This is a genomic window from Haloferax mediterranei ATCC 33500 (assembly GCF_000306765.2).
Classification (GTDB): domain Archaea; phylum Halobacteriota; class Halobacteria; order Halobacteriales; family Haloferacaceae; genus Haloferax; species Haloferax mediterranei.
Map to the genome: position 1 here is coordinate 57672 of NC_017942.1, position 55338 is coordinate 113009.

At 56.9% G+C, this 55338-nt stretch carries 57 protein-coding genes and 12 pseudogenes (2 of these 69 running past the window's edge); 27 read left to right on the forward strand and 42 right to left on the reverse strand.

Features of this window, described 5'->3' with window-relative positions:
- From HFX_RS15135 to HFX_RS15145, 4 genes and pseudogenes are all read right to left on the reverse strand, one after another.
- Nucleotides 1–192, reverse strand: partial view of a glycoside hydrolase family 31 protein gene (locus HFX_RS15135; RefSeq protein ID WP_004060502.1) — the 5' end (the start) only. 2703 nt of this gene lie to the left of the window's left edge; 192 of the gene's 2895 nt are visible here — the first part of the coding sequence; it begins with the start codon at nucleotides 190–192; its stop codon lies beyond the left edge, outside the window.
- 386 nt (nucleotides 193–578) lie between these two features.
- A pseudogene (locus HFX_RS19765) lies at nucleotides 579–709 on the reverse strand (integrase core domain-containing protein); the annotation flags it as partial.
- A gap of 32 nt (nucleotides 710–741) precedes the next feature.
- A complete protein-coding gene (locus HFX_RS15140) occupies nucleotides 742–1461 on the reverse strand; it encodes an L-2-amino-thiazoline-4-carboxylic acid hydrolase (RefSeq protein ID WP_004060501.1) in 720 nt (239 codons plus the stop codon).
- Nucleotides 1458–1967: a hypothetical protein gene (locus HFX_RS15145; protein WP_231512948.1), complete on the reverse strand. Its 510-nt coding sequence runs from the start codon at nucleotides 1965–1967 to the stop codon at nucleotides 1458–1460. The genes HFX_RS15140 and HFX_RS15145 overlap by 4 nt, the downstream gene beginning before the upstream one ends.
- A 234-nt stretch (nucleotides 1968–2201) precedes the next feature.
- Here HFX_RS15145 and HFX_RS15150 point away from each other — a divergent pair, with 234 nt between their 5' ends.
- Together HFX_RS15150 and HFX_RS15155 are read left to right on the forward strand one after the other, a co-directional pair.
- A complete protein-coding gene (locus tag HFX_RS15150; protein WP_004060499.1) occupies nucleotides 2202–2858 on the forward strand; it encodes a helix-turn-helix domain-containing protein in 657 nt (218 codons plus the stop codon).
- A 687-nt stretch (nucleotides 2859–3545) separates the two neighbouring features.
- Nucleotides 3546–3830, forward strand: a complete 285-nt coding sequence (locus tag HFX_RS15155; RefSeq protein WP_004060497.1) for a PadR family transcriptional regulator — start codon at nucleotides 3546–3548, stop codon at nucleotides 3828–3830.
- Nucleotides 3831–3875: 45 nt separating this feature from the next.
- Here HFX_RS15155 and HFX_RS19230 read toward each other — a convergent pair whose 3' ends face one another.
- Nucleotides 3876–4400, reverse strand: a complete 525-nt coding sequence (locus HFX_RS19230; RefSeq protein ID WP_081603735.1) for a transcription initiation factor IIB family protein — start codon at nucleotides 4398–4400, stop codon at nucleotides 3876–3878.
- A 102-nt stretch (nucleotides 4401–4502) separates the two neighbouring features.
- Between HFX_RS19230 and HFX_RS15160 the strand changes: the two genes are divergently transcribed.
- The 4 genes and pseudogenes from HFX_RS15160 to HFX_RS19770 form a co-directional block, all read left to right on the forward strand.
- Entirely contained in the window at nucleotides 4503–5567 is a 1065-nt protein-coding gene (locus tag HFX_RS15160) for a hypothetical protein (protein ID WP_004060495.1), read from the forward strand.
- Between the two features lie 355 nt (nucleotides 5568–5922).
- Nucleotides 5923–6873, forward strand: coding sequence for a WD40/YVTN/BNR-like repeat-containing protein (locus HFX_RS15165; protein WP_231512947.1), 951 nt, complete (start codon nucleotides 5923–5925; stop codon nucleotides 6871–6873).
- 231 nt (nucleotides 6874–7104) lie between these two features.
- Entirely contained in the window at nucleotides 7105–7542 is a 438-nt protein-coding gene (locus HFX_RS15170; protein WP_004060493.1) for a YybH family protein, read from the forward strand.
- 126 nt (nucleotides 7543–7668) lie between these two features.
- Nucleotides 7669–7752, forward strand: a pseudogene (locus HFX_RS19770) (IS6 family transposase); the annotation flags it as partial.
- 26 nt (nucleotides 7753–7778) lie between these two features.
- Here the strand turns inward: HFX_RS19770 and HFX_RS20330 are convergent.
- Nucleotides 7779–8033 carry a hypothetical protein gene (locus HFX_RS20330; protein WP_169330961.1) on the reverse strand — a complete coding sequence of 85 codons (255 nt, stop codon included), beginning with the start codon at nucleotides 8031–8033 and terminating at the stop codon, nucleotides 7779–7781.
- On the opposite strand from HFX_RS20330, the pseudogene HFX_RS19235 reads away from it, so the two are divergent.
- Nucleotides 8001–8249 (forward strand): annotated as a pseudogene (locus HFX_RS19235) (zinc ribbon domain-containing protein); the annotation flags it as partial. The gene HFX_RS20330 and the pseudogene HFX_RS19235 overlap by 33 nt on opposite strands.
- Before the next feature lie 47 nt (nucleotides 8250–8296).
- On the opposite strand, the pseudogene HFX_RS20335 reads toward HFX_RS19235, so the two are convergent.
- Nucleotides 8297–8503: pseudogene (locus HFX_RS20335) on the reverse strand (restriction endonuclease); the annotation flags it as partial.
- Complete coding sequence (locus tag HFX_RS15175; protein ID WP_004060491.1) at nucleotides 8460–9683, reverse strand: DUF6498-containing protein; 1224 nt, start codon at nucleotides 9681–9683, stop codon at nucleotides 8460–8462. The gene HFX_RS15175 and the pseudogene HFX_RS20335, both read right to left, overlap by 44 nt.
- Before the next feature lie 107 nt (nucleotides 9684–9790).
- Here HFX_RS15175 and mntA point away from each other — a divergent pair.
- Nucleotides 9791–10171 (forward strand): annotated as a pseudogene (mntA, locus tag HFX_RS15180) (type VII toxin-antitoxin system MntA family adenylyltransferase antitoxin); the annotation flags it as partial.
- Nucleotides 10172–10803: 632 nt separating this feature from the next.
- Here mntA and HFX_RS20125 read toward each other — a convergent pair.
- Nucleotides 10804–10977: a hypothetical protein gene (locus HFX_RS20125; RefSeq protein WP_004060488.1), complete on the reverse strand. Its 174-nt coding sequence runs from the start codon at nucleotides 10975–10977 to the stop codon at nucleotides 10804–10806.
- Between the two features lie 211 nt (nucleotides 10978–11188).
- Between HFX_RS20125 and HFX_RS19775 the strand changes: the two genes are divergently transcribed.
- A complete protein-coding gene (locus HFX_RS19775; protein WP_137685709.1) occupies nucleotides 11189–11611 on the forward strand; it encodes a hypothetical protein in 423 nt (140 codons plus the stop codon).
- Between the two features lie 128 nt (nucleotides 11612–11739).
- Here the strand turns inward: HFX_RS19775 and HFX_RS20585 are convergent, their stop codons facing one another.
- A complete protein-coding gene (locus HFX_RS20585) occupies nucleotides 11740–11946 on the reverse strand; it encodes a DUF6199 family natural product biosynthesis protein (RefSeq protein WP_081603733.1) in 207 nt (68 codons plus the stop codon).
- A gap of 667 nt (nucleotides 11947–12613) precedes the next feature.
- Here HFX_RS20585 and HFX_RS15190 point away from each other — a divergent pair.
- Complete coding sequence (locus HFX_RS15190) at nucleotides 12614–12982, forward strand: hypothetical protein (protein ID WP_004060487.1); 369 nt, start codon at nucleotides 12614–12616, stop codon at nucleotides 12980–12982.
- A gap of 100 nt (nucleotides 12983–13082) precedes the next feature.
- Here HFX_RS15190 and HFX_RS15195 read toward each other — a convergent pair whose 3' ends face one another.
- On the reverse strand, nucleotides 13083–15110 hold the full coding sequence (locus HFX_RS15195; RefSeq protein WP_004060486.1) for a HEAT repeat domain-containing protein: 2028 nt from the start codon (nucleotides 15108–15110) through the stop codon (nucleotides 13083–13085).
- A gap of 217 nt (nucleotides 15111–15327) precedes the next feature.
- Nucleotides 15328–16572 carry a DUF3592 domain-containing protein gene (locus HFX_RS15200; protein WP_004060484.1) on the reverse strand — a complete coding sequence of 415 codons (1245 nt, stop codon included), beginning with the start codon at nucleotides 16570–16572 and terminating at the stop codon, nucleotides 15328–15330.
- Nucleotides 16573–17306: 734 nt separating this feature from the next.
- On the opposite strand from HFX_RS15200, the gene HFX_RS15205 reads away from it, so the two are divergent.
- Nucleotides 17307–17663 carry a hypothetical protein gene (locus tag HFX_RS15205; RefSeq protein WP_004060483.1) on the forward strand — a complete coding sequence of 119 codons (357 nt, stop codon included), beginning with the start codon at nucleotides 17307–17309 and terminating at the stop codon, nucleotides 17661–17663.
- Nucleotides 17664–17925: 262 nt separating this feature from the next.
- Here HFX_RS15205 and HFX_RS19780 read toward each other — a convergent pair whose 3' ends face one another.
- Nucleotides 17926–18129 carry a hypothetical protein gene (locus HFX_RS19780; RefSeq protein ID WP_004060482.1) on the reverse strand — a complete coding sequence of 68 codons (204 nt, stop codon included), beginning with the start codon at nucleotides 18127–18129 and terminating at the stop codon, nucleotides 17926–17928.
- A gap of 174 nt (nucleotides 18130–18303) precedes the next feature.
- Between HFX_RS19780 and HFX_RS15210 the strand changes: the two genes are divergently transcribed.
- From HFX_RS15210 to HFX_RS15225, 3 genes and pseudogenes are all read left to right on the forward strand, one after another.
- Entirely contained in the window at nucleotides 18304–18888 is a 585-nt protein-coding gene (locus tag HFX_RS15210; RefSeq protein WP_204365879.1) for an Imm5 family immunity protein, read from the forward strand.
- 466 nt (nucleotides 18889–19354) lie between these two features.
- A complete protein-coding gene (locus HFX_RS15220) occupies nucleotides 19355–20122 on the forward strand; it encodes a hypothetical protein (protein ID WP_004060479.1) in 768 nt (255 codons plus the stop codon).
- 43 nt (nucleotides 20123–20165) lie between these two features.
- Nucleotides 20166–20843 (forward strand): annotated as a pseudogene (locus HFX_RS15225) (IS6 family transposase).
- Nucleotides 20844–20951: 108 nt separating this feature from the next.
- Here HFX_RS15225 and HFX_RS19250 read toward each other — a convergent pair.
- The 6 genes and pseudogenes from HFX_RS19250 to HFX_RS15250 all read right to left on the reverse strand — a co-directional run bounded on the left by HFX_RS19250 (nucleotide 20952) and on the right by HFX_RS15250 (nucleotide 23648).
- Complete coding sequence (locus HFX_RS19250) at nucleotides 20952–21242, reverse strand: winged helix-turn-helix domain-containing protein (RefSeq protein ID WP_004060478.1); 291 nt, start codon at nucleotides 21240–21242, stop codon at nucleotides 20952–20954.
- A 96-nt stretch (nucleotides 21243–21338) separates the two neighbouring features.
- Nucleotides 21339–21734, reverse strand: a complete 396-nt coding sequence (locus tag HFX_RS15230; protein WP_004060476.1) for a DUF7567 family protein — start codon at nucleotides 21732–21734, stop codon at nucleotides 21339–21341.
- Between the two features lie 77 nt (nucleotides 21735–21811).
- Nucleotides 21812–22176 (reverse strand): annotated as a pseudogene (locus HFX_RS15235) (DUF7568 family protein).
- A 3-nt stretch (nucleotides 22177–22179) separates the two neighbouring features.
- The gene (locus HFX_RS15240; protein ID WP_004060474.1) at nucleotides 22180–22638 is read right to left on the reverse strand and encodes a hypothetical protein; all 459 of its coding nucleotides are present in this window, start codon (nucleotides 22636–22638) and stop codon (nucleotides 22180–22182) included.
- A gap of 106 nt (nucleotides 22639–22744) precedes the next feature.
- Complete coding sequence (locus tag HFX_RS15245; protein WP_004060473.1) at nucleotides 22745–23185, reverse strand: hypothetical protein; 441 nt, start codon at nucleotides 23183–23185, stop codon at nucleotides 22745–22747.
- An 82-nt stretch (nucleotides 23186–23267) separates the two neighbouring features.
- The gene (locus tag HFX_RS15250; protein WP_004060472.1) at nucleotides 23268–23648 is read right to left on the reverse strand and encodes a hypothetical protein; all 381 of its coding nucleotides are present in this window, start codon (nucleotides 23646–23648) and stop codon (nucleotides 23268–23270) included.
- A 312-nt stretch (nucleotides 23649–23960) separates the two neighbouring features.
- Here HFX_RS15250 and HFX_RS15255 point away from each other — a divergent pair, with 312 nt between their 5' ends.
- Together HFX_RS15255 and HFX_RS15260 are read left to right on the forward strand one after the other, a co-directional pair.
- Entirely contained in the window at nucleotides 23961–24389 is a 429-nt protein-coding gene (locus tag HFX_RS15255; RefSeq protein ID WP_004060471.1) for a DUF7539 family protein, read from the forward strand.
- Nucleotides 24390–24503: 114 nt separating this feature from the next.
- Entirely contained in the window at nucleotides 24504–24836 is a 333-nt protein-coding gene (locus HFX_RS15260) for a DUF5789 family protein (protein ID WP_004060470.1), read from the forward strand.
- 58 nt (nucleotides 24837–24894) lie between these two features.
- Here HFX_RS15260 and HFX_RS15265 read toward each other — a convergent pair whose 3' ends face one another.
- The 9 genes from HFX_RS15265 to HFX_RS15300 form a co-directional block, all read right to left on the reverse strand.
- Nucleotides 24895–26145, reverse strand: a complete 1251-nt coding sequence (locus HFX_RS15265; protein ID WP_004060468.1) for a magnesium transporter — start codon at nucleotides 26143–26145, stop codon at nucleotides 24895–24897.
- Nucleotides 26146–26624: 479 nt separating this feature from the next.
- Nucleotides 26625–27614, reverse strand: coding sequence for a sodium:calcium antiporter (locus tag HFX_RS15270; protein WP_004060466.1), 990 nt, complete (start codon nucleotides 27612–27614; stop codon nucleotides 26625–26627).
- 1 nt (nucleotide 27615) lies between these two features.
- Entirely contained in the window at nucleotides 27616–27789 is a 174-nt protein-coding gene (locus HFX_RS19785) for a hypothetical protein (RefSeq protein ID WP_155844697.1), read from the reverse strand.
- A 158-nt stretch (nucleotides 27790–27947) separates the two neighbouring features.
- Nucleotides 27948–29156, reverse strand: a complete 1209-nt coding sequence (locus HFX_RS15275; RefSeq protein WP_004060464.1) for a CBS domain-containing protein — start codon at nucleotides 29154–29156, stop codon at nucleotides 27948–27950.
- Between the two features lie 176 nt (nucleotides 29157–29332).
- Nucleotides 29333–29521 (reverse strand): hypothetical protein, encoded by a 189-nt coding sequence (locus HFX_RS15280; RefSeq protein ID WP_004060462.1) that lies wholly within the window; start codon nucleotides 29519–29521, stop codon nucleotides 29333–29335.
- Between the two features lie 198 nt (nucleotides 29522–29719).
- Complete coding sequence (locus HFX_RS15285; protein ID WP_004060460.1) at nucleotides 29720–30604, reverse strand: biosurfactant protein 1; 885 nt, start codon at nucleotides 30602–30604, stop codon at nucleotides 29720–29722.
- Nucleotides 30605–30664: 60 nt separating this feature from the next.
- Nucleotides 30665–31114, reverse strand: a complete 450-nt coding sequence (locus tag HFX_RS15290; protein ID WP_004060458.1) for a hypothetical protein — start codon at nucleotides 31112–31114, stop codon at nucleotides 30665–30667.
- Nucleotides 31115–31642: a winged helix-turn-helix domain-containing protein gene (locus tag HFX_RS15295; RefSeq protein WP_004060456.1), complete on the reverse strand. Its 528-nt coding sequence runs from the start codon at nucleotides 31640–31642 to the stop codon at nucleotides 31115–31117. It abuts the gene before it with no gap.
- A gap of 257 nt (nucleotides 31643–31899) precedes the next feature.
- Entirely contained in the window at nucleotides 31900–32814 is a 915-nt protein-coding gene (locus tag HFX_RS15300; RefSeq protein ID WP_179955389.1) for a transcription initiation factor IIB, read from the reverse strand.
- A gap of 775 nt (nucleotides 32815–33589) precedes the next feature.
- On the opposite strand from HFX_RS15300, the gene HFX_RS19790 reads away from it, so the two are divergent.
- The gene (locus HFX_RS19790; RefSeq protein ID WP_155844696.1) at nucleotides 33590–33763 is read left to right on the forward strand and encodes a hypothetical protein; all 174 of its coding nucleotides are present in this window, start codon (nucleotides 33590–33592) and stop codon (nucleotides 33761–33763) included.
- A 10-nt stretch (nucleotides 33764–33773) separates the two neighbouring features.
- On the opposite strand, the gene HFX_RS15305 is transcribed toward HFX_RS19790, so the two are convergent.
- Nucleotides 33774–34547 carry a hypothetical protein gene (locus HFX_RS15305; protein WP_004060449.1) on the reverse strand — a complete coding sequence of 258 codons (774 nt, stop codon included), beginning with the start codon at nucleotides 34545–34547 and terminating at the stop codon, nucleotides 33774–33776.
- A 400-nt stretch (nucleotides 34548–34947) separates the two neighbouring features.
- Between HFX_RS15305 and HFX_RS15310 the strand changes: the two genes are divergently transcribed.
- Entirely contained in the window at nucleotides 34948–39399 is a 4452-nt protein-coding gene (locus HFX_RS15310) for an NACHT domain-containing protein (protein WP_004060448.1), read from the forward strand.
- A gap of 60 nt (nucleotides 39400–39459) precedes the next feature.
- Here the strand turns inward: HFX_RS15310 and HFX_RS15315 are convergent, their stop codons facing one another.
- From HFX_RS15315 to HFX_RS15325, 3 genes are all read right to left on the reverse strand, one after another.
- The gene (locus HFX_RS15315) at nucleotides 39460–39765 is read right to left on the reverse strand and encodes a hypothetical protein (RefSeq protein ID WP_231512943.1); all 306 of its coding nucleotides are present in this window, start codon (nucleotides 39763–39765) and stop codon (nucleotides 39460–39462) included.
- 337 nt (nucleotides 39766–40102) lie between these two features.
- Nucleotides 40103–41104 carry a homing endonuclease associated repeat-containing protein gene (locus HFX_RS15320; protein ID WP_004060446.1) on the reverse strand — a complete coding sequence of 334 codons (1002 nt, stop codon included), beginning with the start codon at nucleotides 41102–41104 and terminating at the stop codon, nucleotides 40103–40105.
- 226 nt (nucleotides 41105–41330) lie between these two features.
- Entirely contained in the window at nucleotides 41331–42227 is an 897-nt protein-coding gene (locus HFX_RS15325; protein ID WP_004060445.1) for a hypothetical protein, read from the reverse strand.
- A gap of 860 nt (nucleotides 42228–43087) precedes the next feature.
- Between HFX_RS15325 and prf1 the strand changes: the two genes are divergently transcribed.
- Nucleotides 43088–44164: a peptide chain release factor aRF-1 gene (gene prf1, locus HFX_RS15330; RefSeq protein ID WP_004060444.1), complete on the forward strand. Its 1077-nt coding sequence runs from the start codon at nucleotides 43088–43090 to the stop codon at nucleotides 44162–44164.
- Nucleotides 44165–44413: 249 nt separating this feature from the next.
- Here the strand turns inward: prf1 and HFX_RS20130 are convergent, their stop codons facing one another.
- The 6 genes and pseudogenes from HFX_RS20130 to HFX_RS19270 form a co-directional block, all read right to left on the reverse strand.
- On the reverse strand, nucleotides 44414–44581 hold the full coding sequence (locus HFX_RS20130) for a hypothetical protein (protein WP_004060443.1): 168 nt from the start codon (nucleotides 44579–44581) through the stop codon (nucleotides 44414–44416).
- Between the two features lie 197 nt (nucleotides 44582–44778).
- On the reverse strand, nucleotides 44779–44949 hold the full coding sequence (locus HFX_RS20135) for a hypothetical protein (RefSeq protein WP_004060441.1): 171 nt from the start codon (nucleotides 44947–44949) through the stop codon (nucleotides 44779–44781).
- 30 nt (nucleotides 44950–44979) lie between these two features.
- Nucleotides 44980–45186 (reverse strand): annotated as a pseudogene (locus HFX_RS20340) (type II toxin-antitoxin system death-on-curing family toxin); the annotation flags it as partial.
- Nucleotides 45187–45191: 5 nt separating this feature from the next.
- On the reverse strand, nucleotides 45192–45533 hold the full coding sequence (locus HFX_RS15345) for a type II toxin-antitoxin system PemK/MazF family toxin (protein WP_004060439.1): 342 nt from the start codon (nucleotides 45531–45533) through the stop codon (nucleotides 45192–45194).
- Nucleotides 45530–45889 (reverse strand): MarR family transcriptional regulator, encoded by a 360-nt coding sequence (locus HFX_RS15350; protein ID WP_004060438.1) that lies wholly within the window; start codon nucleotides 45887–45889, stop codon nucleotides 45530–45532. The genes HFX_RS15345 and HFX_RS15350 overlap by 4 nt, the downstream gene beginning before the upstream one ends.
- A gap of 89 nt (nucleotides 45890–45978) precedes the next feature.
- Nucleotides 45979–46313 (reverse strand): annotated as a pseudogene (locus tag HFX_RS19270) (DUF7558 family protein).
- Nucleotides 46314–46448: 135 nt separating this feature from the next.
- On the opposite strand from HFX_RS19270, the gene HFX_RS15355 reads away from it, so the two are divergent.
- Both HFX_RS15355 and HFX_RS15360 read left to right on the forward strand, forming a co-directional pair.
- Nucleotides 46449–47039 (forward strand): helix-turn-helix domain-containing protein, encoded by a 591-nt coding sequence (locus tag HFX_RS15355; RefSeq protein WP_004060437.1) that lies wholly within the window; start codon nucleotides 46449–46451, stop codon nucleotides 47037–47039.
- A gap of 54 nt (nucleotides 47040–47093) precedes the next feature.
- Nucleotides 47094–47933 carry a DUF4870 domain-containing protein gene (locus HFX_RS15360; RefSeq protein ID WP_004060436.1) on the forward strand — a complete coding sequence of 280 codons (840 nt, stop codon included), beginning with the start codon at nucleotides 47094–47096 and terminating at the stop codon, nucleotides 47931–47933.
- 53 nt (nucleotides 47934–47986) lie between these two features.
- On the opposite strand, the gene HFX_RS15365 is transcribed toward HFX_RS15360, so the two are convergent.
- The 3 genes and pseudogenes from HFX_RS15365 to HFX_RS15375 all read right to left on the reverse strand — a co-directional run.
- Nucleotides 47987–48523 carry a hypothetical protein gene (locus HFX_RS15365; RefSeq protein ID WP_004060435.1) on the reverse strand — a complete coding sequence of 179 codons (537 nt, stop codon included), beginning with the start codon at nucleotides 48521–48523 and terminating at the stop codon, nucleotides 47987–47989.
- 182 nt (nucleotides 48524–48705) lie between these two features.
- On the reverse strand, nucleotides 48706–49089 hold the full coding sequence (locus HFX_RS15370; protein WP_014732627.1) for a hypothetical protein: 384 nt from the start codon (nucleotides 49087–49089) through the stop codon (nucleotides 48706–48708).
- A pseudogene (locus HFX_RS15375) lies at nucleotides 49086–49804 on the reverse strand (IS5 family transposase); the annotation flags it as partial. The pseudogene HFX_RS15375 and the gene HFX_RS15370, both read right to left, overlap by 4 nt.
- Nucleotides 49805–50282: 478 nt before the next feature.
- On the opposite strand from HFX_RS15375, the gene HFX_RS15380 reads away from it, so the two are divergent.
- From HFX_RS15380 to HFX_RS15395, 4 genes are all read left to right on the forward strand, one after another.
- Nucleotides 50283–51515: a hypothetical protein gene (locus HFX_RS15380; protein WP_238547492.1), complete on the forward strand. Its 1233-nt coding sequence runs from the start codon at nucleotides 50283–50285 to the stop codon at nucleotides 51513–51515.
- Nucleotides 51516–51690: 175 nt separating this feature from the next.
- The gene (locus HFX_RS15385; protein WP_179955390.1) at nucleotides 51691–52932 is read left to right on the forward strand and encodes a hypothetical protein; all 1242 of its coding nucleotides are present in this window, start codon (nucleotides 51691–51693) and stop codon (nucleotides 52930–52932) included.
- Nucleotides 52933–53012: 80 nt separating this feature from the next.
- Nucleotides 53013–53372, forward strand: coding sequence for a winged helix-turn-helix domain-containing protein (locus HFX_RS15390; RefSeq protein ID WP_004060598.1), 360 nt, complete (start codon nucleotides 53013–53015; stop codon nucleotides 53370–53372).
- Nucleotide 53373: 1 nt separating this feature from the next.
- Nucleotides 53374–53709, forward strand: a complete 336-nt coding sequence (locus tag HFX_RS15395; RefSeq protein ID WP_004060597.1) for a DUF7521 family protein — start codon at nucleotides 53374–53376, stop codon at nucleotides 53707–53709.
- A 155-nt stretch (nucleotides 53710–53864) separates the two neighbouring features.
- Here HFX_RS15395 and HFX_RS15400 read toward each other — a convergent pair.
- Nucleotides 53865–54644 (reverse strand): annotated as a pseudogene (locus HFX_RS15400) (DUF5915 domain-containing protein); the annotation flags it as partial.
- Between HFX_RS15400 and HFX_RS15405 the strand changes: the two are divergent.
- Complete coding sequence (locus HFX_RS15405) at nucleotides 54576–54947, forward strand: type II toxin-antitoxin system VapC family toxin (protein ID WP_004060595.1); 372 nt, start codon at nucleotides 54576–54578, stop codon at nucleotides 54945–54947. The pseudogene HFX_RS15400 and the gene HFX_RS15405 sit on opposite strands and share 69 nt — an antisense overlap.
- 11 nt (nucleotides 54948–54958) lie before the next feature.
- Nucleotides 54959–55338: pseudogene (locus HFX_RS20345) on the forward strand (DUF7342 family protein); it runs 171 nt beyond the window's last position.

Here is a 55338-nt window from a genome sequence, read left to right on the forward strand (position 1 = left end):
ACCCTCGACGGACAATTGCATGAGGTTGTCCTCGTCCACCTGTGGTTCGTAGTGGATCTTCGAATCATAGTGGTGTGCCGATGCGGGGGCTGAAGTGAGCGCACTCCCCGCCAGAAGGGCGGCTGTGGATTTCAACAGTGTACGTCGTCCGACCGGAAGGAAATCGGAGTCGTGTGTGTTTTTATCAGACATCGAAAGTGTGGGTGGCGACTAGTGTACGTTCGCGAGGCGGTTCGACGAGCCAGAGTTCGGACCGACTCATAGTACAGACCCCGTGATACCGTCCGGGAATCTGTACGATCTATTCGTTGCGGAGCTAATTGTTGGCGTCATCCCATGGTTTTCTTGGAAGAAAATGTTCATCGCACGTTTCAGTTGTGGGTATTTACTCAGTAGATAATAACTTTCTGGCCATTATTATAATGATAATATGTATTGTATAGGTGAATTTAACATCATCAAACGTTTGTTATTTGGCCGGGTGAGCGCACACGTCCGAACAAATTTTAATCGAAGCAGCAGCGGGGAATCAGCAGCTATATCCCAGATTATCGATGGTATTCAGGTTCCGGCACTGGCTAGTTAGTGACCTCCTCGGCCGGGGTTCGTCCGTCAAGCGCTTGGTGCAGTCTCTGAAGATTATAGTATTGCGCGAATCGGTAAGCCACTCGCGGACGCTCGCGTGACTGCCCACCCACGAATGCTCGAAGGGTCACCCAACGAGGGTTCGTCTGTATCTCGTCATCTGTTCTCGAACGTCGCATCAGGCTCGGTCCCTTTCCGGTAGAACTGGAAATCGCACGAGTCGGCGCCTTTCGCGATGGTTTGGGAACGACGAAACACCGCGTCGACGTCATCTTCGATAAGCGGGTAGCCAGCGAGGTCGTGATCACATCCCAGTTTCGCGAGTTCGGGATACCCAAACGCGTGTGCAATCTGGACGTTTGCGCACGACCCAACCATAATCTGGCAATGGTTTGGTTCGTCGACGAACTCCTCCATCGGGTAGTTGTCGTCATCCGCGAAGATACCGTAGTTGTAGCGTTTGAACGCCTCAAACGGATCGGTGAATTCCTGGAGCTCCTCAACTGGATAGAGGTCGTACATCTGGTATTGCGCCGATGTCTGGACGATCGTCCGGAGGAAACCGTACGCTTCGTCCGCGTCCGTCCAGTTCGAATGCGTCTCGTACATCCCAACTATCATCGGGAAGTCGTTCGCAAATTCCGAACTGTAGTCGGCCGCTAGTCTCATTCCTTCGGGGTTCCGTCGCTTGACGAGGACGCTCCGGACCAGCGAGAGAGCCAGGAAAACGATTCCTTTGAGAACCCCGAATTCTTTACGAACCGCGCGCAGGACGATGCGAGGCATATGCCGTCTTCCGTTTGGAGTGACGCCGGTGATACCGTGGCCGTATCCGTCGAGTTCGGTCACATCTGAGAGGGGACGTTCTCCAGTCATTCGTGCCCTCCCGTCATCGAATGTCCGTCGGTGCCTGGCTGGACCGAAGCCCCCGACCGTCGCTTCCGTTCTCGGCGTCCCTGGTAGAGTCCGTAGCTGAAGCCCACGATGAGGACGACGTGGAGGGCGACGAACGCCCAGATTTCGACGACGAAGAGGGGTCGGCACTGCCCCGTGAGATGACACCAGGAAAGAGCTTGGGTCGGTAAGAGCCACATCTCGAAGAGGCTGTGGAAGATCCCGACCGCGGCGAACACCCGTTTGACGCTGTACGCGCCGATAAGCGCGACGATGACGCGTGAGATACCTGCGACAAAGGCGTCGCCGCCCTGCAGGTTCACCCAGGAGAGCAAGAACGGGTACGTGTGATCGGTGAACATCCCCTGGATGTCACTGCCCATGAGGTAGATGTATTGGTCCCCGAAGAACATCGCGAGAATGCCCGAGAGGACGGGGGCGATTCCACCGATTATCAGGGTGATTGTGAGGACCCTATTGGCGCTCAATAACGGACAGAACTGTTTTTCCAGCGACGTCATTGCTCAACAACTCCGAACGGGTGGCGTGGCTCGGTACGGTCTATCGTGTTCGATACGATTACGATGTCAGAATTCATCGGACAAGTAGAGATACATCGGGTACTCGCACGAATTTAATCGCTAGGACCCTCGGGGTCTTTATCAGCGACCGATTAATAGTCCCGGTATGGCCAAGCGGAATCGTACCCGGGGTAAGGACACGTGAGAAGCGTCCGACTCGTCCTTACGTGGGGAGATGTCCAGTTGCATCCACTCGAAGCCGTATTCGCCACCGAACCGGACGTCGATATCGAGAAGATCTATTACGTGAATCCGGTCGGAGAGAACGAGTACGCCGAATTAGGGCTCATCGGCGGGGACCTGAACAGGGCCGAAGAACTTCTAGAGGCGTCGCAGGTCGTAAAGGAGTTCGAGGTCTCTGATTCGAAGGATGGCATCGTGTATCTTCATTACGCAGGGTCGGAGTACATGGACGCATTGCTTGCTGTCCTGTTCAACCACGCGATTGTCCTTCGGTGGCCGGTTGAGTTCACCAGGGTGAACGGGCAGAACGGTATCAGGCTCACGTTCATCGGATCAAGCCGTTCCATTCAGGAAGCCATCGAAGACGTTCCGTCAGGCATCGACCTCCATCTTGAACAGTCTACGCAATTCAGGGGCGACCCACACTCGGACACCTCGCTGTTGACACCACAGCAATGGCATATACTCTCGACGGCTATCGGAATGGGGTATTACGAGACGCCACGAGAAACGACCCAGAAGGACATTGCAACGCGACTCGACAAATCGGAGGGGACAATCGCAGAACGACTCCAGCGTATCGAAGCCCGTATTCTCAAGTCGATCAATTTCTGAGCAAGGCCACGCGTCGTCGAACTACTGCGTATGCCACTACCGTTCTCGGTACGCTTGGCGCGGGACTGGTTGAGGTGACCGGTTTGTCGGGGCTCCTTCTCGACCGACTGATGGATATCTGGAATCCAGTTGTCGCCGGCCTCATGGCTTATATTCTCCACGGCTAAAGCCGTGGGGTTCCCCACAGGGGGGTAAAAGACAGGCCTAAAGGCGCTGGTATTCTCCTTGTTCATTATAATCGGGTGACCATAACACGACTACGGTGTCGGGATCCGGACAGGCGGACCAGACGGCCCTCAGAGACGAGTTAAGCGTATTCAGTCTCTCTGACTCCAGCAAGCTGTTGCAATGCTGTGGGCGAACAGAGCTGACAGCGAGTCCGGTCAGCTGGGAGCAATCGCTGACAGGTTCGGCACACTGATTGCTCGTCGCCGGGCACGTTTGGGTAGTCCCGACGTGGAAGCGAGTCGGCCTCGTCTGGGTGGGTGTGAGTCGATTGCTGTTCGTCTGGAAGGTCCGTTGCTTCGTCATACGGCCGCAGTTCCTCGGCCAGCCGTCGATGAGGTGGCACACCGCTTCTTGCCCCGACATTCCCTCATAAACGCTCGCCCACCCTATTGAATGGAGAATTCGAAGTCCTGACTCCAACAGACGTATTTGTGTTCTCTAATACTAGAAAACGGACACATGTTCGATCTAACCGGGTTTCAGCGTGATCTGCTGTACGTTATGGCGGGCTTCGACGAACCGCACGGTCTCGCCATCAAAGGTGAACTCGAGGACTATTACGAAACCGAGATCCACCACGGGCGGCTCTATCCGAACCTCGACACCCTCGTCGAAAAAGGCCTCGTCGACAAAGGCGAAAAAGACCGTCGGACCAACAGCTACCGACTGACAGCACGGGGACGCCGGGAAATCGAAGCTCGGAATGAATGGGAACAGCAGTATCTCGACGCACTGGACGAGTAATTACCTCGCCGACCAAATATCTCCTAAAACGCTGACACGAAACCATCAGTGAGCGTTCGGTGACGCCGTCTCGTCACGATAGCGCCGGAGTGTCTGGTGATGCGTTTGAATCGTCTTGACGGATATCCCCGAGACGGTCGCCACACGAGCTTGGGTGAGTTGGCCGTCCGCATCGCGAGCAACTGTATACACACACGCCGCTGCCACGGCTTTCGGGGTCGCTCCTGAGTGCGCCCATTCCTCGCTGGTGTCGATAGCGAGGGTTCGAGCCCGTCGTCGAATGCTATCTGTCACGTCCAACGCGTTGGCAACGCGTGGGACGAACGCTGCTGGCGTAATTGGTTGGGTGGGGAGTCCCAACTCTGTATTCAGCGCCTTGTATGCGGAGATTATCTGTGATTGGGGGACTCGCGCTACGGGCGCGAACTCATCGAGCGTTCGTGAAAGCCCCGTACACCGACAGACGGCGTAGACACTCGCTGCGGCGACTGCCTCGTGTGCCCGCCCCGGAAAGAGTCCCGCGTCCTGTGCTGAGCGCACGTACTGACACGCCTGATCACGCCGCCTCACTCTTCATCTTTAACTAAACACGACCAGATATCCGGCTCTGAGGCGCGTCTGGTACTCTGAAAAATCATAAAAAACTTACAAAATGACAGCGGAGGTATCAGCGTGCCCTCCACCCGGACTATCGCACTATACGGGCTTCTCATCGTCGGTGTTCTCTGTAGCTTAGTGTTCCCGGCTATGGCTGGGGCACAGCTCACCTATACAGCAACACCAGTAGAACCGGGAGATGACCCCGCCCGTATAGTCAACGTGAGTACGAACGTTTCGAATCTCGATACTCGTCTCGCGGACCTCAATCAACAGACGACTCGACCAATCGTTCAGGCGTCCCAAACCGGCTCGTTTGAGGGGAACGTGACTCCACAGCTCGCTAGCGTCCTCGAGGCCCTGCCGAGCCAAGTTGTCCAGTACACCATCTACAATGGATCGTACTACCAGTGGAACACCACCGTCAACGATGATGGCACATCAGCTCGCATACGAATGGATCCCATCAACGCGACGTCTGTGCTGGATGCTGTTGCAAAGCCGTACGACACAGCACCCACTGACGTTCAGACTGCGATTGAGACGGGCTCGGTGGAAAGCGGGTCTATCAATGCAGGAGTGTATCAACGAGGGAGCTCATATTACACGGTAGCAGCGGAAGATGAGTCAGCGCTGACAGCGCGCGTACTCGGAGCTGGAGTGGGATATGTTCTTACCCCTGTTGGACGGGGTTTCATCGCTGTCGCAGTTGGGATCCTCTACTACCGATATCAGAGTCCCTCTGATAATCGTGTCCTCACGGTCCCTCGTGCGGTAGCGGTCGCTGCACTTTCGATCCCTATCACTGTGGTGTTGACCGCGCTTGAACAGAGCCCATCGCTTACTCGATTCATCACCGATCCGGCAAGTGCGTTTGTTGTCTCGGCGAGTGTCATCGCAGGCGTTCTGATTCACCAGCGTCGGTGGGCGGCGCTCATCGGTACTACAGTCGGTGTTGCTGTGCTCGTGCTCGGAGCAAATGTACTGGCGAATGGCCTTGCAGGAATTATCTTTGGGCTCGGCTTCCTCGTTCTCGGATTTATTGCTGGTGGCATCTCGCTTGTCTACGGTGTCGTCTTTGGTCAAGAGGATTCAGACCCGGAACTGACGAATACCTCAGGAGCTCAGATAACCGAGTAGGTCGATAGTAACTCGGATTTCGTTATCCTGTCTGAGATAGAGCATGTGAACTACCCCTGCCTACTCGGCCTTCGGCTTACGTTGCTCCTTGAGGAAGGGGGCTTACCGCCTGCAATTAGCTAACTCCGGCAGCGAGACTACCAACCATTCCCGTAACAACTGAACCAGCCAAATTGTTGTTAAAGAGAACAGTATTGACGGCAGTTGAGACGACTACCCAAACAATGACATTCGTCATATCACAGTACAGACCGTAAGCGTGGATCTCACACACCTTGACAAATAAAAATAATTATGTGGGATGTTATATGTACTCATGGTCGGACTCATCGGTACCAGAAACGGCCTGTATAGAGTGGATTCTCTCCCCTTCGACGACAGCGAGCGCGTTATCGACTGCGGCCGGGTGAGCAAAATCAGCCGTCACGACGAGGAGGGGACGTTTGCTGCGACCGATGAAGGACTGTACCGCTCTACCGACGACGGGCGGACGTGGAACCCGGTAGAGCTCCCCGAAGAGAACGTTTGGGAGGTGTTTGTCGCTTCCGACGGGCGAATTTACGCTGGGACGGACCCCGCTCGACTGTTCTGTTCGGCCGACAACGGTGACACGTGGACCGAACTCGGCTCGCTACGACAGCAGACGACCACCGAGCTCTGGCGGTCGGCATTTCGCGAAACCGCCCACGTTCGGACGGTCACTAGCCACCCGGAAACGCCTGACCGCATCTTCGCAGGTATCGAAGTTGGTGGTCTCTATCGAAGCGAGGATCGAGGCGAGTCGTGGTCGAAGTGCGAAATCAGGGACGAAACCGGCGTCGTTCAGGACGATATTCACGAGATTGTCTCCCTCGGCCCCGAAGGATACGTCGTCGCGTGCGGGCGGCTCTCTATCTACGACCGGAACCACGCCGCTGCCGAAGGCGGACTGTACCACACTGCCGACGCAGGCGTTACGTGGACCCGTCTCGACCGCACCGTCGACCCGTCCTATTTCCGGGGCCTGATACACCACGACGGCATGCTACACGCTTGCGGTTCGACTACTGTTCCACCGGAGTGGACCGGTACGTTGGACGCCGGTGCAGCGATGTTCGCTTCGAGCGACGCCGGTGAGACGCTGGAGGAAGCACCGTACCCGGGTGGCCCGGACGAAATGATTCTAGCGTACACGTCGAGCGACGACCACGTGTTCGCCGGTACAGGCGTCGGCGACTTGGGGAGAATCATCCGGCGAACGGGAGACAAAACGTGGGTGACGCAAGGTTACATGCCGGACGACGTGTTGTCACTCAGCGTGAGCTGAATAGGCAATTACGTTCGCGACCAGTCACAGGTTGCTCTCTACGTTCCGTGAACGAATTCGATGGGTGCCGAGTCGGGGCCAAACGTACTGCAGCCGGTGCCACGGTAGGGATTAGGAATTACGGCACGAGAATTGGTATGTTTTCTTACAAAAATGATATGAGTACGCTGTTCGAAATTGACAATGTAGAATAAATTCAGAATAACCGAAGTACAGACGAGACAACAGACGATGACACACAACACTCAGAGCACAGACGAAGAAGAGATCGAACAACTGTTGATGGCCTCAGCGCAGGCGTTCCGTGAGCTCGATACGACGAAATTAGCTCAGATGTATGCAGAGGACGCCGACTGGACGAACGCTTTCGGTACGACCTTACACGGCCGTGATGCGATCGTTGAGTATCACGAAGAGCTCTTCGAAGATCCTCATTTCTCTCGTGGGAAAATCCTCGGCGAACCTGACGGGTCGATTCGGTTCGTCAGCGACGACGTGGCCGTGGCCAAGACTTTTGTCGAGCGTGCGGGGCAGGAAAGCGCCGAGGGAGACGAACTACCCACCCGACGAAATCACTCGCTCAAGGTTCTGAATCGTCAAGACGAGAAGTGGGTTATCGTCTCCGAGATGTACATGGATGAGGACGCCAAACCAACACTCGACAAGTAGCGAATTTTTCTCGGCCCGGCACTGTCTAGTCACGCCAGTTTGAGGAACGAGCAGGTCGGTGAGTTAATTGGTTAGAATGCTCGCAGCCCTGCTCAGCGAGTGCGTTGCGACGGATTTAGAAGAAATATACAATTCGAACAATACTACAATTTTCAGAGACCGCAGCAAGCGCTCGGTGGACGAACACCTGTTGAGGAGGTCACTAACTAGACAGTGCCTATTTAACAAAGTGATTTTTAGATTGACTCTATGGGAATAAATAGAAGGCACTTTTCGTCCATTATTATTGGCATTATCCTGCCCACAGCAGGTTGTACAAGTGACCAGCATAGTTCTACTCCTGGGGAGAAAACCAAAAACTCTACAATATCAAATGTTACTACCACCGATAACAATTCAGGGAATAAGACTACCACCAGTAATAAAAACACAAGTTCATCCCCATCAAGCACTTTTGTAACGGACCCCAGCGATGTAGTGAGTGTGGACACACGAGTCGTGGAAATCGGCCGAAGTAAGAATACTTCGAGTGTGAGAAGTGCGGAAAAGTGCTTCACGCGGATTATAATGCGGCGAAGAATATCGGGTGGCGGTTTGTCCGTCGTGGGATAAACGACTCACGACGGACGGGCAACAGTCAACTTGCCCTTAAGTCAGGGACAGTGACGCCGAATCGGGGATTCATCCCGTACTCAGCACCGAGTTAGAGGCCGAGAACACTGACAAGCCCCGGGTCACCCGACCCAAAGTTGTTGACCGTAAATCGCTCGGTGACTGCACAGCCCGTACAGACAGGGGTGCCCTCAAGCTGTTCTGTTTTGATGTGTGAACCACAGTTGATGCTCTCACAATTTGCACAGTCGATGTATGAGTTCGCGTCCTCTTTCTCACAGTGCACGCAGCGGTGGATTCCGTCTTCAATCGCGACTCGGGAGGATCCTGCAGCGTAGTACGTCGGCGGTATCGAGGTACCGAAGTGTCCGGGAATCACCGTCGTCGCGCTGCTCCATCGAGACCGAGGAGACTTTCAGAAGGCGTCCAAGCAGTCCGGACCGGTCCGTCGCGTCCGTGACTCGTTTACGTTCGAGACGCCACTGCGGCTCGTCCAGCAAGCAGTCGTGGCAGACGACGCTATCCTCGTACACCCGGTACTCTACGTGCCCCCACCGGAGGTCGCTCTCCACGAGCGTGTGTGCGACGACTACCACCACGGCCACACTCGCACCGACGACTGTCCACGTCACCCCGGCGACGACGTACCCGAGGAAGGCAGTGACGGCCGCCGCGGCGAAGCGTCGGGGGTTCAGCATCCCGAGGAGACCGTCAACGACTGTGCCGGCCCACACCGCGTGGCGGTTCGTGTGGAGCACGTTTGTCGGGTCTCCATCGGGGACGGAGACGGGTGCCCATTCATTGTCGTCTGCGGTCTCGAAATCGGCCTCGCTCGGGTCAAGTGGGTCGAACCGCTCGCTCCGCCCGACCACGGTGTACACGTCGAACCCGACGCGAGCGAAGTAGACGAGCATGAAGAGGAACCCTGTGCTCTCGGTCGGCGACAGGCCGAGCGAGCTTCCCCAGACGACGATCACCATGAGCGCAACAACCTCGAGGACCGATCGCGCCGTGAGAATCGACTGTGGGACAAGTTCGCGGTAGTCGCGCGAGCCGACGTGATCCACGAATGTCGTTCCCTCGCGGGCGAGCGTCGTCACGCCCGCGACGAGGACCCCCTCGACGAATCCCCCGCTCTCAGCGGTCGCGAACCAGAGCACGGCACCGCTGATGAGCGAGAGACCTATGACCGTTCGACCGAGATCCAACACACGAGGGAACGAGCGTGGGTAGGTCGGCGGCAGTGCCGCGTGGAGCTGGAAACTCCCACGTTTCTCCCGGAGCGAGCGGAACGGTGACCGCCATCCCCACCGTGAGTCAGTGACCGCCCAGTCCTCTGGAACGGCGCGCTGCCCCGCGAACGTCGCCTCCAGCGTCTGCCGGAGCGCTCCAACGGTAATCTCGGCCCAGTAGACGACTAGGAGGTGTGCGAGGCCCCAGTCAAACAGGAGAATTCCGACGAGCGGAAGGGCGTTGGCCACGGCTACGCCAGCCAACGTACGCCGCCACGTCTGCAGTCCGTTCGCCACAGTGTCGTGCAGATTTTCTACTGGCGAATTAACAATTTATGGAATACTCAAGGCTAAAACCCGCCCTTCAGGATGGGGAGGATGTCAACGGCAACTAAGTTAAGTCAGTCTGCTCCGACTCGGATATCGAATTCGTGGTCGTATTCGGCTCACAGATTACGGGCGAGGCAACGACGGCGTCTGATCTTGACATCGCAGTCAAGTTTGCGGACAGCCTGTCTGCCCGTGACCGATTCGAGAAACAGTGTTTCCTGTCGGGTGATCTTCAGTGGGAGGATTCGCCGTTCGTTGACCTCTCGGATATTGAGACGCTCCCGCTGGATGTCGCACACGATGCAGTCACCGGTTCGTTCGTCTGCGGTGATGAGCAGGCATTCGAACAGTTCAAGGCGGAGATTGAAGCACGGTTCGTCGAACAGCGGGACAACCTTCGCCGGCAGCAGCGTGCGGTACTCAACCGCATTGCGGAGGCGGGACTCCGTGGTTGACGAGCGAGTCGTCTCAATCAAAAACGTTCAGTGTCAAGCCGAGTTCGTTTCTCATTCCCCCAGACAAGGAGTCGCAATTTCGAGAGTTCCTCCAACGTCACAACGTTTCGGTCCACGGCGAATCAGAATCAAATTCTACTCGCTGGGTGTGGGGTCGGTTCGTCGTTACTGCACTCTTTATCGGGGTGATTCCACTCAGCGCGATGTTCATCTGGCCGATCCAATACTCGTGGGCCGTTTTGCTCGTTCTCACCGTGATATCTGTCTTCTTGGTGAGACAGGGCTTTTGAACACTCTCTAACTCGACACGCCCGTGCTCCCAATGAGCGACTGGTCACCTGTTTGCCTCGTCAATGCGGTCAAGGACGTGGTCGAATGAACCACCGTAGACAAGTCGACTTCCGAGCCACAAAGTCACTATCCAAGTGCCAAGGCTGAGAACAACTGTGACCGTGGACGATACTAATCCGTTTGTGACTTTCCAAACCATGTTCCGCGGTGACGCTCCCGATGAGGAGGACAGCCGTGAACACTAAGTGGTGTAAGCGATCCCCCTCTTGCGGGCCTGCCCTACGCCTACCAGTAGGAAGCCAAGCAAGAGCCAGCCAGACATGAGCGCGAGCGGTGTGTACTCAGCCACCCGGCTCTGAATGTCCTTCGAGCACCACGTCTTGTTTTCCTCGGTAATAGAGCCAGAAGAAGACGAGTAGCGTCAGAGGGAAGAATATGATTGCGACGATTGCCAGTGGTGGAAAGAGGATGAAGAGGGCAAACGTCTTCCACGAAACGATTGTGTCGCGGGGCATAGTGGAACGTTGGTTGACAGAACGTTTAAATTTGAAGTGACCGACTTACTTCTCTCTATTCAGCACGTCCACTGAAACCTCCCCAGATGCTGTTAGAAAATCCGTGCAACATACAGAGGGTGTGTCGGTCACACTGGGACTAATCACTGCTGTTTTTCATCAGTTCTCATTTTACAGAAGATATTTACTATCCTCAGAAAGAGTCCATTTCGTGAAGTCCTCCAGAATCAGCCAAGCGATAGTTGCCGCTGGTGGAGCTTTCGTCGCTTTGGGGTATCTTTCACCTTGGGCAGTTGTTGACCCCAATCACGAAGGACCCGTTGCCGACATTAAATTTTGGCGTCAGAACGTGGCGTTTGAATTAGATTATCTTGAAGCAAATGTACTCACACTACTCCCGTTGCTGCTAACTGGTGTGTTATTCGCATGGAATCCGAAGTCACGTGTTTCACAGGTAGTCGGTGTTCTTAGTGGTCTATTCTACATTTCACTGCCGTTCTACTATCGAATGAATATCGTCCGCTTACATCATGTCCCTACAGACATCATCTACAGCGTGCTGGTCGGAGGCGTCCTAATCCTAGTTGGCGTAGGGTTTGCTGTATTGACAGACTCAGTACACAAAGCACAGTGACCGACTTGCGCGCTGTATTCAGCACGGGTTCACCAAATGATCAGCGACTGAGGATTTCAGCAGAGCTGATTAGTTCTACCCCGCCCCTCCAGAAATCTCCGCTAGATAGGAAAGAAGCTCAATGATCGCTAAGAAATGTATGACACGCCGACAATGACGAGACAAACCCCAATGACTCGGTATAGCCAGATGATTATATCAGAGGGCTCAGACGGTTCCGATTGGGGGTCGCGTAAGAAATCAAGACCGAAGTGGTATATCTGCCTTGGTTTGGCGACATATGCAACTCCGAGTATCGAAATTACAACCCCAGCGAGCTGAAAGAGTATACTCACACAGAATAGTTCTCAGCTATGTTACTTGAACCTAAAGGACTGAGTGGTCTTGCTGAATTCGATGTGAAGAGATGACTTCAACAGGACTCGATATTCTGGATTACATTCGATAGGTTTGGTTAATGGGAAGTTCTCCACGGTGATTCCTCGCTCGTTGAGGACGAGTACCACGGCGCCGTATCGCTCTCGGTCTCGCACTTCACGGTCTCCGCAGCGACGAAGTCCGGAATGTCGAACCACGACACTTCGAGCGCCTCGAAGACCAGAGGACGTGGCGTCTGACTGTCCTCGACGGCAAGACCGGCACTCGCGATACGTCAGTATCGAAGTCTCTGTACCGTGGCTTGAATCGACTGAAAACCAAGTGAAGACAGCATTGAAGCCAGTAATGACGCGGAAATTCATTTCGAATACGGTGTAAGCACCCACCGTTCTTGACCGTCTCGTCCCGACACACGACAGGCTGTTCATGGTGTACAACGAACGCGACCGCTCGCAGCACCCCCAACACAGACAGGTCTGGAGCGGCTACCTGACGTAGCAGGTGACGAGTCCACCGGTGTGAGAAACACCTGACAGTATATCTACCTTCGAAGGTAAATGATTCACCACCGGCACCGTTACCATCTGTGTCTTCGAACCTGAACAAAGACAGACGAGGCTTCGAATGCACATCGAAGACAGCTACAACGACGAAACGACGACGCTTTCGTGGGAATACGGGGGTGAGTCCGTGTCCGTCACGCTTCCGGGACTCTTCCACGCCGAATACGCCGAGAGGTCGGACGTGGTCGTCACCGCGACCGCCGAGGGGACGATACGGATTCTGGCGGGTGATGGCACCGAGCGGGACGCCTTCGAGTACACTCTGCCCGAAGGATGTGACCTCTACACGTTGACGCCGAGTATCGGGGGCGATCTCGGTGTGACAATGGTGGTGGCCCACGACCCCGGCCACAGGGGCGAGACGCTCTGGCAACACGAGATCGATATCGAGCGACGAGCTGTCGGCGGCCCCGTGGCGAAGTGGCGGTAGCGACAGGATAATGGCTTGTTTCCATCCACGTGACGAGCGCAATCAAATTCGACAGTATATCACACCAGCGGACTGCCTACTGACTCTCTTGGACCAGCAGCTACTCCACCACCAAATCCACGTCAGCGTCGGCGACTCGCTGCAGTTCGGCGTCGCTCACCGTGACAGCATCGGAGTGAGTCGCCGTGAGCGTCTGCAATCCCTCGGCAATCGTCGATCGGACGAAGAGATACTCCTCGTCACACTCGAATCGAGACTCGAGCGCTTCGACGGCCGTGACAGTGAGCGCTGGCTGGGCAACACCGATGGCAGCCAGTGCGTTCGCGGCCGACGGCCGAACGTCCGAATCGGTATCGCGAAGGCCGGTCTGCAGATCGTCGACGACACGCTCGGCTGTGTCTCGATCCGCAGCACCCATCTGTCCGAGTGCTTCGAGCGCTGCCGCACGGGCCTTCCATTCATCGTCGTCGAGGAGTGGCTGTACCTCCTCGCTGACGCGTGCGGCCACGTCCGAATCCACTGTGGCGATCGTGCCAAGTGCCTCGGCAGCCGCCGCGCGCACACGATAGTTGCTGTCCGCGAGACGGCGCTGCAAATCGTCGACGACGAGTTCGGCCACCTCGGGGTCTGCGGCCCCAATCGTTCCGAGCGCGCTGGCGGCCGCTTTCCGATTCCAGTAGGGACCCTCAGCAAGCAACTCACGGAGGTCCTCGACGGCAGGGGCCACTGCCTCGGGACGAACGCCACCGATCTCACCGAGCGCAGCGGCAGCCTCTGCTGAGAGGTCCTCGTCGGCGAGACAGGCTCGAATCTCGTCCATCACGGGATCGAGGGCGTCGGGAGTAGCAGCACCGATTCGGCCGTAGGCACGGATGATGTCCTCCTGGAGTCGCCACTCGAAGTCGTCGTGAGTCTCCGCATTCTCGTCCTCGACGCTGCCAGTCAAGTCGAACAGCCCGTATTCTGTCGCGTCGCTCCCGACCGCTTCGTCTTCTGCCGTGTCGCCTTCGAACCATTCGTGCAACTTCGCGACGACGCGCGGCGCGATCTCGGGATCAGCTGCTGCGATCTTCCCGAGAGCCGTCACGACGTCGAATTGCAGATCCTCGCTGGTGTCATCGAATCTCGCCACGATGTCATCGATAGCCGGCCGGACTGCAGCAGGCCGAACGGTTGCGATGTTTCCGAGAGTCTCCACCGCGGACGAGCGCACCAGTCGGTTGTCGTCGTCGAGGAGTGCCCTGAGACGGTCCAGTTCGGGAACGACCGTCTCGGGGTGTGCGGCCCCGATGCCGCCGAGAAAACTGAGTACGACACTACGGTCGATATCAGGGGACCGGTCGTCAGGATCCGTCTCGGCGAGTGTCAGTAGTTCCTCGACCACCATCGGGGCCGCCTCGGGATATGCCACAGCGATCCTGCCGAGTGCACTCCCAATCCCGATCCGCGCTTGATCTCGCTCCGCCGCAGCGAGTTCCTCTCGCAGCATCTCGACGACAGGGTCAATGATATCTGGCCGTACCAATGCGACGGTGCCGAGCGGCGACGGAATCGCACTGGCGTCGATCGTCTCGTCCGCGGACAGTGCTACCAACTCGTCCCTGGCAGGAGCGATCGCTTCTGGATAGGCGTGTGAAATCGTCGACAACAGGCTGATCGCGTTGGCCCGCACAGCGTCGTCGTCGAGAGAGCCAATGAGATCGTCCACGTGTGATCGAAGGAGGACAGCCTCGGCCTCGGCGAGTTTCCTGAGGGCTGTCACGGAGGTGTCACGCATGTGCTCGTCCTCGGTGTCCAGGTGTTCCAAGAGCCACTCGACAGTGGTATCGAGCGCATCCGGGTCCGTCCGTGCGGTCCACGTCAGCATGTCGAGGGCCTCGTCCCGTGTTCGTCTGGTCTCGTGGACGAGGTACGGCTGGAGGGCCACTGCGACGCGTCGTGTGCAGTTAGGATGGGACGAGATCTTCGACAGTGCTGCGTGGGCGTCCGAGCGCCCGCGGCGGCCGTCGAGAAGCGCACACAGGGCCTCGATTTCGTCGTCCGTCGCCGTGGTGGGATCGACTGTCTCTCGGAGTTCCTGGGCTCGTTGTGCTTCGCCGTCGGGGTCGTCTGGGGTATCGTCTGTCATTTGATATCGGGGAATCGGACTCGATTGTGAAAGTGCAGATTCGCCATGCCGAGCGTGAGCGTACTCGTGGTCCTGGCCGGCCCACCCTCGCCGCTGGCGGCCGCGAACGCCTCGACCAACACCTGTAGTTCTGTCAGATTTGAATTAAAATCCACGGGTGTCCCTGTTGGGTCGTCGGGATGCCTTGCACCCTCTTTCGTGGACGTCTGCTGTCGACCTACGGTACCAGGGGGAGCGAGACACCGATGGTGTGTCCAAACATACCGAGCAACAGCCCGATACCACCGACTATCAACATGATTCCAGCGGGGAGTCGCCAGAGGGCGAACCGCCGTGAGTGAACCAGATCCTGCTGGGTCCGAGCACTGATCAGGAACATCGGTTCCGACCGCGGGTCGTGGTCAGCGACCCGCTCGATGACGAGTTCGTCGACGGGGTCGGAGCCGTGCTGGTTGTCACGTGGCTTGACAGTCCCGAACACGTACACGTCGTCCCCGGGTCTGATGAGATTCTGCTTGTACCGCCGTTTTCTATATTCTGTAGGGTCGACGTCGGGACGGTACTCGAGGAACGACTGGACCGGTTCCGGGGCCTCGTTTTGGGCGTTGACGTACACCGACTGCCAGTTGTCGTCGTCGAGTTTGAACGTGGTATCCTTGTCTGGGCAAACCAGCGTTCGCCCGGTTCCATCGTCGACGTAGAACGGCGACAGTTGGTACCCCTCGGCGACCTGATTCCACCTGCCCGGACCCTCCCTGAACCGGATGGAGTCCTCGACTTCCCACTTCGCGAGGACACAGCTCTCATCGGTGAAGGGGGCACTATCCGGGTCGTCGTAGGGCGCTCGTGCAACACCATCAATCTGCGAGGGGCCCGTCGATAGCGACTGGGCCTGTTCGATCGGCATCTCGTTCATTAGTTTGCGCTGGTTGCGCCGCCTGAATCCCTCCCTCACGTAGTACGCCCCAGTGAGCATGACGACCAGTACGTAGAGAACACCGAACAATGCCGATAAAAAGGGCATCTCCGCCTCCATGATGTACGCGTGCGAGGGGGTCTCTGGGTTGTAATATGCCGTCGTCGATTGTCCGACCTCGAACTCGTCGCGAATACGCTCTGCCCCACTTTTCGTGTACTTCCAGCGACTGAACGAGCCAGGAAACAGATTGGTTTGTTTATAAGTTCGGCCGTTGACGCTGTACTCGTACGTGATAACAGCCCGATACATCGTCTTCTCCTCCGACGCTTCTACCTCCATCCCGAGGGACCTGAGGACAGTACGAGTCAGACTCCCCTCGAACTCCTCTCTCGTCTCGATATCGAGGCCCGTGACTGTCGCGGACGTCGCTTCGTTTTCCAGAACCGCACCGTTGTGTGCAAGGGCAGAGCCAAAACCGTAGTAGCCTAGAACAAGTCCAAGCAGTACGAGTATGATAACCCACCCGATACCTTTGGTATCCATCTCAACTACCTGTCTGATGTGATATCTTAACTATGTTTAAATTCCACTGTTCCAGAGCTTGCTCAAAAACACTGCCTGATGGCGTGGACATCCGAATTCCAATTTTCTGAAATATGAATTGCGGCCACGCTGTTTGCTGGTCACCGTGGCCAGTGAGATTCGTGGACAGGCTGAACAAGGCCATCAAATTGTCTATTGTTCAGTCGAATCCGATGTCGGGTAATGAACGGCGACTCGCCTGGACGCTGCTCCATGCCATCGACAATCAAGTGGGAGCACTCGACGACCGTCAGTCGTCTCTCGAACGGCTCGAACTGCTCGCCCACGAGTCCCCTGCCGACGATGAGAACAGTCGCAGCTTTCGAAGGCCTTCCAGTATGCGACCTTTGCCCAGGATGACCAGTTCGACGGGTTCTCACCATCGGAGCGCCGTATCTATCTCCGTCGAAGGAAACAGCCTGTTCTTCGACCACCGTGTCAAGTCTCTGGGACCCTCGAAGACGGGATTGTCGAGGCGTATCTGTGACGGCCCCGTCTACTGACGACGATGACCAGTTGTCCCGTACAGGATTCGCGCTCTTCTGGGCGCATCGAGTGGCCGTTAGCGAGCGGTTCTCGACCGCACTCCGACTACGGACCAGTGAGACGGTCAGTTGTCCCTGTGTACCGTGACAACGCAGGTGTTTATCTCTGGGATAGGTGTTTATCTCTGGGATGTGCGTAGCTGCATTCAAATGGTTTCTTTTCCGCCGGGTGAACCCCAGGCCGTCTGTGCGCTCTGCGAATCTCCTTTCGAGGTGTACTCCGCCGAGCGTACCAGTATCTACGCAAACGTCGTCTGTCAGGCCTGTGATTCACGGGCAGTGACCAGTACCGGTGACGAGCCGGCGGTGGGGAGGGAATATCTGCAACGTGAATCCGACGACCCCATCGATAGCGCTGTGGTAGCCGACGTTGGGGACAATCCCGTCTTCATCGACGGCCAGCAGTGCTGGCGTCGATACAAATTCGGTGGCTGGATCACGCGACTGGACGAACACGACTGTGAGTCGGTCAGGGAATTTCGACAAATGCACAGAGACGACGTGTGACAGCCTATGAGCGACGAATCCGAATCCATCACGACAGACACCTATTACGTCCTCGGGAGTGGCGACCCGGCTCCGGAAAAGCCCCACGGGAGCGACTGGCCGAAAGAACTCAGAATTCCCTTCGAGGCACGAAAGAAATGGGTGTGGCAGGGGAAAGAGCACGTGGCACTCTCCTCACCAAGAAACACTGATCAGGCGTTCGAATCCGAGGCGTCGGGGCCAGATCAGACTGCAGGCGGGACAGTTCGGATGACGGTTTGGCTCACCACAGAAAGTCGGCTATCCGTTCACGGACACGTTCGTGTTCGCAGGCGCGCTGGAAGAACGCATCGTCGTCCAGTCGCTCACCGTCAGGCGTCTTGAAGACAAACGCGAGTCGATTGGTCCCTTCGATCTCCTCGTCGATCTCTTCCAGACAGTCACCGGCTTCCGCAATCGCAGCGACCAGCGCGTCCGCGTCGTCCATCCCAGCCACCCGTACGACGACAGTGGGAACAGGATCGCCAACACTGTCGTCTCAAACGAGTTCCATACGTCAGAGTCGATTGCCGAGCGCATATACGGTCCGACTCCAGTCCCGAACAGAACTGAGATACGCGAGATGCACAACTATCTAGTATCGATGATCACGTCAGCAGCCGTGCAGCGATACAAAGCGTCCATTCGCGAGCGGGACGACTGCCACTTCGTGCTGCCGCTTCGAAAAGAACTGTGGCGGTCGTTCGGGCCGGTGACCAGAACCGGACAATCGAGAGCTGAGCGAACACCCGCCCACACGAGGCGGGCCCGATTGGCGATTACGACGTGTCAAAAAGTGCTACCGATATGGGAGCAGCAGATACCACAGTCGGATATTGCCCAGCGAAGCCTCCGGCTTGCCGAACGGTATCTCGCTGGCGATACAGATGACGAGACCGTCCGAGAGGCAGTGAATCGATTTGTTACAGGCGTCGAAAATACAGCGGGGACGACGGCAGCGGAGCTGAACGCACAGTTGGTCGGCTGGGCCTGTTGTGAGATGCTCTATCTGGCACTGTTCGATTGCTACGTCGGTGAAAAAACCGTTCACGATGCAGCGCTGGACGACTGGGACTATTCGCTGTACGCGGCTGGCGCATACGCCGGTGGATTTCCCTTCAACGAGGGGGAGTTTCAGAGCGATTCCGACCGCCTGCAGGAGTTCTGGTTCTGGTACGTCGAGCAGGCACACCGGATTGCCGAGTGACGGGCTGTCGAAGTCGGCAGACATGAAATTGTACCGAGAATAACACTCAGCTATCAACGAGCTCGACGTCGATTATCTGATCGAGCCTTTTGGACACATCGCCAAGTGAAATATGAGCGAGAAGACATAATTGAGGAGATCGCCAATAACTACAGGGACGAGCGGTATGCCTCAGTGATTAATCTGATTCTCCCTCAGATTGAATCGTTCATCTGGATCTATGCCGCTTATCTCCAGGAGCACAAGAACGAGAAAATCTTGTTGAATGTGGCACTGTCTAGTTAGTGGCCTCCTCAATCTCGCTATCCATAATCGCTATTCTAGCAAATCAAGGGGGAAGTGACGATAGCTACGACAATTACCGACTGACGAAGATAGTACCATTCCGCAAGGAACAAGTCAGTTCGACCGTGTACTGGCAGTTCCACTCCGCCGATCTTAAATTTAGTGACAAGAATGCAAACGTATGATTAGCGTTAGCGATCCCTTGCCGGTCGTTCTTTTCTCACTGTTTTGGCTGTACGCCGTCTACTGGTTGACGAATACCCTCCGACTTTACCACGTGCTGTTCGGTGTCTCCCCCACGGGGTCTCCCGATCTGGTCGCGGGTAACTCGGTGGCCATCCAGGGGCCCGTGACGGTTGACGAGGAAGCGCCACACAGCGACGTCGCTACCAATGACTACGAGTCGCCAATCGCCGTGTACGTCTGGCGGATACTCACTAGGGGGGCTGGCGGTGGGACGGTGGCTTCGGGCGTGGAGTTCGAATCCTTCGGTATCGACACTAACAGCGGCGAAGTAAAGGTAGATCCCGGTTGGCTCCGCGAAGCTCACGATGCCCCGATGCTCTCCAACGTGCGGACGGATGGCTACATCTTGAGCGCCCCGTACCGCGTCCACCCCTATACGTCGCCGTACGTCCACATAGTTCACGAGGGGACGACGATGGTTCTCGCGCGAGTCAGTGACGTGATCGAGGCTGAGTTGGACATCTCCCTGGATACGAACAGGTTCGAGTCCAAAGCTATCCCGGAGGATGCTCTGTTACTGGTATTCGGCGAATTGTCGATCGACGCCGGAACGCCGACGATCAGGGGCACCGACGATACTCCCTTTTTCATCGCGAACTGCGATATCCACGACGTTCGGAGCAATCTTCTGCGTCGTGCCCTTTACTATGTGATCCTCTTTACTGGGGCATTGCTACTGGTGCTGGCGGCACTGTCTAGTTAAGCCAGTTTGAGGAACGAGCAGGTCGTTGAGTTAGTTGGTCAAGATGCTCGCAGACCTGCTCAGCGAGTGCTTTGAGACGGATTTAGAAGAAACTTGGGAGCGTGAGCGGACGGCGACACCCATCAGGGTGTTCGCCGTCCAGTTCCACGCGACCGGTTGTTCACTCAGAGAGACAAAAGAAATTCTTCGAATACTCGGCGTTGAACGCTCTCATCAAGCTGTTTGGCACTGGGTACATCGACTGGCAGATAGCAGTCACAACCCGCCTGAGGCGAAGCCGAAGCGGGTTGCGGTCGACGAGACCGCTGTCAAAATCAATGGCGAGTGGTCTTGGTTGTACGCCGCAATAGACATTGAGACAAAACTGATTCTCGATGTCGAGTTGTTTGGATGACATGGTACCGATCCGGCTGCTGCGTTTCTCCATCGACTCTCGGAGAAACATGATCTCTCAGATGCTGTGTTTCTCGTTGATGGCTACGGCTATCAGACTGCCCTCTCTCGATTAGGATTGAGCGGTCGGCTTGACTACGTCGAGCGAAACCTCATCGAAAAATGGTTTCACACCCTCAAAATGCGAGTCGACCGCTTCCATAATTCCTGGGTGGGCAGTCACGGAAGCGTCCGCGAGTGGTTCATACAATTTGCGCAATACTATAACTTTCAACGACCGCATCAGTCGCTCAACGGACGTACGCCGGTTGAGGAGGTCACTAACTAGACAGTGCCAGTCAGGTTCACCTAAGCCCTGTCTGACCAATTATCACACAGATATCACATACTAGTTGGTAACTTCGGCCTATACTCTCCTCGATATAGCGAACACATGTCAGGAGACTTGTGGCCTTCTTCCCTTCAAAAATACGCGGCCGCTGTCGCTCAAGGTAACCGATTTCGTCCGCCCCTCTTTTGCTGTTGTCACCAAATTTTCTGATTCTAGACTATTGACATGGCGAGCGACTGTACTTTTTGATTTGTCGAGTTCATCAGAAATTTGACTTATTGATAGAGGTGTGTCTAACTCCGACAACTCACTGAGTAATTTGGCTTCAGCGTCTGAAACGTTCCCGCGAAGGTTCAGACGTGGAATACGATGGACGCTACTATCGATGTCGCCCACTTGGAGTACCGTGTCGACGTAACTCTCGTTTGTGAACGTAGCGACTGTCAACGGGAGAAGTTTGAAATCAAACCAATTGGGATCTATTGGTAGATACTACGCGAGATGCGCCACCTCGTCTGACTCCTCAACGTCGTCGAACTCCCCACGCTCGACAGGCTCCCAGTCCTCACCCAGCTCCGGACTCCACCAGTCGACCTCGTAGGCGCCCGGTGCGCCGAGGATCTTCACGCGCGCCGACCCATCAGGCAGGTCGCGGCGCAGTTTCTCGTCGACGTGGAGGTTCCAGGTCGTGGTAGAATCGAAGCAGGCGAGCACGGCCTCCTCGTAGCCGCGTGTCTCTCGGGATTCCTGGAGTTCGACCTGGGTGTTGCAGTTCTTGCAGAACACCCCCTCGAAGGGGATGTGAGTGAAGACCTCCTGCCCGCAGACGGGGCACCAGAGGAACTCGAACAGCGCCTCACTGTGTCGGTCAAGTACTTCGAGACTCATTGTTTGACCAACCCGGCCGTACCGGACCACCCCCTCGTGCCCGGCCGAAAAACAGCACCTAGTGCGGTCTCACCCACTCACCGTTCGGCGCCGTAGACGATGCGTGAGGGGGCTTCGTACCCACAGTCGGGGCAATCGTACCAGCGCTGGACCTTCGCCCCGTCTGCTGCCTTCTCGCCGACGCGAACGTCGTCGCTCGGGCATTCCGGACAGCTGAGTTCCGGAGCCGGCCGCTCCCGGAGCACGTCACGGAACGACTTCGCGTCTTTCGTCTCGTATCCCCGCGACCAGACCGGGTAGCCGTCGACGAGGATTGCCCCACGCCACTTGTACCGGTAGAGTCCGGCGCTCGATGCAAGACGGCTCGCGCACCGGTCTCGGCGTTCCGATACGCGAGTGTCGGCGAGCGGCTCTCGCGTCGCCAGTTGGTGATGCGGGGCATTGTTCAGAAGTGGACGTCTGCGGGCACGATCCAGAGCTCATCACTCTCCTCAAGGACTCGATCCAGCTGCTCGCGATGTCGGATTCCGTTCGCGTACTCGTTGTACAGGAACACCGTCGGGCCGTCGTAGGCGCCGACCTGGTGGAAGGCGTGCCGGGCGAGGTCTTCGTCCCGCATGATCTCCTCGTCTGAGAGCTCTTCGATGGCTTCCTTCACCCGGCCGAGATTGCGCTCGAGCAGGTCCTGGCCGTCATCGGAGTCGACAGGAGCCGCGGTCGGAAGCTCACCCCATCGCGCCTTCCCTGCAACGGACGTGTCCTCCTCGTCGAACGTGACGAAGTAATCGAAGACGGCGCCGGTGTGTGGATCCGCGCCGACCAATCGCTCGAACACCGTCTGTCCGGTGGCCAACGCGTCGTTGTGTGTCGATGCCTCTACCAGTGCGTAAATAACCATGTGCATCGGTTTTCACCTTCGTCTGCCGACGCACGCGACTGCACAACTGCGTCACTACGTGTTGCGCCGGCACCGATCGCCGGCGCTCAAAAAATAGTACTGACGATGCTGGCTAGACGTTCTCGAACTCCGACTGGCAGCCCTCCTCCTCGACGCTGATCGTCAGGTCTCCACTCTCGTAGTCGGCCTCGAACTCGACTGAGAACGTATCCGAGTTGTAGGCGGCGTGGTACGCACGATGTCGCTTGGGCGACCCGGTCGCCTTGAAGTGGAAGAAGGCAGCAGCTGTGTACGGTTTGCTTGCTGTTTCGATTTGCGCTTCGGCTGATGCCGGGAGTGCGATGTGCGGCGTGTCACTGTCGATTCCGGCGGCGAAGGCTCGAGCTTCGTCGACGCTTGCTTGCGAATGTGCTGGCGTCTCACCGGTCAACACATTCACGGGTGTTTCCGTCTCGTCTGTGAATAGTACATCTTCGAAGGTACGAGTACCAAGAATCGCGTCGGGGCTCAGCTCACACTCCTCAAACGGATCGTTCGATGGTTGTTCAAACATTGAATCACGAAGCCCTGAGGGCTCAGTCATTCAGCCCTCGAAAAACAGGACCCTCACATCTCGCGGGGAGACTGATTTTCAGCTACTCCTCTATCGACTCGAGGGAACTGAGGTCCGCGTGGAGGACTTCGCCGTTGCGGATGATGTACCGCTTTGCGAGGACTGGGAACCGACATTTCGTGAACCCGGCTGTCTGGATGTCGAGTTCTTCGTTAGGCTCGAGATAGCCGGCGAGTGTTCGGAGGAACTCGTGCGTCACAAGACCACCTTCGTAGTCAGGAAGACCGTCTTCGCGGGCTTCGTAGACCTCGAAGGCGCCGTATCCCCAGATGATGAGCTCTCCTTCTTCATCCACCTCCCAATTCAGGGTCCCGAAGCAATGTGCTTCGCAGAGCTGGCGGACTGCCTGTGCATCCGTTACGACTGCGCCGGTCGATGTCGTCGCTGCTTGGAGCGTTGCCATTGTTCGTACTCGAGGGTGCTTTCCTACCCCCGCACTCCTTTGGGGATTAACAAAGCCTCTCGTGTGCCCATCCAAACGAAGAATTGAGACGCCGGTTACGACTCATCTTCGAGGTCGGCAGCCTCACCGCTCTCGGGCTAGATGAACACAATTCGGACCCATTAGAGAAATCCCCTTTTTGTGGCTTCAGATACTCTCTGATCGCCTCGACATTGACATAGATCTCGAGGTGTTCTTGCAGCGCCATCTGAACACGAAACTGGTAGTCGTGTAGCCACAAACACTCATTGGTCTTGCACTCTTTCTAGGACCATGGCCGAGTTTCCAGACGAACGACAACTCGTACTCCGGGCGCGTTCCGAGTTGGACCAGTGGACGAAAAGTGCCCGGATGGAAGCGTACACTGAACTGTTCGAAGGTGATGATCCCATCCTTTCCCCCGAAGAAGTGCAACTACTCGATGCGCTCGACTCCGAAATGGAGAGAGAGGGCGGCGATGGTGTCTGGGGAACGGATCAGTACGGCATTCACACGGCGGGGTCCTCGAGTTCGGACACCTCACTCGGCGTCGTCTGTGTGTACCACCCACAGATCACCAAAGACTCCGTCCTTCGTGGAGCAGACGACCTCGACGACGAGACCGAAGAGCGACTCAACGCAGCACTCTGGCAATACAGCGAGCGCGTCGCGACACTCATCGAAGAGAAGCTCCACGAGTTCACCCGTCAAACGCAGAGTTAGGCCCCGACTCAGGTTCAGCTCCGCATTGACAGTTGGCGAGGTTTACCTACATTCAGGTGCTAATGCAACGTCCTCAAAGAGCAATTTATCCGAATCGGGCGCCTACTCGTAGGGATGCCAGACGACAAACGAGGCCAAGACGAGGACGAAGACAACGAACAGCCGCAACAGCCAGAGCGGAAGCGAGAGGAGGTCCGTGACCGCGCCCACGAAGACAGAGCGATGAGCGGCGACCCCGGTGGGCGGCTTGGTGACCTCGATGATGCACTCGAAACCCAGAACTACCCGACCACGACCGATGAACTGGTTGAGGCCTACGGAGACTACGAGATCGAAACACAAGGCGGTACAGAATCCCTTGAAAAAGTGCTTGCCCCAACTGATAACCAAACGTACGACTCCGCCGATGATGTTCGAAGCCGGCTACTGGGACTGATACATCGATAGCGAATCAGCTCGCGATGTGCTAGACCACCGGTACGGACTAGTATCCCTAAGAGTCAGTTCAGAGGAGTACGACCTGCGCCAGTCCGAGGAATATGAAGAATCCGAGGACGTCAGTTGCGGTCGTAATGAAGATAGTCGCCGACGTTGCCGGATCGTACCCGAGCCGATCCAGAATGAGTGGAACGAGCGCGCCGAAGAATCCTGCAATGACGAGATTCGAGACCATTGCCATGCCGATAACCAGCCCCAACAAGGGACTCTGGTTAAACAGGGTGGCGATGACGGCCACGATACTACCGGTGATTACGCCGTTTGCACCCCCCGCAAGCACCTCGTTGCCGATGGCGTGCCTCCCTGTTCGAAGTGAGATCTGCTCTAGCGCGATTCCGCGGACCGTCACAGCCATCGACTGCGTGCCGGCGTTCCCACCCATCCCGGCGACGACCGGCATGTAGATCGCCAGCAGCGTCAACGCCGCGATCGTGTCCTTGAATAGCCCGACAGTCGCCGCAGCGAGAAAGGCGGTTCCGAGGTTGATGATGAGCCACTTGTATCGCCGGCGAACCTTCTCGATGGCGCCATCGAGAACGCTCTCCTGCTCGTCGACACCAGTGAACTCATAGAGCGTCTGGCCGGCCTCTTCCTCGATGGCCCGCAAGAGGTCGTCCGCATAGATGACTCCGAGAATACTGTCATCTTCGTCGAGAACGGCAATCTTGCTCTGCGGGTTTGTTCTAAATACTTCGACAACTTCCGTGTCGGGCTGTTCGTACCGGACGGTTGGAGTGGGGCGAAGGTACTCGGTGATGACCGTCGGTCCGTGCCCGGCCAACGCCAGAGTGTGTCCAGGTAGCTCCCCTAACACCTCGTCGCCATCGGTAACGAAGACGGTCGGGAAGTGGCCCGTTCGGGCCTCGTGGCGTCGGACGAGCCGTGCCACCTCTTCGAATCCCTGGTCCTTGTCGACGGTGACGTAGTCGAGATCCATCATACCGGCGGCGCTGTCCGGACTGAATTTCAGGAGGAACTCGATCCGCTCTCGTCGGTCAATATCGAGCTGACCGAGTACGGCCTCCTGAGTGTCCCCGTCGAGCAATCCAATCGCGTCGGCCGCATCGTCGGGATCGAGTCGGCGGACGAATCGCCGTACCTCCTGGCGATCCATGTCGTCGAGTACGTCTCGCTGGATCGACTCTGGGAGCTGGAAGAACACGACTCGTTGTCGTGCCCACGGTAAGGCCTGGAAATCCGCACCTGGTGTCTCCGAGGCGGCTATCTGCTGTTGGACATCGATCGTGAATTCTTGCATACGGTTACCTCGTCTCGCGTCGCACGAATCCCAGAAACCGACGTGACGTAGCGGAATCCGAGGTGTTGGAACCGATAGTAAGGAAAATGCGGCACATAGCCCTCCTTACCCCCGAGATCGTTCGTGTTCTGGGGCAAGGTTGAGAAACACGTCGTCCTCTGTCCCACACTCCGGACAAGTATGCACGAAGTGGAGACCATCCTCATCACGCTTTTCTATGCGCCACTCCGACCGGGCACGGGCGACATTTCCACACTCCTTGCAGCGTTTTGGATGATCCTGGAGGTACGTCTGCATGAAGTCGATGAACGACTGCGTACCATGGCGGTGCGTCGGCATACTCTGCTCATACGATGTGTATGCGTATCAGCGTGTTCACCCCTTTGGCACTCTCTCAGCTCGTCCAGTTGAACCGTCCAGTAGCGAAGGAGTGACAGGGAGGATCGTTCATCCCGGTGTGACGGCGACGTTCCGATCGTCTACTGCCCAGGGAACAACACTAGCCGTCCCGCCAAGAAAGCGAAGTACAGTCCCAGCATATAGCCGCCCTCTGTCCGTGTGAACTCCCCCTCTCGCCAGTACAACGCCCAGCCGAGCAGCCCTACGCCGGCGATTAACTTGAACGGGAGGTCCCACAGGACGACGGACGACGGGACGGAGTAGGTCGAGAGAGCACCGCCGAGACCGATACCGACGAGGGGGTTGACGATGTTGCTCCCGACGAGGGTCCCGAGCGCGACGTGGGGCGACCGTCGACGGATAGCGTCCATCACGGCCGTCAGCTCCGGCAATGCGGCGGCCACGCCGATGGTTACGACACCGACCATGGAGCCACCGATGGCAAGCGTATCGACGACTACCTCGACGACCGAGAGCAGAAGCGAGGCGGAGAGCAGGACGAGGACGAGCAGACCCGTGGCAACCACAGTGTCTCGACGTGGGTTTTTACTCGGGGCCTCTCTGAGTGATTGGGTTGACTCTCGACGAGTGATTATCGCGCCGACGTAGATCAAGTAGAGTCCCAGTAGCAGGACGCCGTCGAGTCGACTAATCGTTCCATCCCAGGCGACCAACATGGTCGCACCGATCGCACCCAGCATCGGCAGATAGCTCTCGTAGACGAACCTCCGGGAGACGTGAACGGTCCCATACCCGATGAGAAGAACGCCGACGAGGAGGAGCTGCTGGACGGTCGAAGAGCCGGTGTTCCCGCCGATGACGACGGCCGAGGTAACCTGGTACTCGAGGACACCAGAGAGAATTCCGAGTGACGCGACGAGGTGAGAACTGAGTTCCGGGAGACTCGTACCCAACGCAAGGACGGTCATCCCAACGAGAACTTCGTCGACGTCGTAGTACTCGGCGAGCGCCAGCAGCCGACCGATCGCCCGACTCGCTGCAGTCACGAGCGTGTACAACGCGACCGTCCCGATAGCAATCTGTGTCAGCAACCCGCCCGAGACAGGCATATTAGCGCTCGGCTAGCCACGTGTCGTCCCAGTCTCGTTCGTAGTCGGGATCGAAGGGCTCGAGGGTCCAGACCGGACAGTTCTCGCACTCCCAGACTCTGTAGACCGTTCCGTCTCGAATCACGACCCCGACAGACGCCCAGGCGTGGGTTTCGCAGGTCGGGGCCTCAGACATATATGGACCTACAAACGATTGCTGTCCGAAAAAGCCTTTCCGCAGGACTAATCAGCCCGCGCTGGTCGGATACGTTGAGGAGGTCAAACCAACGTTGGATGAGACGTTGCTGGTCAGCCATCGAAACGTTCCTACTCGTGGACTGAGCGGCGAAACAGTTACCCGCCGAGCCACCATCCGTAGAGTTGTTCCTGCTCGTCACTGTCGGGACGCTTCTTCGACTGGCCGTAGGTCTTCCCCTTGAGGAGTTGGCGTTCGACCGCGTTTGCGGCGAGTCGGAGGGCGTGGGAGGCACCATACCCCTCGCCATCGGCCGTGAAGTAGCCACGGTCGGTGACCAGCCGAATTCGTGCCAGCACGAGTGGGACGCCCCGCGATTGCTCCTTGTGCTCCTGCAGTTCGATACTGGCCTTGATCACGCTCATCTCACCGTACTTCGAGGTCATGCTCTCTATCAGCGCGGAGACGTCATCGTAGTCCATCCCCTCCAGCAGGTCGAGCCCGAACACCTGCACGGCGTTCCGGTCGTCGCGCTCCCAGGTGAGCGCCTCGATGACGTCCGTCTTCGTGATGATACCGACCGGCTCACCGGTGTCGTCGGCTGTGACGACGAGCGAGGAGATCCCCTGCTCGAACATCGTTTTGACGACCTTGTCGAGCTGGGCGCTCCGCTCGACCGTCGCGACTGTGTCGGACATCAGATTCCGTACCGGCAGATCGAGCAGGCGGTCGGAGTCGCCCTCGCGAGAACCGAATCCACCGTGGCTGCTCCCAGACCGTCCGCGGCCACCGAAACTCCCCGGCGAACCACCCTGGCTCTTGCTCCCGCCTCGCGTCGTAAACTCGATAACGTCGTACAGGCTTATCATCCCCACGAGGTCGTCCCCATCGACGACGGGGAGGTGGGCGATACCGGATTCTCGAAGTATGTTGAGGGCTTTGCCGATTGTCGTCTCGGGGGTCGCGCTGACCAGCGTCGACGAATACGCGTCTTCGACGGTCACAGCATCGAGGAAGGGCCGAACGGCCTCAAGGACAGCATCTGCGGTCACCACACCGACGGGACGGTCGTCATCGAGGACGGGAAGCGTTTTAGCGTCGCTACCAATCATGAGCCGCGCGACCTCCCGAACGTCCTCGGTGCGTTCGACAGTCGGGACGTGCTGGGCCTGTGAGCCGACCTTTGCAGAGGGCTGATTGGACGAGGAAGCCAACTGTCGGCGGCTGACGACACCACGATACTCGTCACCGTCAGTCACCACGACGGCATCGAGTTCTTGATTCTCGAATGCGCCGGCGACCTTCGAGAGCGGCGTCCCAATATCGAACTCGGTGAACTTCGTGGAGAGGATTTCGGAGATATCCATGAGTAACTCTCTAGTAGGATGGGTTGAGGACGGTTATGCCTGTCTCACATTTCAGCAATACGTGCCAATTGGATCTGTTCACACTCGTTTTGACCACGAACTACCAATTGCACTTCCACTCGGTCATGAGCAGCTGTATTCTGCAGAGGAATGCACGCACTTGATGGGGCGTGTGCTCAGGATTCTACCTCGATATCGGCCTCATCCAAAGCACTTCGTCGGGTGAGCAGCCCCACTTGTTCCAGAAGCGTCGTGGCCTCAACGATTCGCTCTCGGTCGGGAGCGTCCAGTTGCTCGAAATCGAGGCTGTTGAGGTTGCTGAGTGCGCGATGCAGCCGGTATCCTGGTGTGTCTCGTGGGTTCATGATGTACGCCTCCGCCGACTTCTGGCGTTAACGAGATGCGTCGCGTCTCGTTCGCACACCAGAACGCCGAGCGTTCTGGGGACGCAGAAAAACGAAGCAGGTACGCTGATGTCTCCCGCTGAAGCCCTGCACCAGCCTTAACCAACGGTCCTCGTGCAGACATCCTATGTTGGTTAAGTCCTTGTTCAACCGAGTATCCTACTGAGGAGTTGGCCCGTGACGAGGCGACTGACACACTTGGCACTCCCACATTGGCTGGCCAGACCATTCGTCAGCTGGGAGCGACTCGAACTCCTGGAACTGATGCTCAGTCATTCGCCCGCACTTGCGACATTCAACGCGTGCTTTCGAGGGAACGTCGGGTTGACGACTCTCGGAGTGCTCGTCGTCGAAGGAACGCTGGAGTGCAATCGCTGGCACCAACCAGACGTCGCTCTCGGCCCTCTCAAGTAAGCCTGTAAGCCGACTTTCCTCACTAACGTCGTGTCCTCCCTCGTTGTAGAGGAACGTCGTGTGCGCCCCTTCATACCGCGACTGCGCCGACTCTGCCTGTCCCGTCCGCTCACGAGCGGCTGTGAGTAGCCGTTCGCCGCTTTCAGAGGTGACTCGAACTGCTTCGGGGAGCGAGGGCCACTTATTGACCAACTGTGCGGCGGGCTCTGCATCGAGGTCGTAGATCAGCTGGCAGTCGTCGACCGCTGGATCTCTGTCAGCCTTCGTGAGGAGCCTAGCCGCAGCAGCACCCTTCGCGACGGCGGCGTAGAACGTCGACGCCTCGACGAGCAGATGGACGATGTGGAGAAGTGTCCACTCAGTATCCGGGGTGCGACTATCGTCGGTGGTTCCATCGAGATGGTTCGAGAGGCAGAACCGACACTTGGTACGGTTCGCAGGAATCGACGCACCGCACGAGGAACACTCGCTCCGTGCCGATCTCGTTCGATTTGGATACGATCCGAGCCCTTCCTTTCGCTTTCGTTCTGCTCGTTCAGTGTTCCCGCGTCCAGAATGCCCGTCGTCGGGAACGTGGGTCGATTCGCCAAGTGGTCGTAGTTCCTCAAAATCAGAGTAGTGGTCCGTCATCTCTTGTGGATGGCTTCCCTCGTAATGCTATTTGAACTCATGCTCCCCTTCATCACGAAATCACTGTGACGACCACAGTGTCTCTATGCGTTGCTCTATTGCCGTGAGGACGGTGGAGTATACTTCGAGTGGATGGAGCGACGGGAGTTCGAGGTTGGTAATTTCGGTGGCAGACGGTGGCTTGTGGAAGTGCAACCGGGTGTTGTGCGTGTTCGGGTGCCGGTCCCAGCGACACTCCCAGCGTTCCCCGTCGTTGTGCTCTTCGACGTAGTGGACTGAGAAATCGCCAGTCGTGAACCATCGGATGTCGAGGCGGGCTGCTGTCACTGCGTCAGGATATCGTCCAGCGTCCAGCAGTCCACGAAGCACACGCGGTTCGTAGGAATCCGGGCCGAACGCAGTCTCGGCGATGAGCGAATCCGACGACAGGTGTCGCTCCAGCAGGCGCAGCGTCTGTCTGTCCGCTGGCCCTGTCGAGTGTGGGGCCGAATCCTCCGGTGGCTGGCTCATTTACGCCGGAATCAGATGTCCGTCGTTCTGGGAGAGCTGGCGAGCAAGTTCGTACAGCCGGATATCCCGAATCACGCCCTGCCACTCGCTGACTGCGGTCATCCGCTCGTGAATGGTTTCGTGATCGTCGTGGTCGAACACGCTGACGGCCGTTGGGTCAGTCGTCTCGAACTGCGCTTCGTATTCCGTCCGCTGGTTTTCAAGCGCCTCCACGCGGTCGATGATTGCCTCGATAGAGAGCTCGGTTGCGATTCGACTGGCGTCCTGCCATTCGAGATACCCCTCGTTTCGTTCGTATGTCGCCGGGCGGCTGTCTCTCTCGGCTCGAGCGATGCCCATCTCTGCCAAGCGATCAAGGTGCTTTTTGGCGGCATTCGGAGAGCAGTCCGCAAGCTCAGCGATCTCGGTGTAGGCAGTCGGAGAGGTAACGCCGAGGACAACGTCGTAGACGCGACCAAACGTGTCTGTCCCTGTCTGCCACCGGTGCTGCGTATCGTCGGACGTGGGGGCCGGATCGAACTCGGTCATACCTATCTGTAGGCGGTCATTCTCAATATATCTTCGGATTATTCAAATATATGCAAAAAAGTGCTGTGTTGGGTTACTGGGAGGACGGGACCAGTCTTGTTCAATCGCGTAGTCTTGCGACTGCCTTCCCGACCTGCCGGACGTGTTCACTCCGCTCCAGATCTAACTCCTCGGCGAGATAATCGACCGTCTCTGTGAGCGTCATGGTTGAGTAACTCATCTCTCAGCGTATGAAGCTGATGTCGTTAAAAACCGGCTCACGCCGCGTTGAGTTCGTCTCTCCGGGCACGAACTGTTACAGCTGACATCCCTGCAGCATCCGCAACTCTCTGCTGTGTGAGTGGCCTTCCGTGTTTCTGTGCAGCTTTGTATATGCAGGCCGCCGCGACGCCACTCGGACGACACCCGTTTGAAATAGCAGTTTCTTGATGGTGCTTCGAGAGTACCACTGCTCGACGCCGGATGGCGTCTGAAATGCCAAGTTCTGACGCGAGACGGGGGATGAATTCACTCGGGCGAACCGGCTGAGTCGGGAGCCCAAGTTCTGTATTCAGCGTCTTGTACGCATTCGCGACTCTCGATTGTTCGATGCGTGCTCTGTCGACGACGTCGTCGAGTAACCGCGAGTGGCCGTTACAGCGACAGGCCCCGTGGACGCTTGCTGCCGCAATCGCTTCGATTGATCGGCCTCGAAGCAGGTCTTCGTTCTGAGCGCTCCGGAACAGCTGACACGCCTGGTCACGGACCGAATCTGTAAGCTCGAGGGCGCTGGCGATTCTTCGTACTTCGCCCAGCCCGTGTGCGAGGTTTCGCTCGGCTTTCGACTGGAACCGACCACGATTCTGTTCCCGGCGCATTCGGGACAGTCGCTGGCGCTTTTGCCCAGAGAGTTCGTTTCCGTTCGCATCTTTCCTGCGACCGATTTCCGTCGACAACCCTCGGTCGTGACGTGCCGCAGTCAGTGGAGCGCCCGTCCGCTTTCGCTGGTCCTGATCGTGAGTTCTCCATTCAGGACCGTGGTCGATTCGTTGTTCGTCAATAACGAGTCCACAGTCTTCACAGACAGTTTCAACGCTGTTCGTTCTTACTTGGCCGCTGCATTCGGGACACGGTGTGTTGTCGGTCGGTCTATCCTCGTCGAAGCTCGTCGTGTAGATGTCTCTCGTTGCCATTGGTCTCACCGAGGGAATTCGCGTTATGTCGAGCCCCTCACCCATTTAGGGGTCAATAAACGCTATCGAGGACGAATCTCGGATCAGTTGGATTGGGGCTCAGACGATAGTGCTTGAGTCACTGCAGTCTACCCCTCTACAACGGAGTGACGAGCCCAATGAGTGCCGAGGCCTCATAACTAACGTTAGTATTTCTTTGCTGAATGCACTAGTGTATATCGGTGTTTTAACCGATGGTTTGGATTTTAAAATTCTGTTTCTGGACATCCACATAGTTTGACACGGATGGATGAAGTAGACTGAATGTGAAATTTGACTACGTGGATAGTAAAATGGGTCCGGCGAGTTGGAAGAAATCTGGTTGTTCCCCGTCCTACCGCTCCAATTCAATATACGCCTCCGGAATACAGGATCAATCCTGCACACAATCCAGCGGAAAAGCGAGGGGAGGCCCTGCCTCATTTGGGGGTCACCTCGCATGACGAGCTTTCGACAAACCGTACATAGCTCTAACACACACTGTTTCTCTTGCCTGCCATCCCCACGGAGACCCGCTAAGAACACCGAACGGTTCACACGGGGGCGCGGAGGGGGCTTGCTAATATCCGTTGAGAGCCTTTCCGTCTCTCTCCTTCGTTCGTTTGGTTTTTCAAGTGAAATTTGGTGTCTATTGTTTAAATAAAGACAGGCCTCAGATGGCAATACTTCGGGTTAATCTGGTGATTTCTAACATTCAGAATTTTATACCTTAACATCTACCTCAATATACGAGACTATGGCTGGGGACGCAAACGCACTATTATCTGGGACAGCTATGGCGGTTCTAATCGGTGCTGGTTCAGTTGTTTCCGCGTTTCTGTTTCCCGACATCGATCTCGGAAGCAGAATAATTCTATTCTTCCTCGGACTGTTCTTCTTCTGGGCGGGTCTCCGCTTTTCCAGGGCCTGATCTAATCGTATCAGAATCTGCCTCTCAATTTGGAAGCAGCTTGATTCAACTTTTTTCGCGGACTCGGCAGCCTTTCTATGACCCGATCTTTCCAGAGTAGGACTTTGCCGATTGGACTATCTGTGGTTCGTTCTTCGACTTGCCAGCCCTCTTCTCTGAGGTAGTCGGCTATTCCCGGACGGTGATTCCCTCCACAAGTGATCAAGACTGACTGATAACCCTCATTTTCGGCAGTCTTGAGGATCTCTTCTGCCATACATTCGTCCCGGTCGTACATCACCCGGTTCTCTATGAGCAGGAAATACGCCAGTGCCCAGGCAAAGCCGTAGAGGAACATTAGTCCAACGGCGGCTGCTAACTGAAGCTGGGGAATTATTCCAGGTACAGCTATCTTGGCTAACCACTGGAACGGCGCGGTGATGATCCCGAGAATGAGGGCGGCGTAGATCGGTGAGAAGAGGAACAGGAGGCCTCGCTTCCAACCAGGCACCATCTCGTACGTCTCATGAATTGCGGCATCAATCTCTCCGTGAAACGGTAGGCCCTGGTTCTGGGCTTTTGCTTTGAAATCCTCGGTCGGCATGTAGAGTCTGCCGTAGGTAGCACCGTAGACCACGTGACCGATGGCGAATAATGCGTACAGAGAATCGATCTTCCTCTCAAAATAATCCTTGTCGTGGCCCTCCCGAAACACAGCATCAAAACTGGAAAGATCCAACTTCATCAACGCCCGCTTATCCCGCTTCGAAAGATGGGTTTCACCCTTCACCAACGCCTCAACCATACTTCCTACCCCAACACACATCTCTGAATACTTTTCACTCTATACATTTCAAACACACCGAAATCACAGAACAGGTTATCTGGGCAGGTTTTCTGGCTTGTTGAAGTCCTGAACTAATCGAAATACCACTCGATGCTCAGCTAAAGAGTCTTCCAACACCCAAAACAGGCAGAGTTGACAGATAACGGTCAGGAATTCCTCAATAAAACCCGTACTGAAGGTAATTTGTACGAAGATCTGAGTCGAGGAGAGTTAGTTCAGAAAGTTAAGGATCTCGAAGATAGGGTAGAATCACTTGAATCAAGTCTATCCACCTTCAAAAAGCAGGTTCAGAACCAATTGAGCGGCTAAAAGCCACATCCCGTTACAATTTTAATGATTGGCTTCGCTCTGAACCGTAATGGGATTTTCCTCCGCGAAAGACCTCTTCTTTGAATACTCAACTTTCGGTGGAGAGACTAATTTCACCAAATCAATTGGATCTGCCATATTCGGCTTGATTACTACCGTTGTCGGCCTCCAGCTATCGCTCATCAGCGCCGGTCTCTCTGGAACAGGCATCTCCATCATTTCGACCATCTCAATCCTATTATTCCCTATTGGAATCATCTATTACACCTTCAAGTCTGCAACAAGAACTACTGACTCCAAATTCCACACGCGACTTGGAAGAAGTAAGGTCATGGCAACTTATCTCTTTATTGGCGGATTCTCTGTTCTACTATTACACACGGTCGGAATCACAATTATGACCCAAGTCGGTTTTCTTGACCTCACAGTTCCGGACATACTGCTGGGACTGGCGCTCAGCCTCGGATTCGCCTTTGTAGTGGCCGTCGCAAACTACTCAACACTCAGCGACAGCTATCCCTCTTTATCAAAAGTCTTAGATGTATTCGAGACCGAATCCAGCGAAAAACTGGAGAGAATAGATAACAAAATCGAAGGGATAGGCCACGTTCCTCGATCAGAAACAAACAGAATTTTAGAATCAATCCATGAACCTGACGACCTAGATGATATCATAATTAAGGGAGAGGGTGGCGTTGGTAAGAGTGGAATTCTAAAGCGAGTTAGTGAAAATTCCGAGCACGATATTCTGTTCATAGATGCAAGCTCTTACTCCATAATTCGGTCAGAGTCTGATCTTGCTGAGGAGCTTGGCCTTGATGTCTCGCTAGAGACGTGTATTCAACAGGTTGCTGCAAATCGACCCTTCGTAGTGGTTGTAGACCAGTTAGATGATACAAACCGGGAGGCAGGAGAGATCTACAAAAATGTGATTCTGGCAGTAGCCCAGATTGACAGTGTTAGCACAATAATCGCATGTAGAGCCTATGATCTGGAGCATTATAGTGAGTTCGTCGCATTAAGCAATTCAGAATACATTGACAATATCATCACGGTCAACACTTTGGATGAGTCCAAAGTTCGAGATTACTTAGAGAAGCTTGGCGTCACATCCCCTTCACAGGATTTAGTCAATCTGTGTAAAGAAATTGAGTACCTCGATGTAGTTGGAAGACTAGCAAACCGCGGTTCTGAATTAGAGAACTTATCAGAACAGGTTACTGTCTGGGAAGAATACCGCAAGCTGCTTGAGGAAGACCATTCCAGCGATGACCAATTAAGAGGGACACGGATAGTTGATCGAGCTGTTGAACATGCTGTTCGGACAACTGAAAGCGGAAGTTCGGTTTTCTCAATCAGTGACCGCCAATGGACTGACCAACGATTGAGATCGATGGGTGTCATTCAACGTGGCTCCAAGTCATCAGGAGAGAGGACGTTTCGATTCAGACACCAGCAGTTTCAACTTTACCTCTACGCCTGGGATAAGGTCACAGGGACGGTGGATGATGAAAACCTGTTTAGAGATACCCTCGATGAACTTGACGAGAACATCAACAACGACGTGGTCAAGTGGATGTTCGCCGTTTACACTGATCAAGAAGGAGAACTGCCTAGTGATACAGCCGAGTTCTTAGAAGAAATTCTGGATGATGTAGATGGCTTCGGATTCTACTGGGCCTCGAAAATAATAGACGTGGTGAAGAAATGGGATGCTGCCCAAAACCAGCCAGTAACCAATACCGTCTTAGAAAAACTGGAAACGAGGGAAGACCTATATAAATACTTCTTCGATGCGGGAACAGATCCTTCATGGGCAGAAGCTTTAGCTGAAGCAGGCAAATTCCAAAGCCCTCCTAGTCATCTATTGGGGTACCTCCACGAAATCGCAAGCTTACACCCCGAGGTTGTAAAGGAAATTATACGTGAGGATGTTTCCGAATTAGATCGGCGCAGTCAGGCAACAGTAGTTTCCGTTATAAATGAACTCCCACTGGAACATGGTGTTGAACTCGCAGATATTGTACAGGACGGACTGGAAGATCAGGAACCTACTATTGACCTGTACTATTCCCGCGCATCCGAGTTCGTAGAGAATCTGATAAATGGAGAGTTCTTCGAAGAAGGCCTTGAACTGGCAGACTCACTGCTCAGAGTCCGTTTAGAAGGCGAACCAGAGGGACCAAACGACGAAATGATGAGTTCGTACTATCTTACATCCTTATTCGAAGAAGGTACCCTTGAGAGACTGATTGAGAACCGGCCCGAAGAGTCCCTCGAAATTTTCGAGGAGAATATGAGAACTGCTGCTGAGCACAGAGCTGAAAATAGAGGCCAAGCTGTTGAAGAACTCAGCTTCTTCTACCTCAAATCGATCTCCAATTATGGTATTGAACAGAATGACAGATACCAGCCCTTTGAGCTATACATCGGGTTCCTGAGGGAAGCACTCGACAACTGGTTTGAAATTTCGACTGACGAGGCCCAGAAAGAAAAAATCGAATCGTATCTCGATGAGTATCCGGTTTTCAGAGGATTCGGATTCTATCTGCTAAAAGAGTATGGAGAAGATCACGAAAATCTGGTAGCAAAGGAATTACTCGGGGAAGAAAATTATTCAGATATTCAATTGAAGAAGGAATTTGACTTGTTATTGAAATATGGATTTGAATACCTTTCCACCGACCACCAAAATCAGGTGATTGAGTTGATCAAATCTGTACCAATCCAAGACACCTTCACTCAGATAGCTGAAGAACGACAGGAGGAACAGGAGGACATGACTGTTGATGAGATTGCAGAGCAGTATTCTTCCCGATGGATACGCGACAGACTCTGGCCAATTAGAGAATACCTCCCTGACGACACAAAAGAAGAACTCTCAGAACTGGTGGAACGTTTTGAAGACGACCCAGAAGGTCCAGATACTCCAGCAGTGAGGAGTGGTGCCGTTTCGTATGAAAGCCCGGAATCAGAGGAAGACCTACGCGATAGATCCCCAGAGGATCTAATCAACTTCTGTATAGAAGAACCATTTGAAGAGGAAGAATGGTACGAAAGTGATTCAATAGAGGAAACTGGTCGGACAGGTGCAGCAGAAAAAGTAGCCAGTATAATATTAGACGAACCAGGAAAGTATGCTTCTGAATTACCGAGGCTGGCTGAAGCCCCCGAATCCTATTCGACCCGACTAATCGGACAGCTAGAAGACAGAATAGAGGAGGAACCAGAAATACTAGACAGCGAATCGTTCAGAACTGCCTTGTGGGATCTTTCAAACCAGATTGTCACTAATACCGACCAATGGCCTTCCCGTACAAGAAAACGCGTGGGGTGGTTGTTGAGAGACGGATTCGGCAACGCAGACTCGTACAAATATTTCTTGATTGAAGAAAATAAAATTAGAAATCTGATCTTCACGCTGACAGAAGATCCTGATCCAAATATTGAGCGAGATAGACCGCCAGAAGGTTATGCTGGCCACAATGACCCGTCTCACAATGCACTAAACACGGTACGTCCTGTAGCCTTAGACGCACTCATAATCTACGCAAGACGGAAAGCCGATGATGAGAGCGAAGAACTCGATTCAGAAGTCAAATCAAAGTTAGAAGAGAAATTGGATGACCCCTCCCTTGGTGTCCATTCAGTATTCGGCAGAAGATTCGTTACTCTCTGGGTTGCTGATCAGGACTGGGTGGTCGAACACCTGACAGACATATTCCCTCGTAGCCAGAGCAGACAGGATAAGGAAAAGTTCACAGCCGCCTGGGATTCCTACGTCGCATTTAATAAAACCTACAAGGATATCTTCCCTGTTCTTCGGAGCTACTACTTCCACGCTATCGATCTAATGGTCGAAGGCGAAAACACTGAAACAGTAAATGCCGACCAAAGAATGGCCGGACACCTACTCACCAACTATCTATTCGAATTTGATCTTGAAGACTGGTCTGATAGTTTATTGGCCTACCTCTATGACCGAAGTGATCCAGATTTAGCGAGACAAGTTGCTTGGAGCCTTTGGAAATGGGGAGACAGTGCGGACGAAAACCAGGCCCTCAGTAAGTGGGAGAAAACCAGAGTGCTTTGGAAGAGACGCCTCGACCAGGTCGGGGAAGATGAGACTTTCTCCGAAGAACTTTCGTGGTTTGTTCGCTGGCTTGAACACGTTGAGAATAGTGTTGAACTCGACGAAGTAGAAGGCTTACTCAGAGATTCTCTTAATCACATAGCTCAAAATAGGCGTGCATGGGCTACCTTAGAAGAGTATCTCTCTACTCAATCAAATGACTATACCGAAACAGCAGTGGACATATTCTATAAATTGAATATGAGGTACGAGAGACCTATGCACCACGGATTTACTGAAGAAGCAGAAGCTATTCTCCGACCTGCTCTTGAAGAATTCGAGAATGGTGATGAAACATACGAAAAGGCATTCGAAGCCGCTCAAACCTATGAAGCGGAGGCGCAGAGCTTTTTGGACGACCATAGGTGATGCCTGTCCATTACTAACTCTCAAATAGAAAAGAAGTAAACTAAGTAAACTCAGTAATAATTAGTCAGTTACGTACGGCTTTGTTTCATCTATAATATTTTTTGCCAGGGTAGCAATTTCTCTCGCTTCTTGTGGAGCAGGGTCTGTTCGAGGTGGGTGTTTGACCTTGTTGTATAGCTCGTTAATTCTATTGACGTTCTCGCTCCGGAAGTACTGTCTCTCGAAGTCATAGGCCTCATCAAGTTCCGTAAAGAGATTTATGGTCCGGAAATATCCGATCCATTTTCCAAGACCGTACTGACCCATCGGCCCTATCCGATGTATTGCTTGTTTGTGTTTGTCTAGGTCAGGGGGGCAGCGTTCCATTGCAGCTCCTTCAGGAAAATCTACTCTGTTGTATTGGCATAAACCAGAGTGTTCTATCGCTTAGGCCAACATGTATGTTGTTGGATTCGATCTGGTAATCCAGCTTTCCCACAGAGGGAGCAATCCCGCAGGGATGTCGGTGGCAGGTTGTCCCAAGCGTCCAGAGCGGCTGTTCAATGTGCTTCGACGATTGGTGAGTCGGTTGTCTGTCGGCCTTCACGAAGGTGAATGCGAACCCGTTCACGGGCTTTGAGCATTCTACCTTCGGTCATGCTGGTACGGGAAGCCGGTGTCCCCGCCACCCATCGTCGGGGGCGAGAACCACCACCGAGAGTGATTAGCGAATATCGGGGTGGAGTGGTGCGAACTGTTCCCAGAACCGATGATGCGCAGCGCAGAGTGTAATGAGATTATCGAGTTCGTTCGCTGCCTCGGCGTCGTATCGGCCGTCTGTATCGACGAATTCTCGCCGCGGTGTGATGTGATGGATATGGAGCTCGGTTCCACAGCGGGCGTGGTGTTCGGATTGATCGACGTCACACCCAGGCGTCTGGCAGCAGTAGTCGTCACGCTCAAGCACTCGCTGACGCTGCCGGTGCCACCGTGTCTCGCTCCACTCCTGTCGCTTCCACCCACTTCCCTCCGCTTGTGACTCACCATATCCCGCACGTCGTTTCGCCTGTCGCCACGACTCGAAGCGGTCGTAATAGGTTGCAACGTGATACCGACCCTCGGAATTCATCTCTTTGACTGTCGGAGGATGACCGAGTCGTGAAGCAAGCCGGTCGATTTCAGCGAGGAGTTCCGCGGTGGCAATCTTCGGCTTGCCAGCGGGTTCAAAGCCTGCTTCGTGCACGGCGTTCGCCCACGACCCAAATCGGTTCGCACAGGTTCGTTGCGAGTACGCGCCCTGGTCGTCCATCTCTGGTGCGGTCGGCACACGACCGAGTTCGTCAGCTAAGTCCCGAATCGACTCCAATAATGCCTCCTCTGGAACTCGACGCTCTTGGGCTGGGTTGTGTCCGATCGAGCGGATGGCGTCACACCACGAGCCGAACTCGTTCCGGTACGCCGTTGCCGAATACGCCCCGTCTGCATTCATCTCGTCCCGCGTGGGTGGCCGGCCGAGTTCCTCAGTGAATCGTCGAAGTTCAGTTTGCAGTTCGTCACGTCCAATCGAGGTTTGGCCACCGAGGTGACCACGATAGGATGCGAGCGAGGTGAAGGTCTCACCACACGTCTCGCATCCGTACTCCCCGTACCGATGGGCGGAGGCAACATGGCCACCGAGATTGCTGACCGCTTCGAACGTGGCATCACAGTAGTCGCATTCATACATTCCTGTGTCACTCGCCGGTCTGCTTGCGCCGGCACCCATCGCGGCGCCAGAAAAACTGCTCTTGAGGTCGTGGCTGCGCGCGCAGCGGAGTCCTCGTGAGCATCGCGAACGAGGGCACGTGAGACGAGCGAATGCGAGTCTCACGGAGCGAGCACGGAGCGGAGGGTGGGGAGGTGGGGTCTGGGTCGGTCCGGCACGTAGCAAAAAAGAGAGCCGCGATGACTGGCTATTCCCACCAGCGACCGCGCTCAGGGAAATGCAGGGTCGACCACCCAGTGACGGCTACTGAGACCCGTCCTTCGTACCAATTTCTCGCCGCGCCGTGGATGCGTACCTGTTCGCCTTCTTCGATCCACGGGGCATTCGATTTCTCCCAAATCGTCACCTTGGTTTGCCCGCTCTCGTCCGCGATGAGGCCAACTTGAGCGATGGCTGGTGAGTCGCTCTCCCAGAGCACCTCGACCTGACCTTCGATGCTCACCTCTTTGCGAGTGACGTCCTCGAGCTTTCCGATGGGAACCACCTGCCCCGGCGCCGTCTGCAACTCCTCGAACACCCCGACGACCGCGCTCATCAGGTCTTTCCCACCGACGAGGGCCTCACCCAGCCGCTGACCAATCGCCGCTCGCGCCCAGCCATCCAGCTTCTCCGCCAGCCGCATCGACTGCTTGTTCACCGCCGCCAACTGCTCCTGCGTGAGTTCTGCACGGGGATCACCTCGTTCCGGGTCAGCCATCGGATTCACGCTCGCCGCCCGCTTCTGGAACTCTGCACGCCGCTCAGCGCTCCTCCTCGCCGCGATGTCTCGCGTCCGCTTCTCCCGACCGTCTTGCGTCCCCAGCTCTGCTTGGGCACTGATGCGCTCCAGCTCAGCCTCCCGCGCACGAATGCGCTCTTCCTGTTCGAGGGTCGCACCGTAGATCCGCTCGTCACTGGTGTCGACCATCCCGTCCGGGTGGTTCGCATCGACCTTTGCCTGTACCTCCATCTGCACCGTTGCCTGGAACTTCGGCGTCTCATCGACGACTTCGAAGCCGTCTTCGTCGACCGCCGCTTCGTCCGCTTTTTCGAATGCCTGTTCATCGACCGAAACTACATCAGTGGTAACGTTCTTACTTGACATTGGTACTCACTTGATCCTGGGTACCGCGAAGGCGCTCACTCGGCGTCTTCTTCCGACACCACGACTCTCCAGCCGTGGCTGTCCACAACGACCAACTCAACCATCTGCGCGCTCTCGCTCGCGCCTTCGCGAGCGCCCCCTGGGGCGCGAGCGAGAGCGCGCCATAGGGAGGCCACCCAACCAGCACCGCGCGCCGACCCGCCCGGAGCGAGCGGCCAGCTTTAAGCCGTTTCTCGCGTCCGGCCCGGACTGCGGGGTCCGTGTCCAGGGCGACGGTCGGCGAGAACGCGCGCCGCGGTGTGGCGCGCGACAGCGCAGGCGGCCCAAAGCGCTGGAACGCGAAAGCCCGCGAGGGGCGCAACCGAAAACGCGCTTAATGCTGGCGCCGAGACCAGATTCATTTTAGCCTGGAACGGCGAGCTTGCTCGCCGCACGCCCGGAATGGTCGGTCGCGAGCGACGCGGAGGGCGGCAGCGGCGAGCGGGGCGTGCCGTAGAGAAACTCCGTTCAACCGGGCTCGACGCTCAGCGAACCAGCCGATATCCTGGCGGACTCCGAAAGGGCGAGGGCGTCTCGGTCGTCCCCCGACCCCGCAAGCACCACAGGCACGAGGAGCGCAGCGTGGGTCGCGGGATGCCGAGCGGCCGAGGGCTTTCTATTCGTTCTCGGCCACCGCTAACCGTCTCGACGGAAGCATTATCCTGCACCGTCACGAACGACATAGTATGCACCACACACCGCCGGTGCAACAGGTGAACGTGCGGACGATGAGCGCTTGCTCTGTTCTTTCGTAGTTGGTAGCGGCGCCGGCGGGTGTATCGCCTTCTCATCGAGCAGCGACGCCGCTTTCACCGAGACAAATGCAGACCACCGAGTACGAACTCCGCGATCGAATCGACCAGCTCACAAACTACCGTGGCGAGGGCACCGAGCTCATCACCGTGGCCGTCCCGCCAGACAAATCACTCCATGCGGTCCGTGAGCGCATCGACCGAGAATATGCACAGGCTGCGAACATCAAATCCGATCAGACACGAACTCACGTCCAGGACGCTCTCGGACGCATCCGACGCCTCCTCCAAGCGTACAAAGAGACACCACCAAGCGGCCTCGTCATCTACGCAGGTGTCGTCGACGGTGAGCTGCAGGACGCCGTCTTCGACGATCTCGACGTCCCCGTCGACGTCTCACTGTACCGCTGTGCGGCTGAATTCGAGATAGCCCCCGTCGAGCAGGCGCTCACCCCGTCAGAGGTGTACGGTCTGGTCGTCCTCGAACGGGGCCGTGCCGCCCTCGGTCGCCTCGCCGGCGAACGCATCGTTTCCAGCCGGACCTTCGAGAGCCAAGTGATGGGAAAATCCCGTGCTGGCGGTCAGAGTGCGCAGCGATTCGAACGCGAGCGAGACCGACAGAAACACGAGTTCTTCGAGCAGGTCGCCGACGCTGCCGAGCAGACGTTCCTCGATGAGCCCACTGTCGATGGCGTCATCCTCGGCGGGACGACAATCACCGTCGACGAGTTCCAGCAGGGTGACTATCTCCACCACGAGTTGCGGGACCACATACTAGGCGTCTATCCGATTGAGTACGCAACCAAGCAGGGTCTCTCGCAGCTCGTTGAGCGTGCCGAGGACGTACTGTCTGATGCTGAGCGCCGACGGGAGCGGGAATCCCTCGATCGGTTCTTCACGGTGCTGGGACAGGGTGGAGATGTCGCCTACGGAGCTGATGAAACGCAAACCGCCCTCGACTATGGAGCAGTCGACGTCCTCCTCGTTTCCGACGCACGGCCACCAGCAGAGATTCGTGAGCTGGAGGAAGCGACGACCGACCAAGGCGGTGAGTGTCTCGTTGTGTCGACTGACACAGATCGAGGTGCCCAGTTCGATACTGCATTCGGGGGTCTTGGAGCGCTCCTCCGGTTTCCGATCAACTAAGCCGAGTAGTATTGGCCGCCATAGTTGTCGTAGCGTCCCAGTGTAGGGTCTGGAGGTAGTCCCCGGTCGCGCAGACAATCTCGAGCGGCCGTAAACCGGGTGGGTTCGATGGCACCAGTAGCAGCTATGCTGTTTGTCGACTGGAGCGGAGATTGAAGCTAGTGGAGTGGCGGGCCTGTCTTCCACAACGCTGGGAAGTTTGTGAGGAGGGTCAACAAGGGGAACCAACGGGTGCGACGCTGTGAGAGGTCACGCGTCAGCCACTTCGTTAATGAAGTCCTCGTCCAACTGCTGTTTCAACACCCACAGGTTTGCCGCCGTTTCGGCGCTGACGAACTCTGTGAGCTGGTCGATAGTGATTTCGTCATCGTAGTAAGCGGCCGCGATTTCCTGAGTGCCCGCGTCCTCGTCGGTCATCGGCCACGCACCCGACTGCGAGCGGCCGCGAACCGAACCGGTTCGGTTTCGTCAGCATCGGCTATCTCGTTTATATTCTGGCGCTGATCGTCTTCAAACTCGTTTGAGTTCAGCATCGTAGTCCTCCTCTCCAAGATCATTGACATATACGGGCCGCTCCGTCGATAGCCACGGAAGCGCTGAGTAATCATGGCGAATTATTCGTCTTCGAGTGCTGCATAGATCTCCGCGTGGCGGCGTCCGTCAAGCTTCCCCATCTCGAGGGCGATCTCGCGACGTTCGGCGTCGCTCTCGGCCGCCTGATACCGCTCGTAGAGCTGGCGGACCTCGTCGTCGACCGCCGACGAGGAATCGGTGCTGGACGCCATTATTCTCGTGTACATACTCTGTGTGTCCCTTTATCGGTTGCGACGAGCACAGGCCTGGAAGTAGATGACTGCAGTCTCTGTGTCGACCGCGGCTTCGTCAGTTGCGAAGCAGTGCAAAAGAGCCCGAATTCCATCACCGTACTCGAACGTGTACCCGTTCAGCATATAGAAAACGACCACCGTTCGGAGCGCTGTTCGTTTGTTTCCGTCGACGTATGGGTGCTCCGCAACGAGCAGTCACCTCAAGACGATATGTAGTCGATCAACTGGCTCGCCACATCCTCAGTTCGTTCGTCGACGAGAGAGGTCAGATAGTGCTCTACGTCCGCAGCACTGTTGAGGGTCGCGAGCGACCACGGGAGGACGTGACTTCGTTTCCCGAGTGGGTCGCCCGCGTAGTCGTCGTCCCGGAGTGTAAGTGCCTCCTCATGGTAGGTCTTCGTGGAGAGCAGGACCGTGATGAGTTGAGTACCATGGTTCGGGAGTTGAGGCGCTCCCAGAATGAGCATCGGGCGACCTTTATCCGAGAGTGGGTCACTCGCCCAGACGATGTCGCCACGTTCCAAGTCCTCGAACGCAGTCACTGTACTTCTTCCATCTCGTCGGTCTGGAGTTCCTCAAGACGCTCCTCACCGTATTGTTCGTCTGCAGTCTCGTAGTGTCGGTGTAGCCGGTAGGCAGATTGGAGCCGTTCCTCGTCGTCCGTGATCGCCCAGTACGGGCGCTTGTGCCGCACGAGACCGCGCTCCTTCAATCGCGAGAGAATCGCACTGACCGCGTCTGTATCCAGCCCGAGGTGCTCGGCGATCGTTGCCGCCTTCCACGCCCTGTCGTTATTCTTGTCGAGGAACAGCACAATCCGCTCGGTATCATTCCGGTCCTCGAATTCGTCGGCGTCAGCGTTCTCGAACTCGTCGATATCGATGGTACCGCTCGACATAGACTAGTGTTGGGACTGTTGGAACATAGTTGTTTGGTGTGTTTGTTACGTTGGTTAGAGTGTTTCCGTGCATAGAGAGGTGGATTGGGTCACCCTACCGGCGTCGCGACGATATGCTCCTCAAGATCGCGTGTCCAGTACGTTGCTGGGCCGCCGGGACAACATCTCGCACACAGCTGTAGTGGGCCTTCTAGGTGGCCGATTTCGACACGGAATCGTGTGAGGGCTGCAAGCGCATCGACGACGAGACACAACTATCGCAGGCGTGGTGGTCACGGTCGTCGGGATCGGGATTCGACTGGGTCGCGCAGTCGACGCAGATCGGGTGGGTGACCCGTTCGTCCTGCCACCAGGTATGGGCCTTGCCAGTCTCGGTACCAGGCGGCGCGTCGCAGGACGCACAGCCAGTGAGCATTTGCTGCATCACTCGCCCTCCGCGTCGGCGTCGTGGCCGACCAGACTTTGATAACGAATCCGTTTCATGGCCGTGAAATGGCGGTTCGTGGGGGCAAAAAACCCGTCTCGATTTAATAATCCCCGTCAACAAGGGGGTGGTACCGTGTCCGCGCTTCCGTCATGGATCGATGAACGGATCGATCGGAACCTCGACAACACGCTCTCCCAAGAGCACGTCGTCAAGACGATGATCGAGTCAGATCGACCGTTCTTCTCCCTTCGACAACTGCACGCACGTATCAAGCCCGAAGTGAGCAGGGCAACGGTCCGAAACCGGTTACAGGAGTTACAGACGATCGATGTCGTGGCCACAGAGACGTACCCCGACTCGATCACCCTGTACTACATTAACCATCCAGAATCGGACTGGCCGCTCTCACCGGAGGGAAAACGCGCGCTACACACAGATACCCCGCTGGACCGGCTCTCCACTCGTGCATTCCTCACGCTATCGGACACAGCAGGGATCCGCACGCTCGTGCTCGCTGGACTTCAGTTGAGTTTGGTGCTGTTCGCTCTCGGTGGTGTTCTCACAATCGTCGGTGCTGATGTAAGCAGTACGCAGAGCGATATCGTGCTGTGGGACACCGCAGCTGAGCTGCTGGTGATCAGCCTGGCGTTGTTCCTCGTAGAGCGACTCGCCCGCTGGGTCCGCGACCGATACAGCCCGTTGAACCTCCTCCCATCGACGTAATCTGAAATCACGCAATAACATCGCATCGCCCACCACACGACCCTCCACAGCCCAATGACATCAGCATCCACATCCATCGCACCTGGTCCCGAACTGCTCAACGAACGATCGATCGGCGGCATTCTCGTTCACCTGCTGTCGATCCCAACTGGCGTCGTCGGCGCCGGAATAGTGTATCTCGTCGCGACCAACGAGTTCACCAAACGGAACGCTCGCAACGCACTCGACTGGCATCTTGCCGTGCTAGCACTGACAGTGCTGACGTTTGGCTCCGCATTCACTTATGCCGAACTCACTGGCCAGGGCATCACCAATGGGGTTCCGCTTTCCGCACCCATCGCCGCCGGGGGTAGTTTCGTCATCTCGGCGTTGTTCCTCGTCTGGATGATCATTACGACCTGTACGTTCCTTGTCGGATTCATCGCGACGGGCAAAGCAATATTCGGTGACGCGTGGCGATATCCGCTGACGCCGGCGCTCGTCGAGCGGTTCAGCTCACAGGTCGAACTCCCCGGTGGATGGCCAATCGTCATCGTCGGGTACGTGGTGTTCGCGCCGCTCGTCATCGGGGGAGTCTTTCTCGGGCCACATGAGGGAGCGGCCTTCTTCGCAACTGTATTCGGCTTGTTCGGTCTCATCTTGGTACTCACACCGCTGACCGGTGTTGCGATGTATCTTCACGCAAAACGCGCGAGCCAGACAGATACGGCTTGGGAGCCGCATACCGCCGCGTACATTGGGGCGCCTGTTCTCGTCGCTGTCCTCGCATACGCTCTCTCTGGGGCGTTTACTGACTCGATCAACCCTGGTGGCGACGCGATGTATGTCTTCCTCGCCGCGTTCTGGGTTACCTCGATCACGTACGTAATTCGGTGGAAAACGGCGTTGAACTGACAGAGTGAAGGCATACAACAGTAAACAGTCGGGATGGACAGCGTCTAGTCCGGTCACGGATCGCGATAGCCGATGACGGCGACGTCGTCGATGAACAAGACACCCTTCATGAAGTCGAGCTTGGTCAGTCTGTGCTGGTAGAGGTTATGCCGGCCAAGGTAGTTCACCGGCACCACCAGACAGCCGAATTCGATCTTCGGCCGACCGTCCTTCTGGGTGCGGTACCCCTTCTGGAACTTGAGCAGGTCGTCGCTGACGTTCTTCCGCTCGCTCTTCTCGATCTCGATGGCGATGCGGGCGTCGGCGTCGTAGAGGTCGACGCTGTAGTGAAACCCCTGATGCGACCAGAGCTTGCAGTTCGGGTTGTAGCCGCCGGCGGCGTCCCCCTCATACTCGTACTGCGAGAGCCCGTCGGCGATCGTAGCATCGAACCCGCCGACCTCCGTGTGTTTCGTCGAGCCGTCGAAGACACTTGCTGGGACGGCCTCGACGGCCGCCTGAATCGACGCCAGCGCATCGTCCGGAAACGCCTCGGACGAGGTTTGGGTGCGGCGCTCGCTCAGTTTGGTGAACTCCTCGACGACGACCATACTCGCTCTCGAGGAGTAGCGGGCTGATAAAACCCGTCACGACGGCCGTTCGAGCCGACCGGCCGCCAAGATACACTCACTCGAGGTACAGGGCGGTGGGTGGGGGCGAGGGAGTGGATTCAGCCCCAACGTTAACCAACACTGTGTCGGTATCGATTCGGAATATTGGTTAAAACTATCCGCTACGGCGTTCGGAGCTCTCGGACTGGTTTCACGACGAAGATGTCTGGTTCGCTAGCTACTCCCTCACCCGCCCGCTCCGTTGACGTTGAGGGCGACCGCGTGAATTGGGTGATGAACTCGTCGCGAGCCATCCGTCGAGGGGCGGTGGTCTCGTGCCAGCCCAACCGGTCGTCGAAGTGCCACTTCTGGAACTGCTCGCCGACGTCGCCGGCGGCGACGTACTGCGTCCGCGTCGACCGCCCGACCTGGTGGGCGATGAAGACGGCGCCCACGGCCTCGTGCGTGACCTCGACGAGAGTACACTCCACGAGGGCGACGACCGACGCGTGATCCCAATCGGTTGGTACGGCTGTGTTGAATCGCCATACAGCGGTTGAATTCACTGTTTCACAGCCCGCTTGATGTTATAGACGACACACATCAGCGCGATTTCTCGGAACTCACGGAACCACGAACGCGCTCGCACGGCGAAGCCGAGCGAGCGCTTGACAGCCGAGTTCACGGTTTCTGTCATAGAGCGCTGATTGTAGCGCTGTTCGTCGATTCTGGCGTTGTGCGCGTAATCATAGGGTGCAAAGATGCGATGTTTGATGAGCGGGCGAATCCCGAGGTTACGAAGGGATTCGCGGAGCGATTTCTTGTCGTATCCCTTGTCGGCAGCAAGAGACCGCAGATCGCCCGCGTTCCGACGGGCGATCTGCTCACAGAGGTCGGCGTCGCTCCCTTCCCGATTCGTTGAGCAGTGAACGTCAAGGATGGCTTGAGAGTCTGTATCGACGAGTTTCGTAACCTTGACTTCTGCACGCGGTAACTCGTCCGCTGGCAGTAGTGGCGGCTCGCAGCCGAGCGTTCGTAGAATGTAGCGTCGATTGCACCATGTTTCGAGGGGTCGTGCAGCTGCGCCGACTGGCGCAGCAGCACTCGGCAAACGCTCATACTGATCCGGTCGAACGCTTTACACAACGTGGATGCCGAGGGGAGATCGGCCTCAACGCGGCCGATCTCCCCGGTTATTTGTGGCATCTCCTTCAGCAGGTCAATCGTCATGCGGTAGGACGTGTCAAGGTAAATCCGCAGACAATGCAGGGAAACGAGAGCAATTCCTCGGATTCATCCTTCTAAACCCGTGATATCGGCTGAATAGATCGCTATTCAACAGAGCACCTGATTCTAGTCTGCAGTATAATTTTCGACATTCTGAGGGGAGTGGCTCTGGTGAAACCCTCCCAACTCACACAACCGGTTTGCTGAATACAGGGGACAAATGCAGAATGCTGCCGATGTTTGCTTCGTACTTCGATAGAGAATTGACCGTTAATTAGGTGTGCGCATTGATTATCGACAGGGCGTTTATCTAATGACCACCTCTCTTCCTGATCTGAAGAGTCGGTCGCTCCTCATGGGCTTCAGTCTGCTGTTCGGGTTTCTATTGCTCGTTCATATGCAACGGGGGAATACCGTATTAGCTCTCGTTGGCTGCTTCTCAGACGGTATATAAACCCTTCGCCGATGTTTGCCGGCGTGCGGTCGACGACCCGGTATAAAGGTGGCCGGCTGTCATCGATTACGTACCACGATGGTTCCACCAGACGACACCTCCCAACCGACGCGTCGCTCGGTGCTCCACCGCGGCGCGACGGCCGTCGCGATCGGGCTGACAACCGGCCTCAGTGGCTGTAGCGGTCTCCCGCCACTCGGCGACAAGCCCCAGTACGGCCGCGTCGATATCCCCGACCCCGGCCCGCCGGAGTACCGCCGCTGGCTCCCCGCAGGGTGGGACAGCGACACGAACGAAGACTGGTTCCTCACCTATGTCGAGCCCGGACCGTTCGACGGCCCCGTCCCCGAGGAGTTGGTCTCCCGCCGGGCCGCCCAGCGCAGAGACCTGGAGTACCTCGGGGTCGGGTACGAGAACTACGACAGCCTCACGCGTACGAACCTCGCCACTGTGCGAGAGGGGACGTTCTCGGCTGATACGGTTCGGTCCGCCCTCACAGACAGTGGCTACGAGCCCGACGGCACGTACCGCAACTACGATCTGTACGCTCGCTCGGACATCCCGCGCCGAGTGGCCGTCCGGGACGGCGTGGTCGTCTCGACGAGCGCGTCGCTCCACAGGACGCCGGACCTGGAGGCGACGATCGACGCCGGAGACGGACACACTGAGCGGTATCACGAGGTCGATCCCACGTTCGAAGCGGTCACCGACGCGGTCGGTGCCAGCCGACTGCTGTCGATCGGCAACCATCCGAGTCTCAATCCGACCGTCGCTGCCCTCGGTGCCGACGCGTTTCGAGTCGACGAGGACGCGGCGTACCACGTCCTGTTCGAACAGTATCCGGAGACGGTCGAACAGCCCGGCGAGCGGATGAAAAGCGCCATCGAAGACGAGCACTACACCGGTATGGCGGCGGCCGACACCATCGACATCGGCGTCGACGGCCGGCTGGCGACGGCCGGCGCTCGCGTTCCGCTGCAACCGGACGAGCCCCGCGACTTCGTCCCCGATCCGCCCCAGATCACGTGGGGCGTGGCCTTCGACGCGGAGACCAGTACAGTCACGCTCCGCTACGAGCTTGGTCCCGAACTCGACGCCGACCGCCTGTGGTACGATCTCGTGCCCGTCGACGCGGTCAACCGGATCGAGAACCAGCCGCTCTGGCCGGATCGAGACACTGTCGGACCGGGCGACGAGACGACCGTCGAGATGAGCGACCGTCCAGACGCCGACGGCGTCGACGTGCGCTGGGGGCCGAAAGACGACCCCGGAATGCGACTGTTCAGCTACGTGCCCGAACGCACCGAGTGATTCTGGGGCGCTGTCTGCCCGTCATGCATCTCGTTGTCGCGGATGACACACTTCGTGATGGCCGTCTCGGCGAGTGACTGATCGATTCTGTATATAAATCCTTCGTCGATGTTTGCCAGTACGCGGTCGACAACCCGATATAAAGGTGGCTGGCTGTCATCGAGTACATGCCACAATGGTTCCACCAGATGACGCCTCCCGGCCGACACGTCGCTCGTTTCTCAACGGCGGCGCGACGGCCGTCGCGATCGGTGTGTCTACTGCTCTGAGTGGTTGCACTGGCAACTTACCACCGCTCAGCAGCAAGCTCCGGTACGGAAACGTCGATGTTCCCGACGCCGGTCCACCGAAGTACCGTCGCTGGGTCCCAGCAGAGCGGGATAGCGAAACTGACGAGGGCTGGATCGTCACCTACGCCGAACCCGGTCCATTCGACGGCCCCGTTCCAGAGGAGTTCGTCGCCAGACGAGGGTTCCTCAAGATGGAACTGGACCACTTCGGGATCGGCTACGAGAACTACGACAGCCTCACGCGTACGAACCTCGCCACGGTGATCGAGGCGGATTTCACGGCCGACGACGTGGCGTCGACGCTCGCGGACACCGGCTACGAGCCGGACGGCTCGTATCGCGGCTACGACGTGTACTCCCGTTCGGACGTGCGCAGACGGGCTGCAATACGCGACGGTGTCATCGTGTGGGCGAGTGCGTACAGACACGACGACCCCGACATCGAGGCGACGATCGACGCCGGACACGGCCACAGTCGCCAGTACCACGAAGCGAGTGAGGCGTTCACGGCGGTCACCGACGCGGTCGGCGCGAGCCGACTGCTGTACATCGGCGGCTCCCATCCGGGACTCAACTCCGGCATTGCCGAACTCGGTGCCGACGCGTTTCGGATCGACGACGGTGTCGCCTACCAGCTGTTGATCGAATGGTACGAAAACGCCAGCGCAGGCTCCGAAGATCAGATGCAGCGTGCCCTCGAACAGCAGCAACACGAACTCACGAAGGAGGCAAAAACTATCGACATCAAGGACGACGGCCACTTCGCGACGGTCACTGCTCGGGTACCGACCCGGCCGGGTCGCGAGCGTGATCCGATGGACGACCCGCCTCAGATCACGTGGGGTGGACGCTTCGATCCCGCGACTCGAACCGTCACCCTTCGTCACGAGGCCGGTGAGTCGGCCGATTCGGATCTGATCTGCTACGACATCGACACGCCCGAGGACAGGCGAGAGGTCGAGAAGAAACCGCTCTGGCCCGACCAGCACACCGTGAGTGCCGGTGACGAGACGACCGTCGACCTGAGCGACGAGCCCACCGCAGAGGGAATCAGCGTGGTGTACGGTCCGCTGGACGACGTTAGCTTCCGAATGCTATTCACGCTGCCACTGGAGGACGACCGATGAGCGCCACGATCGCGCCTCGTCTCACACCCTCGCAAGCGGCACGCCCTCGGACAGCCGAGGACAAAATACTTGTTCCACGTATGTCAGACGATCCTGTGGACGAGGACCCAGACGTTGCCGATATCGTCGCCTTGCTGGACGACGAGCACGTTCGGTCGATCCTCGTCGCGACGAGTGGGGAACCGCTGTCGGCCAAGGAACTCGGCGAGCGCTGTGATCTCTCGGTGTCGTCGATCTATCGACGGGTCGACGAACTCTGTGACTGTGATCTGCTTATCGAGCGAACGCGACCGCGCCGCGACGGGCACCACGAGACGGTGTACGTCTCGACGCTCGATCGGTTCGAGCTGACGATCCGCGACGGCGAACTGGACTGGACGATTGACCGGACGGAGAGCGACCCGGCCGACGAGCTCTCGCGGATGTGGGGACAGCTCTGAGATGAACGTCTTCAGCGCGCTTACCGACTTCACCGGCATTGTCGGTCTTGTGGCCGGGGTGGCGGCGACCGGCTCCGCCCTCGTTGGCCTCTACATCGGCGGTCAGGCCTATCGCGGACTCCGACGCAACGACGACCCGTCGATGCGATATCTCTCGATCGGGATGATCCTGCTCTTCGGCGTGACGTACGTCCTGGCGCTGGCTGGACAAGGGCTCCTCACGTTCCGCATCGTCCCGATCCGCTACCAGAACGTGTTCCGGCTGATCGTCCGCCTCCTCCAGTTCGGCGGGCTCCTCCTGATCGCCTACTCCCTGCGTATCGCCACCGACTCCTAGACGACGCCTCGATAGCTGCCCACGACCGCTGACGCACCCTCCACCATGTCCCGACCGACAGCTACTCCAGACGATCTCTCACCGCTGACTCTCCGAGCCGTTCGTCTTCGCAGGCGACGAGGGCAGAACGCTCTCGACGATCGCATGCTGTGCTCGTCGCTCGCATCGGCCGCGGCGATCGCCTCGACCGATATCTCCATCTCGACGCCTTCGAGGTCCCAGGGCTTGCGGTGGCCTTCGTCGACGGTCGCGAATGCGTCGGCACGAACTTCCTCGGCGATGAGTGTCTCGTGTGCTCGGACGAGGTCGTCGATGCGGTCGTCAGCCACCGCTAGATCCAGCCGGATCCGCTCTTCGAGGTCCAGTTCCAGATCCTTGCGCATCTCCTGGACGCGGCGGATGACCTCGCGTGCGTACCCTTCGCTCTCGATGTCCTCGGTCAGCGTGATGTCGACGTAGACGACGCCGTGGCCGCCGAGTGCCTCGAACTCGGTGCTCGCGACGCCCTCGGGGGTCTCCCGGCGGAACGACACCATCTCGTCGGTGAGCTCGATCGGCTCGCTGAGCGCGTCCGAGACGGCCGCTTCCAGCGTTTCGAGGCTGCCCTCATCGACGCGGGCCTCGTTGAGTGCGTTCATCACGCGTCCGGCGTCGTCCCCGAAGGCCGGGGCGAGTTCGCTCATGTCGGCTTCCGCGGAGTAGGCCAGTTCGCCCCAGGCGTCGCCGCCGCCGACGATCTCGACGGTACGGGCGTTGAGCCGGTCGGCGACGAGGCCGGTGTGGTCCTCGATGGCATCGGTAACGTCGTCGCTGTCGGTGTCGATCACGACGCGCGTGACCGGCCAGCGGAGCTTGCGCTCGGCCTGTTGGCGGGCGTTCGAGCCAGCCTCCTCGACGGCGCGGGCGACGGCGACCTCCCCTATCGTCGACTTATCGTCAACGATTACATCGTCGACGAGACGGCCACGCGGCTGAAAAAGCAGGCCTCGATGCGGAACGCAGCGTCGTTCCTGACGACACTCGACGAGAGCACGCTCTATCAGTTCGAAGGCGTCTCCGCGGACGTCTTCGATGCCGCCAAAACGATGTTCGTCGAGTGGACCGACCTGGATGCCTCATTCACCGACTTCGTCGTCGCCGCACACATGGTCGAATTGGAGGTCGATCACATCCTCACCTACGACCGGCATTACGATGCGTTCGATGTGACGACGCTCCCATATCGCAGTCAGATCTAGAGGTGCCAAGCATGTCCGAATCCCCACGGAATGGCGTCCAGTCGTGGACCGAGTCGATGAGCGCCCGCGAACGAATTCGGGCGGTCGCCGAGACGCTTCCCGAACCCCGGTCGGTTAACTGGATCGGCAAGCAGGCCGCGCCGCCTGGAGCACGACCAACGAGGAGCACCAGGCGCTCGTCGACCAGGGCCAGCTGCGCCGCGTCGAGGCCGGCGAGACGATGCGCTACCAGCCGGACTACACGCGACTGCTCTTCGAGGAAATCTGCACGCTCATCGAGGAGAACACGCGCGAGGAGTTGCGGAACGAATTGGTCGCGATAGCCGAGGAGATCGAGGAGTGGCAGGCGACCTACGACGTCGAGACATGGGAGGATTTCGAACAGTCGCTC

Coding starts and splice junctions, on each gene's coding strand:
- HFX_RS15140 (WP_004060501.1), bottom strand. CDS start 1,461: ATGACTGGAGAACGTCCCCTCTCAGATGTGACCGAACTCGACGGATAC.
- HFX_RS15155 (WP_004060497.1), top strand. CDS start 3,546: ATGTTCGATCTAACCGGGTTTCAGCGTGATCTGCTGTACGTTATGGCG.
- HFX_RS15170 (WP_004060493.1), top strand. CDS start 7,105: ATGACACACAACACTCAGAGCACAGACGAAGAAGAGATCGAACAACTG.
- HFX_RS20125 (WP_004060488.1), bottom strand. CDS start 10,977: ATGCCCCGCGACACAATCGTTTCGTGGAAGACGTTTGCCCTCTTCATC.
- HFX_RS15190 (WP_004060487.1), top strand. CDS start 12,614: ATGCACATCGAAGACAGCTACAACGACGAAACGACGACGCTTTCGTGG.
- HFX_RS15195 (WP_004060486.1), bottom strand. CDS start 15,110: ATGACAGACGATACCCCAGACGACCCCGACGGCGAAGCACAACGAGCC.
- HFX_RS15200 (WP_004060484.1), bottom strand. CDS start 16,572: ATGGATACCAAAGGTATCGGGTGGGTTATCATACTCGTACTGCTTGGA.
- HFX_RS15205 (WP_004060483.1), top strand. CDS start 17,307: ATGGTTTCTTTTCCGCCGGGTGAACCCCAGGCCGTCTGTGCGCTCTGC.
- HFX_RS19780 (WP_004060482.1), bottom strand. CDS start 18,129: ATGGACGACGCGGACGCGCTGGTCGCTGCGATTGCGGAAGCCGGTGAC.
- HFX_RS15220 (WP_004060479.1), top strand. CDS start 19,355: ATGATTAGCGTTAGCGATCCCTTGCCGGTCGTTCTTTTCTCACTGTTT.
- HFX_RS15230 (WP_004060476.1), bottom strand. CDS start 21,734: ATGAGTCTCGAAGTACTTGACCGACACAGTGAGGCGCTGTTCGAGTTC.
- HFX_RS15240 (WP_004060474.1), bottom strand. CDS start 22,638: ATGCACATGGTTATTTACGCACTGGTAGAGGCATCGACACACAACGAC.
- HFX_RS15245 (WP_004060473.1), bottom strand. CDS start 23,185: ATGTTTGAACAACCATCGAACGATCCGTTTGAGGAGTGTGAGCTGAGC.
- HFX_RS15250 (WP_004060472.1), bottom strand. CDS start 23,648: ATGGCAACGCTCCAAGCAGCGACGACATCGACCGGCGCAGTCGTAACG.
- HFX_RS15255 (WP_004060471.1), top strand. CDS start 23,961: ATGGCCGAGTTTCCAGACGAACGACAACTCGTACTCCGGGCGCGTTCC.
- HFX_RS15260 (WP_004060470.1), top strand. CDS start 24,504: ATGCCAGACGACAAACGAGGCCAAGACGAGGACGAAGACAACGAACAG.
- HFX_RS15265 (WP_004060468.1), bottom strand. CDS start 26,145: ATGCAAGAATTCACGATCGATGTCCAACAGCAGATAGCCGCCTCGGAG.
- HFX_RS15270 (WP_004060466.1), bottom strand. CDS start 27,614: ATGCCTGTCTCGGGCGGGTTGCTGACACAGATTGCTATCGGGACGGTC.
- HFX_RS19785 (WP_155844697.1), bottom strand. CDS start 27,789: ATGTCTGAGGCCCCGACCTGCGAAACCCACGCCTGGGCGTCTGTCGGG.
- HFX_RS15275 (WP_004060464.1), bottom strand. CDS start 29,156: ATGGATATCTCCGAAATCCTCTCCACGAAGTTCACCGAGTTCGATATT.
- HFX_RS15280 (WP_004060462.1), bottom strand. CDS start 29,521: ATGAACCCACGAGACACACCAGGATACCGGCTGCATCGCGCACTCAGC.
- HFX_RS15285 (WP_004060460.1), bottom strand. CDS start 30,604: ATGACGGACCACTACTCTGATTTTGAGGAACTACGACCACTTGGCGAA.
- HFX_RS15290 (WP_004060458.1), bottom strand. CDS start 31,114: ATGAGCCAGCCACCGGAGGATTCGGCCCCACACTCGACAGGGCCAGCG.
- HFX_RS15295 (WP_004060456.1), bottom strand. CDS start 31,642: ATGACCGAGTTCGATCCGGCCCCCACGTCCGACGATACGCAGCACCGG.
- HFX_RS15300 (WP_179955389.1), bottom strand. CDS start 32,814: ATGGCAACGAGAGACATCTACACGACGAGCTTCGACGAGGATAGACCG.
- HFX_RS19790 (WP_155844696.1), top strand. CDS start 33,590: ATGGCTGGGGACGCAAACGCACTATTATCTGGGACAGCTATGGCGGTT.
- HFX_RS15305 (WP_004060449.1), bottom strand. CDS start 34,547: ATGGTTGAGGCGTTGGTGAAGGGTGAAACCCATCTTTCGAAGCGGGAT.
- HFX_RS15310 (WP_004060448.1), top strand. CDS start 34,948: ATGGGATTTTCCTCCGCGAAAGACCTCTTCTTTGAATACTCAACTTTC.
- HFX_RS15315 (WP_231512943.1), bottom strand. CDS start 39,765: ATGGAACGCTGCCCCCCTGACCTAGACAAACACAAACAAGCAATACAT.
- HFX_RS15320 (WP_004060446.1), bottom strand. CDS start 41,104: ATGTATGAATGCGACTACTGTGATGCCACGTTCGAAGCGGTCAGCAAT.
- HFX_RS15325 (WP_004060445.1), bottom strand. CDS start 42,227: ATGTCAAGTAAGAACGTTACCACTGATGTAGTTTCGGTCGATGAACAG.
- prf1 (WP_004060444.1), top strand. CDS start 43,088: ATGCAGACCACCGAGTACGAACTCCGCGATCGAATCGACCAGCTCACA.
- HFX_RS20130 (WP_004060443.1), bottom strand. CDS start 44,581: ATGACCGACGAGGACGCGGGCACTCAGGAAATCGCGGCCGCTTACTAC.
- HFX_RS20135 (WP_004060441.1), bottom strand. CDS start 44,949: ATGGCGTCCAGCACCGATTCCTCGTCGGCGGTCGACGACGAGGTCCGC.
- HFX_RS15350 (WP_004060438.1), bottom strand. CDS start 45,889: ATGTCGAGCGGTACCATCGATATCGACGAGTTCGAGAACGCTGACGCC.
- HFX_RS15360 (WP_004060436.1), top strand. CDS start 47,094: ATGACATCAGCATCCACATCCATCGCACCTGGTCCCGAACTGCTCAAC.
- HFX_RS15365 (WP_004060435.1), bottom strand. CDS start 48,523: ATGGTCGTCGTCGAGGAGTTCACCAAACTGAGCGAGCGCCGCACCCAA.
- HFX_RS15380 (WP_238547492.1), top strand. CDS start 50,283: ATGGTTCCACCAGACGACACCTCCCAACCGACGCGTCGCTCGGTGCTC.
- HFX_RS15385 (WP_179955390.1), top strand. CDS start 51,691: ATGGTTCCACCAGATGACGCCTCCCGGCCGACACGTCGCTCGTTTCTC.
- HFX_RS15390 (WP_004060598.1), top strand. CDS start 53,013: ATGTCAGACGATCCTGTGGACGAGGACCCAGACGTTGCCGATATCGTC.
- HFX_RS15395 (WP_004060597.1), top strand. CDS start 53,374: ATGAACGTCTTCAGCGCGCTTACCGACTTCACCGGCATTGTCGGTCTT.